This window comes from Winogradskyella ouciana, from assembly GCF_009709615.1.
In the GTDB taxonomy this organism is placed as follows: Bacteria; Bacteroidota; Bacteroidia; order Flavobacteriales; family Flavobacteriaceae; genus Winogradskyella; species Winogradskyella ouciana.
In genome coordinates this window covers 749729-807399 of sequence record NZ_WJYA01000004.1, presented here as the reverse complement: position 1 = coordinate 807399, position 57671 = coordinate 749729, and the positions used below count along the sequence as shown (strand labels likewise).

Genomic DNA, 57671 nt, shown 5'->3' with positions numbered 1-57671 from the left:
ATTATAGCTTTTACATAGTTGCATATCTGCATGCATATCTACGAACCTATGACGTAAAGCCTGATACTTATCTAAAGACTTTCCGAATGTTGTTCTCTCGGACATATACTGCAACGTATATTCTAATGCATATTCTGCTCTGGCATGTGCGTTGATTCCCATAATTAATCGCTCTAGTGCAAAATGCTGCATAATATATGGAAAGCCTTTTCCCTCTTCGCTCATCAACTGACTCGCAGGTACTTTAACATTATCAAAAGCTATCTCTCCAGTATCTGAAGCGCGCCAACCTAATTTGTCTAGTTTTGTAGCGGACACACCTTCGGTATTACTATCTACAACAAAAATGCTAATACCTTTGTTACCCAATTCTGGGCTGGTTTTAGCAGCAACAACCATATAATCACTATAAACACCATTTGTTATAAAAGTCTTAGAGCCATTAATAATATAATAGTCTCCGTCTTTCACAGCAGTAGTTCTCATACCAGCCACATCACTTCCACCAAATGGCTCTGTAACACAAAGGCAACCTATCATATCTCCAGAAATACTGTTTGCCAGATATTTTGATTTTATTGCGTCGTCACCTTCTTTATTAAGATGGGTCATTGCCAGGTATGCATGTGCCCAAATGGCTGCGGCAAAACCACCTGAATTAATTCTTTGTAATTCTTCAAGTAGAATAACGGTGTAAAATAAGTCTAAATCCAGTCCTCCGTATTTTTCAGGATATGCCAGACCAAAGTAACCCATATCACCAAATTTCTTCCAGATGAAACGCTCTATATGACCAGTTTCTTCCCATTTTTCGATATGAGGCACAACCTCTTTTTGCAAAAAACCCCTAAGACTTTCTCTAAATAAATTATGTTCTTCCGTGAAATATATATTAGACATATGGTGCAATTTTTACAGATGCAAATATAACTTAATTATCTCGATCTTTTTGATAGGAAAGTCTTCAACTTTTGTTAATTCTTCTAAAGATTTAAAGCCATCGCGCAACGTTCGTTCTTCAATAATGTTATTAGCAACTTCGTAATCTATATATTGAATTGTAACCAATTCATCTCTAGTTGCAGAATTTATGTTGTGCTTTGTGATTTCTCTCGGTGTTTTTACTGTGAAGTCATTTTTTATACGCTCAATCACCTCTGGCGTTAATCCCCAAACTTCCATAAGCTCTACATCTGCTAAAAAACCACCTTTGTGCTTCTTTCGATATTGAATAATGCGCTCTGAAAGTTTCTCACCCACTCCATATACTTTCTGTAGTTGTGAAGCTGTTGCTTTATTTAAGTCAATTTTTTGAGTATAAGTTTTGGGTGTGTTGTTTGAAAATGAGTTACTATATGCATTTGATTTAGGTTTCGGATTTGTCACCCAATCTGGAAATTTAAAATAAGGAGATATTGTTGCTAAAAATGAATCCGACACTTTTGTCACATTCTGAAACTCCTTAGCTGAATTTACCCAACGATTAGTTTCCCTAAATTGATGGAGCCTATCAATTTCTTCATTAGTCATCCCTAAAGTGTAACCTTTATAATCTGTAATGTAATTCGGATTGAAAGGATAGATTTTAGGTTTGGTGTTTTCAATTTCCACCACGTGAAGCGAATCTAACTCCTTTCTAAAAGTTTCTAATTGCTTATTATTGACCGGAACATTGTCATTGGAAAAATCGACAAATGCGCAAATGCACTGTGCTATTATTATGATGAAAATTAATAAAAAAATCCCATTCCGTTGTTGATTAGAAAACTGGAAATGGGATTTCATCAATAAACTATTTATGTTTAAAGCTTTTCATTTAAATCTTCAGCACCATCATCAATAGCATCTTCTTTAACACTTATTGCCCTGTAATATTTACTAAGTTCTTTCTTAATTATTGGTGATAGCAATACCACTCCTATGATGTTAGGTACAACCATAGCAAAAATCATGGCATCTGAGAAGTCGATTACCGCTCCTAAACTTATTGAAGCTCCGACCACAACAAAAAACAAGAATAATATTTTATACGCCAAGTCAGTTAGCTTTCCTTTTCCGAATAAAAACACCCAGCCTTGCATACCGTAGTAAGACCAAGAGATCATTGTTGAAAATGCAAATAGAATTACCGCAATGGTAAGTATGATTGAGAAATGTGGAATTACGGAATCAAAAGCACTTGCAGTAATTTCTACACCCTCAGTAATTTCTACACCATACTCCATAAATCCTCCATCAAAATTGGTGATTACAATTACCAGAGCTGTCATTGTACAGATAACAACCGTATCTACAAATGGCTCTAATAAGGCGACAATACCTTCGGAAGCAGGATATTTTGTTCTAACTGCTGAGTGGGCAATTGCTGCCGACCCAACACCAGCTTCGTTTGAAAATGCACCTCTTCTAATACCTTGAATCATAACTCCAACAAGTCCACCTGCAATACCTAAGCCTGTAAATGCACCATTGTAAATCAAGCTAAACGCATCATCAATTAAAGAAAAGTTTGCACCAAGGATAATTAAAGCGGCAAGAACATAAATCCCAGCCATAAATGGTACAATTTTCTCCGTTACTTTTGCTATACGCTTTATACCTCCGATAATAACAACAGCCACTAAAACTGCCATTACCAACCCAAAATATAAACCTGCATTATCTGAAGTTTCTAAATCGAATAATTTTACAAATTGAGCAGCTGCTTGATTGGCCTGGAACATGTTACCACCTCCAAAAGAACCACCAATTACAAATATGGCAAACAACACGGCCAAGACCTTACCAAAGCCTCCCATACCTTTTGATTTTAATCCTTTGGTTAAATAATACATAGGACCTCCATACACGGTACCGTCTTCACCAACATCCCTATATTTTACACCCAATGTACACTCGGCAAATTTTGACGCCATACCTAACAAGCCGGCTACAATCATCCAAAACGTTGCACCAGGACCACCAATGGACAAGGCCACTGCTACACCAGCAATATTTCCCAAACCAACAGTAGCGGATAATGCAGCTGTTAAAGCCTGAAAATGTGACACCTCACCGTCTGCACCTTCATCTCTAATAGTTTCTATGAGGTCTTCACCTTCATTTGGCGTACTATCCCCATACAATGTATCTGCCTGAGGTTTATTTTCATCTAAGTTTGCTGTAACGGCAATACCTTCATCTCCGTACAATTGATCTGCTCCATGCTTTTCAATATCCTCGTATTGGCCTCTAACAACTTTTATCGCTGTTCTAAAGCCTGTAATGTTTATGAATTTAAAATATATCGTAAAATACAAAGCACCACCAATCAACACAATTAATACCCAAGGAATTTGGTAGGTTTCTGAAAATGGAATTTCGTAAAATATACCATCAACAAACCAACCTGTATAGTCCTTAAAAATTCTATCGATTTTTTCAGAGGTAGTTTCTTGTGCAAAATTCAATAATGGTAAAGAAAGTGCAAAAAGTGATAGAAGATATTTCTTCATGAGTATAGTTATTAGTTAGTTTTTATATTAAAGCCGACAAGATGCTAAAAAAATTTGAGTTTATAAAGCCTTAGACGTTAAAATGGTTTTAGAGCTTAAACAATATTGTATTCAGAATTTAAACGTTGTATCTGTTCTGGACGCCCAAGAACAATAATTTTGGAGCCAGCTACTAATTTAGTGCTTGCCTCAGGATTAACAACATAATCGCCTTTGGCATCCTTAAAACCAATGACTGTACAACCCGTTTTTTTGCGAAGATCTAAGTCTCTTATAGTTCTTGCCTCTTTAACATTATAAAGTTGTTCTACTTTTATCTCTTCTACATTAATATTTCTTTCTCCAACAATTCCTAAATTATCAATAAACTCTACTAAATCTGGTATTACAACTAAAGATGCCATGTGGTCTCCTCCAATCCTATCTGGTAAAATAACATTATTGGCACCTGCCAATTTGAGCTTATTATATGATGTCTCTTCTGACGCTCTACTGATTATGGTCATTCCATTATTAATTTGTCTAGCAGATAACACTACAAACAAATTGTCGGCATCACTCGGTAAGGCACAAATTAAAGTACTTGCTCGTTCAATGCCAGCATCATACAGCGTTTGATCCTCATTGGCATTTCCATAAACAAATGGAATATCGTCTTCTTGGAATCTTTCTATCACATCCTTATTACGTTCTATAACTAAAAATGGCTTATTATAGGCCAGCAACTTTTTTGCTGCTTGCTTGCCATTGCGACCATAACCACAAATGACAATATGGTCGGTCATTTCATCTATTTTCTTCTGCATCCTACGTTGTTTTATATCTTCAAAATTATTTTTGCTCAAAATATACTCAGTGATTATTGAAATTGCATATCCAACAATGACGACACTAGAGAGTATTAAAAATATGGTGAAAATCTTGGCTTCTGTATCCAAAGGGTTTACTTCACCATAACCAACAGTTGTAATAGTTATAACTGTCATATAAACAGCATCAATCCAACTATATTCTGAAACAAACCTATATCCAAAAACACCTATACAAAGCACAAAAAAAAGCAATAACAGTGCCGTATAAATTTTAGACCTAAAAAGTTTAATGAGAGGGTTATTCATACTATAGATCAAATACTGATGAGCGTTTTGTATAAATTATATCCTTAATCCGTATCCAAAATGCCAAAAACAAATACAGTGCAAAACCAAACCCAACTGTTACAAAGGTTAAGTACATAAATGAGGTTCTAACAATCTTAGCCCTTATACCTAAGCGGTCTGCTATCCGTTGGCAAACATAGTAACCACGTTTTTGAAAATAATGTAATAGGGTGTAAAACAAATTCATACTGCAATATATAGCAAATAGCTCAATTTTTAACGATTAGTTGATTTCCTATAGCACATTGCAAACATTTATTTTTGTCGCAATAGTGTTGTTTTAGTTGTAATAATGCTTGAGAACTCAGCGCATTTTTTTCTAATGATTTTAACTGTAAAAACTTTTTGACAATACTGTTGTTTTCAAGCTTTATTTCTTTAATGAGGTCAAATAATTCACCTTCAATTGATTGTCCTTGATATTTTGCGTAACTAAATTTTAAAGGAATAATAGTGTTAATGATTAGTAAATCTATAAAAGACTTGGTCAATAGTTTCTTAGAAATTTTTGAAGCTTTAGCAAATGTGTAATGCGTCATCCAAAACTCATTGACCCCTTTGTTAAATAGTTTGTAAAACTCATCTTTTTTATTCATTACCATCACTTTAGAAAATAGCTGGTGCTCCGTAGTATATACATTTGCAAATTGCGACAAACGTATTGTAGGGAAATTAGGTGGTCTTAACCTAAAAAACTGCAAAGGCAAAACCCCTTCATTTCTAAGTGTGAATTTTTGCTTTAAATATTGATAGCGTAATTTTAAATCCGAGTGGTAGGCCTCTTGCACATCATCATCCAACAAACCCGCTTGTCCAAATAACAAAGCTTCCATTTCCAATACATCATTTTGAAGTTTCCTCACCACTGAATAATCAATTGATTTTGCTAAGCTTAGAAAAGCTTCACCATTTACTTTAAGTCCGAAATTCTTCAATAACATTATAAACAAAACGGCTTCCCAATCGTTATTGGACTGTTGTAAAAGTGTAGAAATATCATCAGATTTTCGCTCTAAGCGTTCTATGAACAAACGCTCTAACCAATTGTTTAACAGAAAATCATCTATATCCGAAAAATCAGCCTCACAATTAATCCAAGATTTGGACTTCATTAGTTTTTGATAATTCCCAAATAGAGCATCGTCAACATAGTGTTTCAATACAAGTGTTGGAATTTCAGAATTGTCTTTTCTAAAAACCTCTGTATCATGTTCCCATACGACATGAAGGATAACATTATCGTAGGCTTTATCTTTTTCATGATTGTGCAAGTACCAATCAGACGATTTTATATGAATTTCTATATTTCCAGCCCAAAGTTGACCATTAATACTTAATTGCCCATTAAAAAAATCTGGACCAGCATTATGATTATGCTGACCAAGATGTTTTATGGAAATGGTCTCTCCGCTTACTGTTTTAAGGGATTGTGATGAAAATGCCTTGTGTTTCCAAACGTAATGAAGAAAGTCTTCTTGCATGGTTCTAAAATAGACATTTGAATTGAAACAAAAAAGACGAAAAATACGTAATCCTACGTATAAAAACCGACTGTTTTTATGATTAACTTGTAGTCGTAAACCAATACCAACCCACTATGCGTTACTTTGCTTTAAAAAACGATTTTCCTGAATTAGAAGAACGTAAGCGCGTTATTAAACGATTAACCAGCCTCAAAGAAGATCTTGACGAAAAAATTCCTGAAAAAATCTTTAATGAAAATGTGCTTATTGCCACATGGAACATAAGGGATTTTGACTCCAATCAATATGGTTATGGTCCACGTACCAAGGAAGCTTTTTTCTATATGTCCGAGATTATCTCAAGTTTTGATTTGGTCGCTATACAAGAAGTCAATGAAGACCTTTTTGCCTTTAACCGTTTAATGTACGTTATGGGTGACCAGTGGGATTATATAATGACAGATGTCACCGAAGGTCATTCTGGCAATGGTGAACGTATGGCCTATATCTACGACACCAACCGTGTATCTTTTCAGAAAGTGGCAGGTGAAATTGTACTGACTCCCAGTAAGCTTATAGGTGACAAAAAGCAGTTTGCCCGAACACCTTTTTTAGTAGCTTTTCAATCTGGTTGGTTTAAGTTTAAACTTTGTACTGTTCATATTTATTTTGGTTCGGCTTCTGGGGAAAAACTAAAACAACGTATTGAAGAAATAGACACCATAGCAGAAAACTTAAAAAAGCGCGCTAAACGCTATGACGAAAACCTCATTCTTTTAGGTGACTTTAATATTTATAGTCCAGAGCACAAAACCATGAAAGCCTTAAAAAAACATGGCTTTAAAATTCCAAAAGGTATTGAAGACAACCCAAGTAATATGTACCAAACCAAACACTATGATCAAATTGCCTTTATGGAAAAAAAAGGTGAAGTTGTGCACGGAGATCAAGACAATAGTGCCGGCGCCTATAATTATTACAATAGGGTTTTTAGCACACGTCAGTTTACTGACTATCAAGAAGTAGTTTTACAAAATTTAAAGGGCAAACTTGCAAAGCAAAAAGATAAGTTAGCCAACACTACCGATGCTGAAAAGAAAGTAAAAATACAGAAATCGATAGATGAGTTTAAGGCTATTATTGCCGATCCGGATGCACAAAAAGAGTACTACAAAAAAGAGTGGCGTACTTTTCAACTCAGCGATCACCTTCCAATGTGGACTGAGCTAAAAATAAATTTCAGTTTAACGTATTTAGAGAAGATTAAGAATGAATAAGACCAATACTTGTCTAACTCAGTCCGTTTTACTAACTTTAAAATAAAAACAAAAGTTATGAAACGCATATTATTAATCTTGGCAGTGGTTGCTACTGTAATGAGTTGCAGCCGAGATGAAGACCACAATTATTCTGCTATTGAAAATTTAATTGGCCAATGGGAACTACAAAGCAGAATCCTTAATGACACCGATCCACAACCAACGGACGATGCCAAATTTATCTTTAGAGACGATAATGACATTAGAGATTTTAAAGGCTTGTTTACTTTAGAAAGCAATGATACAAGTTCCGGCACATTTAAGATTACTAACAATGGAAATGTGATGGAATTTGAAACATCCAATGGGATCACTTTCTCTTATGAATACATTTTAAATACAGCTACTTTAGTTCTAGGTTATGCCAATGCCGATGGTGACGTTGTTAAAGAAACTTGGATAAAGACAAGCAATTTTATAGATTAATTAAGACGACTTTGTTTTAAAAAAATCAAATGCCCAAAGTATTTCTTTGGGCATTTGATTTTTATTATTGAGTGTTCTGTCTTTAAGTAAAACAGATGCAGAAAAACATGGCTATTCAATATAACCCTTCTCACGCATCCAATCGTCATTAAACATTTTACCTACGTAACGACTTCCATGGTCGTGATAAAGTACTACCACAACATCATCTGGTTTAAAATGTTCTTTCAATTGTAGCACACCTTTTATAGCTGCTCCTGCTGAGTTACCCAAGAACATACCTTCTTCTTTTGCCAACAATTGCGTGTAAACCGCTGCATCCTTATCGGTAACTTTGGTAAACCCATCGATAATGCTAAAGTCCACATTTTCTGGCAATATATCTTCACCAATACCTTCAGTGACATAAGGGTAGATTTCGTTTTCGTCAAACACACCTGATTCATGATATTTTTTAAACACAGAACCATAAGTGTCCACTCCCCAAACTTTAATATCCGGGTTTTGTTCCTTTAGGTACTTCCCTACTCCAGAAATGGTTCCACCTGTACCAACACCAACTACAAAATGAGTAATCTTACCGTCTGTTTGTTTCCAAATTTCTGGTCCAGTGCTTTGGTAGTGTGCTTTAGTATTGCTTGGGTTATCATATTGATTGACATACCAAGAATTCGGTGTTTCTTCACCCAAACGTTTAGACACCGAATAATAACTACGTGGATCGTCTGGCTCAACATCTGTTGGGCAAACCACAACCTCAGCTCCCATAGCCTTTAGCACATCCATTTTCTCTTTAGACTGCTTATCACTAATCACGAAAATGCACTTGTAACCTTTTACAATAGCAGCTAAAGCCAAGCCCATACCTGTATTACCAGAAGTTCCTTCTATAATTGTTCCGCCTGGCTTCAATCTTCCGTCAGCTTCTGCATCTTCGATCATTTGCAATGCCATACGGTCTTTAACCGAGTTTCCTGGGTTAAAAGTTTCGTATTTAGCGAGTACCAAACAAGGCAGCTCTTCAACCAGTTTATTCATTTTTACTAGAGGAGTGTTTCCTATAGTCCCTAATATATTTTCTGCGTAGTCCATAAAATCAATTTGCGGTGCAAATTTAAGTATAAAGTAATAAGTAGAAAGTAAAAAGTTGGTTATGTTTTCAATGCTATTAGCTGATTAAAAAATTCCAAACATCAAAAACTAAATTCCAAATTTTCAAGAAAAAATATTGAATATAGCAACATAAAAAATCGCTTAGAAAAGGTATAAAAATCAATGGCTAAGCAACAAACACCATTTGATCCCTTCTGGGGGAAAATTACAAGCCATTGGATAAGCTATAAGTTATACCAAGGGGCTTTTAATCAAACCGAATGGCCTTCACCGGTGAAATTCTTGAGATGATAATTGATGGAATCATCAACATTAATAAACAAGCAATGAAAGTTCCTATATTCAGCAATAAGATGTAGTCCCAACTGATATAAACTGGTGCTTCACTGACGTAATAAGTATCTGGATTTAAAGGAAATAATTTAAAATACTTCTGAGTGAATAATAGGCCAAGTCCTATAAGATTTCCCCAAATTAAACCCAAACCAATTAAATAAGAGGCATTATATAAAAACACCTTTCTTATGGACCAATTAGAACTTCCCAAGGCTTTTAGAACACCTATCATGTTGGTTCGCTCTAAGATCAGTACCAATAGTGTGGTTATCATGTTAATACCAGCAACGATAATCATAATTGCGATGATGATATTTGTGTTGCTATCAAAAATTTTGATCCATTCAAAAACGGTGTAGTATTTTTTATTGACAGGTCTGGCATTGAGATAAGAACCAGATTCTTTATAAACCTGTGGAACTATTTCATCTAATTCTGAAAAATCATCTACAAAAACTTCAAAACTGCCTATTTCTTCAGCTTTCCATTTATTGAGACGTTGTATATGTCTTATATCTGCAATGCAGAATTTTTCGTCCAATTCCTGGAAACCAGAATTATAAATTCCTACGATTTCATAGTTGATAATACGAGGTGGTCTTTCAAGGTTTTCGCCAAACAGGGTTTGAAATTTATCTCCGACATTAAAGCCTAATCGATTCGCCAAATAACTTGAAATTAAAATCTCTTCATTTCGTTTTCCTGTAAAATCAGGCAGACGACCTTCAACCAAAAACTCCTTGAAATAATCCCATTTATAATCCGCTCCTACGCCTTTTACTACGACACCTTCAAAATCGGTTTCTGTTCTAATAACGGCAAACTTTGTGGCAACGGCTTGTATATGTGTTACTCCTTCAACTGAATTGAATTCAGGGTAAAAATCTTGATCTTTGGAAATAGGTACTTGGGATTCATCGGAAGCATTGGTATCGAAATTGGTAATTTCTATATGACCATTAAAAGCCACAACCTTATCCCTTATCTTTTGCTGTAAGCCCAAACCTGTGGCAATAGCAATGAGCATAACAATAATACCAATAGCAATTGCGGCAATTCCAATTTTAATTATTGGTGCCGAAACACTACTTTTATACGCTTTACTGCCAATAATGCGTTTAGCTATAAACAACTCAAAATTCAAAATCTAAATATGCGTTTTAAGGTTTTCAAAAATACTGTTTTATTCCCGATAATTTTCGGTATTATCTCAATGGTTATATCATGTGCTGGAAAAGCTGGAAGTGAAAAAGTGACAGCTGAAAGTTTGAAGCAGGAAGCTCGAAGCACGAAGCCAAAGGATGACAAAGCAATTGTTGTTGGCGCTGATCAAACGGAACAGTATTTACCATTGCTTAAAGGAAAGCGTGTTGGTGTTGTGGCTAATCAGACGAGTGTAATATTTAAAGAGATTGCCACGTCTCGTAAAAAAAACGAGACTCGCAATGACAGTTCATTTGTACATTTAGTTGATTCATTATTAGTTTTAGATATCAACATCAAAAAAGTCTTTTCACCTGAACATGGTTTTAGAGGTACTGCAGATGCTGGTGAAAAGGTAAAAGATGGTGTGGATACCAAAACAGGTTTGCCTATTTTTTCACTTCATGGAAAACATAAAAAACCAACCAAAAAACAGTTAGAGGGCTTAGATATTGTGGTTTTTGATATACAGGATGTTGGTGTTCGATTTTACACTTATATCTCTACGTTACATTATGTTATGGAAGCTTGTGCAGAAAACAATGTACCTCTTCTTATTTTAGATCGTCCAAACCCAAATGGCAATTATGTAGATGGTCCTGTATTGGAAAAAGAACACAGTAGCTTTTTGGGCATGCATCCTATTCCATTGGTTCACGGTATGACGATTGTTGAATATGCACAAATGATTAATGGTGAAAAATGGTTAAGCAATGGAGTTACTTGTGATATCACTGTTATTGAAATGGAAAATTACAATCACGATAGCCTCTACAGTTTACCTATTAGACCTTCACCTAATTTACCAAATGATCAATCCATTACGTTATATCCGAGTTTAGGTTTGTTTGAAGGCACCAATATTAATGTTGGGCGTGGTACAGAGTTTCAATTTCAACGCTATGGAGCTCCCTTTTTAGATAAAAGTCATTATGAATTCAGCTATACTCCAAAACCAAATTTCGGCTCTAAATATCCTAAGCATAAAGATGACGTTTGTTATGGTGCAGATTTATCTAATATAAAAGCTGAACGGAAATTTACCCTAAAGTACGTTATGGATGCATATAACCATGCTACAGATAAATCCAAAGTATTCAATACGGCTAATTTTACAAAGCATGCAGGAACAGCGAAATTGCAACAGCAAATTGAAGCTGGACTAAGCGAAGCTGAAATTAGAGCAACTTGGAAAGATGATTTGGATGACTATAAAGAGATGCGAGAAAAATACCTAATTTATAACTAAACTGTTTTAGACACTTCGACTGTTCTTACGCTAAAGCTTCAGCGACACGCGTGTGCTCAGTATGACATTGTCCTAATTATTCTCAGTCACCGCTACTTTGACTGGTTCCGTTGCTACAATGTCTTCTGAAATTTCTTGTTCGGGTAAGTCTTTAGGAATATCCTTTAATATTCTTACTACAAACACAATCCGCTTTGGTGATTGTACAGCTACCAAAACATGTTTTCCTTTAGGTAATTTATTTAGCGGTAATTCAAAATAAGTGGTATCAACGTAAACATCGAAATCTCTTCCGTAGTCTTTATTAATGGAATAGAGATAATTGATTTTTGTGTCACTTTTGAGAATTAGCGTGTCTTTTGTAGCGTTTAGTTGGTGTATCAAACCTTTGGCTTGAATGTTTCTATTCTTTTCAAGTTTAGCATAATGCTCTTGCGCTTTAAGTGAGAAGCTCAATAAGAAAATGAGAATAATGAGGAGACAGATACGGATTAAATTTTTCACTATGGCATTACTTAGAATTAAACATGAGTTTGTTTATTCCAACAGTAATTAATTAATCCACCAGCAAACATAAATTGTTTATGAATTTACAGACTAAAAAATCCATTAAATACATAAATATTAGAGCAACGACATCTTTTTGTTGATAAACTGTTAATAACGATTGTTTTTACGTATCTCTAGAAGCCTATCTGGATAATCCGTAATAATGCCATCGACATTCCACCTTAGCATTTTAAACATGTCTTGTTCTTCGTTAACCGTCCATGGAATTATTTTATATCCTTTATCTTGATAATTCATTATCAAATCATGTGATGTTAACAATTCAAAATATGGACTTATAATCTCTGGTTTATAGGATAATTCAGCCAGCTTCGTTGCAATATTTTCATCCTTGTCGATTAAAAGTGCTATTTTCATCTTTGGAGATTGTTTTTTTATTTCTTCGAGAATAGTCAAATCAAAGGATTGCAGATTCACGCGATTGAACATGCCTTTATCTTCAATTTCATTCAATACGATTTTCACATATTCCTCTGGGTGCGGTGTGTAAATACCATAGTATTCGGGCTTGGACTTTAGTTCAATATTGAATTTAACCTCTGACTCTTTCACCTTATCCATTTCAAAAACTTCGGATAGAAGTGGCTTGTATGTTTTTAACTTTTCTTGTTCTGGATAAGACGGATGATACTTGGAGCCACAATCAAATTCTTTAATCTCCTCGTTAGTCATATGGTAGAGATTGTAAGCCATATCCATTTCTTTGGGAATCTCATTACCTTCAGGATTTAGGCAAGTAAATCGGCTTATAAACGGCTCATGAGACACCACGACTTCTTTATCTTTGGTAATGGCAATATCGAGCTCTAGAGTTTGCACGCCAAGATCAACGGCCTTTTCAAAAGCTGGTAAGGAATTTTCAGGCAAAAGCCCTCTACAGCCTCTATGTCCTTGCACATCTAATTTTGGGTTTGAATTGCAGCTCATTAGCAAACAAATTATTAAAAGAAAAGTACTATTCCTCAAAATCAGCTGATAAGGTAGGTTTTTCATATTTCTGAAAAGGCTGCTTTAGCAATTCACCGATATGACCATTCTTTTTCTCATCAGGAAACACATCAACTCCATACACCAATTTTTCGCGATCCATGTACATATACGTCCCAAATAGGCGATCCCAAATGCTAAATATATTGCCATAGTTAGAATCTGTATAAGGCAATCTGTAATGGTGGTGAATTTTATGCATATCTGGCGACACAATAAAATAACTTAAAACTTTATCCAAACCTTTAGGCATCTTAATATTTGCATGTGTAAACTGGGTAAACACCAATGACAAGGACTGGTACAAAAACACTAAAGCTATTGGTGTACCGACAATTAAAACTCCCAAAAGCGTGAATATAAATCTTATAACACTTTCTATAGGATGATGTCTGTTAGCCGTTGTTGTATCTACATTATGGTCTGTATGATGTACCAAATGCACCATCCATAAAGGCTTTACCTTGTGCTCTACATAATGAGCCAAATAAGCACCAAAAAAATCTAACAATAACACTCCTAAAAATGCATACAACCATAACGGCATTTCCGGTAACCAATTAATAACTCCAAAATCATTGGCTTTTACCCAGTCAGCTGCACCAAGCAACAGAAAAGCAAAGGCAAAATTGATGATTACCGTGGTTAAAGTAAAAAATAAATTAGGTAGTGCATGTCTCCATTTGTTGTATTTAAACTTAAATAAAGGCAGTCCACTTTCAATTAACCAAAACAGAGTAAGTCCACCAACCAAAATAAGACTACGGTGTTTGGACGGGATGGTCTCAAAATAATTAATTAAGGTTTCCACCATTTTTAAGTATTAAGATTTATAATCTTCTGGGCTTTGCTCAAATTTACTAAAGAAATTTTAGCTTTCCATGGTTCTGCATCTTCAGGTTTGTCTGTACTCATATATGCCGTGTAATAAAGAAAAGCAACAAAAGACTTATTGCTCTCATAGATGTCTTCATCCTTCAGCTTTCTCAACAACCTTATGACTTTCTTTGGGCGTTTTAATATGAGGTATTCTTGTATTTTAAGTAATTCGCAACGCTGCTCTAAGCTTGGTCTATCTTCTGGTTCTTGTTCTTTTATCAATTCAACAGCTTCCTGAAGATATATATTAGAGAGGTTTACAATACTAGATCGTGTCTTTGTATCGGCATACAGCGCAAAGTCCAAATACTTTGAAGCTAAATAATAAGCCGAATAAAAATCTTTTTCACTTTTATAGTCCTTGAGTTCTTGAGCGATATACTGCGTATTAAGCCCATAAAGCCTTATGATTTCCGTAATATTCTGAAAGTCTTCCGTAAAATAACTGACGTTTAAAATATTACCGTTAACATCCATAATTTTTATAGAGTCGTCATTAAACTTATCGATGTAAATTTGACTTCGCTTTCCTTTAATTTTCTCGTACAAATCCGCATATCTATACTCACTCACTATAACAGGCACAAAGTACTCCCAGATTAATGGGCTCACTTCCTCATCTTCAAATAAATTATCTATATAGATGGTTCTCCCTCTATCATCTTTTACAAAAACCGGATACTGATAGTTAGTGGTTTCTTCCCAAACCATGAGCACCATTTTATTTTGCACCTGTGCCAAGCGTTGGGCAATTTCTAAATTGGTCATCCAAGCCTGTGCAAAGGAAATACTCATTCCAAAAAAGACGAGTGCTAGGGTCGTATAGAGTTTTTTCATTTTATTTTTTTTCAAAATAGAGTATCAAAAATTATTCCGAAGCATAAATTTTATAATTGAATTCGTTTTTTCATTTCTTCAACGATGTTAAAAGCAGCAGGACATATAACCACATTTTTGAGTGTTAAGTTAGAAATTTGCTGAAACTTTTTTCTATCCGTATGCGGAAATTCTCTACAAGCCTTTGGTCTCACTTCATAAATTGAACAATAGTTATCCGCTCCTAAAAACGCACAAGGTACAGATTGCAATACATAATCATTGTCTTCATCTAAACGAAGATATGCTTCTATAAATTGCTGTTCTTTCATTTTAAAGAACTTAGCAATGCGCTTAATATCCTTGTCTGTAAAAAGCGGTCCAGTAGTTTTACAGCAGTTGGCACAATCTAAACAATCTGTGCGTTCAAATTCTTCCTTGTGTAGATCTTGCATTAAATAATCCAATTGCTTGGGTGGCTTTTTTCTCAGTTTTGTAAAGAAAGTTTTGTTTTCCTTATGCCTATCTTTGGCGAGCTTAGGAAGATTATTGATTTGGTCTTGCATAGTGTAAAAATACAAAGTAAATGTCATTACGAGGAACGTAGTGACGTGGTAATCTGTAACAAAAATAGTTAAATTAAAAAAGAGATTGCCGCGCTTCGCTCGCAATGACAAGAAAATAATTATGAAAGATATCTTCGGAAAGGCCTTAAGGGATTATCAGAATAACAATTATTCTAAAGATATCGTCACTTGGACCAATATCTCCGATGAAGACGAACTACCACTTCCCTATTTGTTTAGGGATTATGCTGAAATGCCAAAGCTGGAACAAAAAGCTCTAAATTTAAGTAAAGGACACATTCTTGATGTGGGTTGTGGCGCTGGTAGCCATGCGTTATGGTTGCAAAACAAAGGTTATAAGGTAAAAGCTATTGATACATCTCAAGGTGCTATTGAAGTAGCAAAACAGCGTGGTGTTTTGAATATTGAATTAAAACCACTTTTGGAAGAAAGTGAAACATTTGATACGATTCTATTATTAATGAATGGTACAGGAATTTTTCAAGAGCTATCACAAGTTACTAAATACTTAATACACCTAAAATCATTATTAAATCCCAACGGACAAATCCTAATCGATTCTTCTGACATATCCTATATGTACGAAGGCGAAGATGGTGGTACTTGGATAGATTTAAACAGTCCGTATTATGGCGAACTTGATTATTACCTCAGCTATAAAGGCGAAGAGGAAGTACCCATGAAATGGCTTTACCTTGATTTTGAAACTTTACATACTGCTTGCCAAACCGTTGGTTTACAATGTGAAAAAATAATGGATGGTGCGCATTTTGATTATTTGGCAAAAATTTCTCATTTATGAAAGTGAAATTCTGAAACAACACTTCGACAAGCTCTGTGTGACAGTTCAGAATGACAGACCTTATTAAAAATCAAATTGATACGTAGCACCAGCTAAAGCTTGAAAACCTTGTACTGGGAAGTTGAGGTAACGCTGATAATCTTGATTTAAAATATTATTCACTTTAGCAAAAATTGAAAGTTGGTCATTTATCTTGTAACCCAAATGTGCATTGGCATCAAAGTAACTTTCTAGTGTTATCATCTCCATAATTGAATCGCCTGTTAAAGAGCCTTCCAATTCAAATAAATCTTTTCGCTCACCAACAAAATAAGCACTAGCACCAGCAAACCACTGTTCCGTAATCTGAACATCCATAAAAATAGAACCGGTCACATCTGGCAGGTTCCATGCTTCGGCTTGTGTATCCGTATTATAACCAAAGTACTCACCTTTTAAACCTAGAGTAAAGTTTCTATTGACATCAATATTTAGCTCACCTCCCACAGAGAATGTAGTGACATCATCATAAACAATTCCGAATGAATTACCGTAATAATAATCTTCTGCTCCGCTACCAAACGAAAAATTTCTTACTGTATTTAACCTATATAACGGCTTATTATCTTCAGAATAATAGCTTCCCTTAATATTATAACTTACATTATTAGACAACTTTCCTTTTAACCCAATAAATCCATTATAGCGTTGGTCTGTTGGAGCGATTAACAAGGTTGGTGACACAAATGGGTTTTCACTTGCAAATTGATAGTACGAATTTTGTTGAAGATCTCCTTTAATTCCACCATAGGCGATTAAAATCTCATCAACTAAACGGTAGGATGCTTCAAAATTTGGATAAATAAAGAACTTATTGTCACTAAACTCAGTATCATTAAGATAGACCAAACGAACACCCAAACTAACAGTTAAATCATCTTGTTTCATTTGGTATGATGGAGATAAACCAAAGGTTACGTTTCCGTAATTAATTTCATCACCACCAAAATAACTTTCGTCAAAACTACCTCCTATATAATCCACATAAAATTCAGTGTTTATTTCTTCGCCTTGAACAGGAATAGCAAAATTTGTTTTAGCCACAAATCTATTCTCACCAGAATCTTGATCGTCGCCAAAACGTCTGAATCTCACGCTTCCGTCTTTTATGATGGCGTCATCAAACTTTAATTTACCTCCTATGTAAAAGCTGTTAAAGGAATGCCTAGGGTCTATATCACTAGCTTGATCTTCATATCCCTCTGGTAAACCGTACCAGTTGTAAGTCATTAAATCAACACCTCCATCTACTTTCCACGAAAAATCCCTAAGTTTCTGTGAATAATGTGCATTTAAACCAGTTTTACTGAAATTGTCATCCAAAAACACATTGTCGATACCACCTTGTGAGGAATGATGGCTAAAATAACCGCCAACATTTTCGGTACTGCTCAACTCATGGTTAAGATATACCTCGCCCAAAATTGTAGTGTAAGTTCCCACGCCAAGAGAGGCATAATTATCGTATAACTTCACTGGTTTTGCCTTATCTACATTAGCCGCTTTTCCTTTTGCAGGTGTAAAAGTTGATGCCACAGGGATTGAGAAGATATTGTATTTCACTTCCTTTTTCTTCACTATATTAGAGTCGCTCAATTTTGGTGTATCCTTAATTTTAAACGCATCAGAAATCGTTGGTGTATACGGTTTTACCACATTTACCACTTGATCGTCAATAGTGTCATTTTTGCGCTCTTGGGCATTTATAAATGATAAACCGGTTGCTATGGTGATTATAAAAATTAAAAACTTGATTTTCATGTTTTTTGATTTAAATTTTTTTGGCTTCGACTGCGCTCAGCCTGACAATAAATTAATGATTCAAGACTGTTATATTGAGCACAGTCAAAATGCTTTCATGTTTAATTATCGTCTGTTTCGATTGATGAATTTGTTTTTGCTTCTTCGGCTTTTATTTTATTGAGTTCTATTCTTGCTTCTTGTACAACATCGTCAAAATCCGGGAAGTTTGAAATCACGCTTTCCAAAATATAGGTCGCTTGAAAGGCATCTCCCAAAGCATAGAAATTCTTTGCCATAACCACCAAGCCCTTGGCGCTATAGTATTTGTAGCTGCTATAATCCTTTGCCAATCTTTGGATGATTGTATTAGAAGCTTCATACTTACCCTCTTTGTTCTTAAAGTAGCCGTTATAGAACAGAGCTTCAGCAGCTAGACTACCTGTGGCAATTTTTTCAACATCTGCATAAGCACCTTTTGCCTTGGCCTCATTACCGGTTTTTATGGCTGAACGCGCAATGATGATTTTGGCATCGCTCTTTACTTTGTTATCCAAGTTTGAATTGCCCAATACTCTTTCGGCATAGGTCTCTGCCTGATTGTAATCTTCAGTTTGGTAATAGGCATTCATTAAATTGGATTGCGCATATAATACATTCTGCGGATAGTCTGCTTCGACTTCCAAAGTCTTTAATACTGGAATGGCTTTAGACCAATTGGAATCGTTCAGGTAAATTTCGCATAACCTAACTGTTGCTTGTTCGGTATATTCACTTTTTGCAGCCTCAACAACATATTGGTAATGCGGTTGTGCATTTTCGAACAAATCCTTTTGGTAATACAACTGTGCTAAATAAAAGTGTGATTTTAAAGCATGGATTCCATTCGAGAATTGATTCAGATATTTATTGAACTGACGAATGGCATTATCTGTATCATTATCTAAATACGGTTTTTCTGCTGCCAAATACATGGTATTATCCAATTCAACATCGGTTACCTCAACATAGTCTAGAGATTTTACCCAAGATGCATATTCATCCACACGACCTAAATCGATATAAATTAAACGTGCCGTGGAAACTGCCTGTACAGCCTCTCCAGAACCAGGAAAGTCACTCGCTACTTTCTTAAACTTGGTCAATGCACGTTCATTATCGTTACTGTTGTAATAGACCAAACCTTGGCGCAACAAAGCTTTTGATGTGAACGCACTTCGTCTATATTCAGAATTTAAACGGTCATACATTTGCATAGCCTTATCTGTATCACCAGTCTTTACGTAAGAATTTGCCAATTCGTACATAGCATCGTCTCTTAAAGCTGATTTTGGATAACCTTCTATAAAGGCGTTTAACTCAGAAATTTTTGTAGAACTCTTGCTTAAATACCCATGACTCATCGCTTTTTGAAATGCTGCATAGTCTGTTTCTATTTCATTGATTTGAATCGCTTTATCATAAGCATTTATAGCATTTTGATACTTACTCGATACAAAATATCCATCTGCCAATCTTAGATAGGCATCATTTCTTCTGAGTCTATCGCTCGAATTTTTATCTACGAACTTCTGAAAGTAATTAGAGGCATTGTTATAATCCTTCAACTTAAAATAGGTGTAAGCCAAGTTATAATCAAGATTTTCACTTTCAGGAAGGTCTGAGGCCTCAGCCATTCCCTTAAATTGTTTAAAGCCAATCAACGCATCGTTAAAATTGGAAAGATTGTATTCGGTTTCTGCTTTCCAAAATGTTGCCTTTGCTACAAAGATTGGGTCTCTTGGCTCTTTTAACGAATTGTTGAATAAATCTAGAGCTTCACTATACTTGGTTTCATTGTAAAGTTCAACACCTCTAAAGAATGCCACTTTTTGGTAAGCTACTTTATTTTCAAAGCTGTTCTTCCCTTTTAAAAGCTCAAGTGCTTCCTTGTAATTTTTTGATGTGATGTAAGAATCTATCAATAAGGTTTCGATTTCCTCTCTATAACTTGTTTCTGGGTATTTATCCAAATAACCAGCCAATACCTGCGGAACCGATTGGTACGGGTTACCAATTTCGTAACTGATTTTGGCATAGTTTAACCAAGCATCTTCCTGAATTTTGAGATCGTAATCCATTTCAGAAGCGTTTCTAAAAGCATTCAGTGCTTCTTGCTTCTTATCGAGGTTGATATAACTCTCGCCCAAATGGTAATAGGCATTTTGAGCTACGGAATTGTTACCATCAATAATTTTATTGAATTCAGAAATGGCAGCTTCAAAATCATTTTGCTTGTAGTACGTGTAACCTAATTGGTAGTAATCGGTATTGTTCCATTTGCCACGCTTGCCTTGGTATGCTTTGAGGTATGGCAAGGCTTCTTCATATTTTTCTAGGTTAAAATAGCTTTCTCCAATAATTTTAGACAGCTCGGACTCTTCCTCACCTCTGGCATTTGGTAATTGCGCCTTTGCTAGTTCAATGGCTTTTTCAAACTTTCCTAATTTAAAGTTTAAATCTGCCTGATAGTAGGATAGCTTTTCCTTGTACTTTTCGTTATCACTAACCTGGTCAAAATATTCGTTGGCTGTATCATAATCATCACCTTCATAAGCCATGTAACCGATATAATACTTGGCTTGCGAACCATATTCTTGGGAGTCCACAACACGGTTTAAATATTTTGTAGCTTGAGTTTTACTTTTGGTAGCATATAGACTGTAACCGTAGTTAAAATAGTAGCGTTCACGCTCAGAACGTGCAATGCTCAGTTCATCCACTTTTTGATACCATTTACGTGCGTAAGCGTATTTAGAATTTTCGAAATAATAATCGGCTACGTCTAAATAAGCCGTATTACGTTTGGTGCTTGTTGGATATTCCTCGACAAATTCTGTGATTAAGTCATCAGCATTTCTTTGATTTAATCGTACTGCACAATTGGCGATATAATACGAGCAATCCGATTTCAGCATCTTATCGTCAGTATTGTACTTTATATCATCGAACAAGGATTGTGCTGCTTTGTACTGCTTATTGTTGTATAAGGTCAATGCTTTCTGATAATCTTTTAAATCACTAGTATAAACCGCAGATTTCTGAGCAATACCGAGTAGAGAAAACATGAGAAAAACGATGATGAATTGTCTTTTGAGAAGTAGCATTTGCTTCGTTTTTTGATTATTATTTTTATGATGAATTGTAATTAATGTAAATATAATTCAATACAAAATCTATAACGGTGAAAACTCTGTATAATTATAAACTAACTTATTAAATGTTAAAATAGCCAGCCAAAGAATCGTTTAAAAAATCCTTCCTTTTTCTTTGGCGTTTCAAACTCAACTCTAAAGACTCCAAAATTACTGGAGGTTTTTGTTGCCATAGTGTTATGTGTCGGTTTTTCAAAAGCCTTTAATCCCATTGGGAATGTTACTTTCATATCTTTTGAAATCTCGCCAGATTTAACTACTACGGTTCTATTTTCAATATCGTAGATTTTATACGATGAACCTTCCTCAATATCAAACTCACTAAAATCTACCGTAACATCTTTTCCTTCTTTTTGAAGCAATGCCACATTGAAATGATTTTTTTTCGTTTTGAGCTCTACTACTTTTAAAACTGGGTTGATTTGGAAATCCTTTAGTTGTTTCCACTCGCTATTTTCATCTATACCAAAAGTGGTTTTCCAGTCCGAAAGTTTGTAATCTTTATGTTTTAATACTCTTAATCCTGCCGTTTTTCTAGTATGGAATCTATTGTTGTTAAAACTCAAGCGACCCATTTCTAGTGCAGGAAGACTAGATGTTGCTAAATGCACATAGCCTGTATAAACTGTATTGTTTTTAAACACCAGAGACTTAGCGTGCATAATGTTTAAGGCGTTGTTTCTTCCAATTATAACATTATCCGTAATGGTTATATCTTCTACTAATGCTTTTGGTGTATAACCTAGAGTCAGCGAATTACCATAACCAAAATTCTTAAAATCCGTAAAATCAGTATTGTGATAAAGCACGTTGTCTTTAACTTTTATATTCTTGGCCACATTGATACCATCAGCATCTCCAGAAGCAACAATAAGGTTTGAACAAGGCCTACCAGTAGGTGCACCATTATTGAATATAATATTATCGGTTAGTGATACATTCTTAACAAATTCTCGTTTAGTTCCAGAGGTAGCTGACCACACTTCTATGCCTTTGTAATAATTATTGAAAATGATATTATTTCTAATAATTCTCGTCTTATCACTTTCATTCTGAACATAAATACCCACTCCATGCCCACGAGTACCTTGATAACCATTATTGAAAATCATACAATCCTCAATTATAGATCCTCCTGTAGCTTTCCATGAGCCTATACCAGAACCAGGAACGTTGTGAATTACCAGTTTCTGAAATTTACAATCCTCCCCTTTCATATGATTAAGGCCTGCAACAGCTCTGAAATTTTTGACTGATTTTGATCGTGAAAAGTTTCCTAAAAATGTAATCTCAAAATTCTTATAAATGACATTGCTTCCGTTAACTTCGAGCACATAATTTTTGTTACTATCAACATTTCCATTGAGAACAACTTTGTCGTTCTTATATGCTACTACGCTTATATATTTACCCTTTATTGTAGATTCTAAAGTACTTTTAAATTTACCTGTATAAATTCCCTTATGCAACCAAATAATATCACCACCATTTACACGTTCTGAAGATTGTGATAATGCAGTTTGCAAATCCCATGGATTGTTGAGGCTACCATCGCCATTTGGAGAACCTTGGATTGATTTACCATCTATCGGAAAGACATGAAACTCTTTTTGTCCAAAAGAACATATAGTAAAAAACAGTACCAATAAACTAATTGAATGTCTCATGAAAGTAGCTTTTCAATTACTATGCCAAGGTAGAAATTGCATTTGGGATTTGAAATATTAAACAATACATTTACACATACTTAATTTGAATAAAAAATATGTCCGAAACGGTTTTACAACTTAAAGATGCGACGATTTACCAAGGTGATAGCATGGTACTTGCCAATATAAATTTTGAAATGAAAAAAGGAGATTTTGTTTATCTCATTGGTAAAACCGGAAGCGGTAAAAGTAGTTTTATGAAAACCCTTTATGGCGATCTAGAACTCACCGAAGGTGAAGGCAATGTCGTAGATTTTAACCTTAGAACCATGAAGGAAAAAGATATTCCGTTTTTACGTAGAAAATTGGGTATCGTATTTCAGGATTTTAAGCTTTTACCAGACCGAACTATAAATGGCAATCTTGAATTTGTTCTTAAAGCCACGGGTTGGAAAGATAAGGATAAGATTAAGGAACGTATTGAAAGTGTATTGGATAAGGTCGCCATGAAAACTAAAGGATTTAAGTTCCCTCATGAACTTTCTGGCGGAGAACAACAACGCATCGCCATTGCACGTGCGTTACTTAACGATCCTGAATTGATATTAGCAGATGAGCCAACAGGTAACCTTGACCCACAGACAAGTATTGAGGTTATGAAAGTATTACAAGACATTAATAAAAATGGAAATACTATTTTGATGGCAACGCACGATTATGCTTTGCTTTTAAAATATCCGAGTAAAACCTTAAAGTGTGATGAAAACAAGGTTTTTGAGGTAGTGCAACGTAAGAACTAATCTTTACAAATAATGCTATCTATACTGATACCAGTATATAATTACAATATTCTTCCCTTAGTTGAAGAAGTACATGCACAGGCCATAAAATGTCATATTAAATTTGAAATTATTGTAATTGATGATGCATCAGATATTAGATTTGATAGTACCGAAAAAGTAAAGGCATTTTCTAATATTAAGTTAATCGTCCTGAAAGAAAATATTGGACGCAGTGCCATAAGGAATCTGTTAGCTAATAAAGCACAATACAATACACTTCTTTTTATAGATGCTGGCACATTTCCTAAATCAAAAGAATACATCGCTTCCTATATCGAGCACAAAGAAAAAGATGTGGTAATTGGTGGAATGATTGGAGAAAAGGTCGCAGCCAAAAAACCGTATAAACTCAGATGGATATACACAAAAGAGAGAGAGTCCCACAAGAGTAACAAGGTACTTTCTTCGGCTAATTTTTTAATAAAGAAATCCGTAATTCTCAAGTGCCCATTTAATGAAAGCATAAAAACCTATGGTTATGAAGATCTATTATTTTTTAATACTCTAAAAGCAGAAGGTATAAAACCTAGTTTTATCGACACTCCCGTTATACATGATAGTAAAGAAGATGCGGATACTTTTATAAAAAAGACAGAACAAGGTTTGCAGAATTTGCATCATCTGGTAAAATCTAATGAAAAACTTATACAAGACAGCTCTGTTGTTAAATATTCAAATAAAATTAATTCTCTAAAACTTAGTGGACTAGTTATAATGTTATTTATCCTTACAAAACCTTTATTATTAAAAAACTTAAAATCGTCCTATCCATCCATGCGTTTATTCGATTTTTATAAGTTGGGTTACTTTTGTAAACTAAAACAAAAACATTAGTGTCTTTTTTTTCAATTGTCATAACGGTATACAATAAAGCGGATTTTATAAAAAATACCCTGAGCAGTGTGCTAAACCAATCATTTAAAGATTTAGAGATCATTGTAGTCAATGATGGCTCTACAGATGAAAGCGAGACTATTATTAATTCATTCAAAGACACTCGGGTTAGACTTATAACGACTGAGAACCAAGGTGCATCTGTTGCTAGGAACACCGGAATTAAAGCGGCTAAATACAGCTATATAGCTTTATTGGATGGAGATGATATTTGGGATAAAGAATATCTCAAAACGATACATACAGCTATTTTAAAATTTCCTGAACACAAAATTTTTGCTACAGCCATTTCCCAAAAATATGAACATAAGACTGTTCCTGTAATATATAATTTTAAGCGATCAGGGCTTTACAAAAGTTACAATTATTTTGAAGCCAGTCAAAAATATTCATTACTTACGAGTTCTAGTGTAGTGTTTCACAAATCAATATTAGAAAAAACAGGGTATTTTGATCCTTTAATCATTTCGGGTCAAGATACAGATATGTGGATTCGTTTTGGGTTACATTATGATATACTATTTATAAACAAACAACTAGTAATCTATAACTATAGCCCTTCGAGTCTTTCTAACACTACTTTTGGATTAGATAAAAAACCTAAATATGATAAGTACCTTAAAGAAGAACAGAATAACAAATACATAAAAGCTTACTTAGATCGTAATCGTTATTCTATGGCTATTTTAAGCAAACTACAAAGTGATAATAAAAGCTTCAACTATTTTAAATCTCATATAGATATCAATACACTAAGTACTCGGAAGAATTTGTTATTAAAAAGTCCTAAATGGCTTCTCAAACTATTGATAAAATTAAAATCATTAAAAGGAGAAAAGGTCTATTACCCTAAGGACTGATTTATAAACGTCTCGTACTCTCTAATATACTCATCTTCGTTGTAAGTGGTAGAAGCCAAAACCAAGCAAACCGCACCTGAAGAAAAATTATCAATTTCGCGCCAGATATTTGTAGGTAGATACAAACCCTGTGTTGGTTTGTTAAGCATAATCCGTTTACGCGATTTACCGTCATCTATAATCACTTCAAAGCTTCCGCTAAGCGCAATAATTACAGACTCTTGTTCTTTATGCGCATGACCTCCTCTGTAGCTATCACTAGGAACATCATATAAATAGTATACCCGTTTTATAGCAAACGGAACAACCTGTTTTTCAATAACCGCAAGCGAACCGCGCTCATCGTGTACTTTAGGTATTTCAATAATTTTACTATCTCCTATCGTTTTCATTCAATTACTCCAATAATTTTTTCCATTGTTGACCAATTTCCGCTTTCGAAAACTTCTCAACGCTAGCTCTTGCATTAGACTTACAATGTAAGTATAAATCTTTATCCTCTAGCATTCTGTTCATGGCATTTGCCAAAACTTCGATATTATGATTTTCAACTAAAAGCCCATTTTGCTCGTTGATAATAATTTCATCTGGACCAGATTTACAATCTACAGAAATTACTGGTACACCAAGAGCGAGAGACTCTACCAAAACTCTTGGAAAGCCTTCATACCTACTTGTTAAGACCGTAAAATATGCAGACTCAACCAAATCATAAGGATTTTCCTTAAAGCCTAAAAATTCAACATAAGGCTCCAAATTTAGATCATCGGTTTTCCTTTGCAACATTTCTTTATCTTTTCCATTTCCTAATATTTTTAGCTTTATACCTGTTTGAGGCAGTCTTGATTGAGAATAAGCTTCTAACAATAAAGAAACGTTTTTTACAGCATCATCTAATCGCCCATAAAAAAGGGCATAACTACCTGTTTTTGATTTTTCGGTTTTTCGGCTTTCATAATTTTCTACAACCGGATTATGTATTACTTCTAAATTTTTGAAATTATAACTCTCCTTAAGTTTATCACATATAGCATTAGAAACTGCAACAATCTTAAATGCAGAGCCATACAAAACCTTCCCGATAAAATGGCTTGGATTAATGTATGCCTCTGTTTTGTAACTGCGAATACAATAAATCGTTCTTTTTGCATTGTAAACCCATTTAGATATAACAAACTCTTTGAACAATCCTATTCGAGTTCTATTATCAATAACATAATCAAAGTTATTTTCCTTAAGGTAATTCTTAAAAACCAGTAATCGCTTTAGCCTCCCCAAACTAGAGTGATCTTTGGATTTTAGCTTACCCAAATTGAGCAGTTCCCCTTTGTATGGATAGTCTATTCTGTCTATTACCGAAACAATATGAACATCATAACCTAAATCAAATAATAATTCAGATAATAAAGCAGAAGAGCGTTCTGCACCACCAGCACCTAAAGAAGAAACTACAATACATATTTTTTTAGGGTTGGATTTGATCATTAAAAATTATCTTTGAAGCAAATGTAATCATATAAATGAAAATTTTATTGGTTGGCGAATATAGCAGGCTTCATAATTCGTTAAAGGAAGGTCTATTGCGATTGAACCATGATGTCACCATCGTTGCATCTTTTGACGGGTTTAAAAAGTACAATGTTGATTTACTGATTGAGAAAAGATATCAGACAGGGCTCAAACAAAAGATTAAAAACTTATTATATCTCATTAGTGGTATTGATCTTGAATCCATTAACATAAAAAGCCAAGTTAAAAGGTTGCAACCGCAGCTGAGCAATTATGATTTTGTACAGTTTATTAACGAAGCTCCTTTTGGTTGTACTGCAAAAATCGAAAAGGATATTTTTGATTTAATCTCTTCATGGAATAATAATATTTACCTGTTGTCATGCGGCACAGACTTTATAAGTGTTTCATATGCCAATGCCGATAAACTAAGATATTCAATCTTAACACCTTATAAAAACGGAAAGGATAGAACTTTTATTAGTGCCTATGGTCTTAAATTTTTGAAGCCTGAATTTAAAAAGCTTCATAAACACATTTACGAAAATATCAATGGTGTTATTGCTTCAGATATAGATTATCATTTACCATTGAAAAACCATCCAAAATATTTAGGACTAATACCAAATCCTGTAAATACGGATGTTTTAACGTATAAAAGACCAAAGACCGAAGAGAAGATTATTATTTTTCATGGCATTAACTCAAGCAATTACTACAAAAAAGGGAATGACATTTTTGAAGAAGCCTTAGAAATCTTAAGTGCTAATTATAGTGAACGAATAAAAATCATAACTGTTAGAAGTATGCCGTATAAGGATTACATAAAAGCCTTAGATGGAGCTCATATTGTTTTCGACCAAATTTATGCATACGACCAAGGTTACAATGCTCTTGAAGCTATGGCACAAGGTAAGGTTGTGTTTACAGGTGCAGAAAAAGAATGGTCAAATTATTATAACGTTGAAGAAGACACTGTTGCAATCAACGCATTGCCTAACGCTACGCATATTGCAAAAAAACTGGAATGGTTAATTAATAATCCTAATAAGATTACTGAAATTTCGAAAAATGCCAGACAATTTATAGAAGAGCACCATAATTATATATCTTCCGCCAAAAACTACTTAAAAACATGGCAAGAAAACAAAGAATAAGAAGCTAAGACGGCTTTGATTGTTTATTACTGTAATACAATCTGATAACAAATATCACAATGGCAAAGTATATAACAAAACGTACTAAATGTGCCATTACAACACCTTCTGTACCATAATACTGAATAAATATTTTGGTAAGTACAAAAAATAACACCAATGAAATAATCTCCGTAACAACAAAGCTCTTAACCAATCGTTTTGCTAAAAACTGATGCGCTAACACCAATGCACACAGACGAATAAAATCACCCAATAACTGCCATTTAAATAAGGGTTCCATTCCTGTAAAATCCGGATAGATAATTTCTATTATTAGATTTCTAAATAGGTAAACCAATAACATACCCAACCCAAAGATTGGCAAAATGGTTTTATAGATACTAAAGACTTCATTTTTAAAATCCTTTTTGTTGTGGATATTTGCAAATTTTGGTATTACATACAGTGTAAACAAGCCTGTTGCAAATACCATGTAGTTTTTTGAAATAAATGTAATCGCTGTCCAATAACCCGCTTCATTAATATTAATTTCATTGGCTACAGTTGTTCTGATGTTAATTTCAATATAATTGAGTAAAAATGCAGAAACAAAAGACATTAGAGTAAATGCCAAAAGTTTGTTCTTATAAATAAGGTTGAATTTTAAACTCTTAAAACTCATATATTCCCTTAATGTTTCGCCAAACACAAAACCTAAAACAACAAGTTGAATCATTGGTGCAATTGCAATTGCGATAATTACACCTTCTAATTTTGACGTATACAGACCTATAAGAATAGCAACTGTAGCTAAGAGATAACTTATAAGTTCAATTTTAGCGTATTTCTTATAATCCGAAAGGCCACTAACAATACCATTAATAGTTCTACTAACAGCTATAAAAGGAACAATTACAGCCAATAACTTAAATACATATACGAAGTCATCTGACTTAAAAAGATAATTAGAAAAATAGCTTGACCCAATAAACAAGATTAAAGCAGAAACAACACAACCGATGATAACAAAAATCGTTGCCGTAGAAAAAAGTTTAGCAAGTTCTGGCTTATCTTCTTTATACTCAGCTACATATTTTACCACACCACTAAAGATTCCCATAGTAGATGTGCTGGTAAGCATCACCATAACGTTTCTAACCTGTCCAATACTAGCAATACCAGCTTCACCAACTGTAATTGCTAATAAGCGTTGAATAAATACAGAAACAACAAGCCTAATAGTTATAACTACAGCGTTAAGCGATGTAATCTTAAGAACTGTATTACCACTAAGAAATTTAGGAAGTTTCACGAGTTACTGTTTTAAAAGTCATCTATTCCTTTGTCATTGATTACACCAAACAGAGAACTGCCAAAAATGAGCAATATAATCCCAAAATGCATAAAATAGCTCAGACAATGTCCCATAACTGCACCTTTTAACCCAAAGATATCAATGAGGTAAACACTAGACACATACATTATAATGAATAAAAACACTTCGATAATAATAAAATGGGCAAACATCTTTTTGGCCAAAAATTGATAAGCTATAACCATGGACATTACACGAATAAAATCTCCTAAAATTTGATATCCAAATAAGTCTTCTACAGGTCTAAACTCTTCGGTGAACAAAAGATTTACCAACAGGCTTCTGCTTAAATAAATAACACCTAGCAGAACAGCAAAGATTGGAAGCACAGTCTTATAAAAGCTAAATACTTCTTTTCTAAATTCCTCACGTGTATTAATTTCTGAAAAACGAGGTAAAATATAGAGTGCCATCAACGAATTAATAAACATTAAATAATAATCCGACACACGCGTTACGGCTGTCCAATAACCGGCTTCCTTAATACCAATTTCAGCAATGAGATAGTTTCTGATTATGATATAAACAATTGGCAATGCTATTGAGGACACCAATGCCATGATCATAAAAGGGCTTAAATTTTTGAGTACAGAAAATTTAATGTTAGTAATGTTTATGCTAGACATAAAGCTTTTCCTAAATGCAATACCCACAATGGTAATCAACAGACTCAATGCTGGTGTAATAACAACAGCAATCAATGCACCATCAATGTTTTCTTGTTTAATTAAAAGCAGCGTGACTAACAGTCCCAAAATCTGGCCAATAATATTGATGACCAATAAGATTCTATACTTAGAAAAGCCATTCATTATTGAGAACACAAACATATTTAAGGCATAGAATGGCAAAACAAGAGCCATGGTCTCAATAACGTAAGTATAGTTATTGTTTAGAAATATTAAACCGTTAATATATTCGGCATTATAATAACATAGAAACGCTAAAAGAATTGACGAAAAAAAGCCAAAATAAAAGACTGTAGATAATGTGCTCGTAAGCTCAGTAAAATTGTTCTTGCACTTATCTATTAGTTTAACAACACCATCATAAAGACCTGCTATGGCAATAGATTGTATGGTGCTCAAAAAATTTCTTAGATTTCCAATAAGGGCCATACCCTCCGGACCAATAAAAATGGTGATGAACTTAGTAATAATTATACCTGCAATAATCTTAATACTAATATTGGCAGTATTTAAGTTGGCTGCTTTTATCAGAACTTTATTGTTTATGTAATAGAAAAACTTTTTCAATTAGTAAGTATTAAGAACTTTAATTACAGTTTGCACCTCATTATCAGTTATAATTGGGCTTATAGGCAAACTTATAATTCTTTTATGGATTTGCTCAGTAATAGGCAGATTTAAATGAGAAAATCGATGAAGTGCTTTTTGCTTATGTGGTGGAATAGGATAATGGATTAACCATTCAATATTATTTTGATTTAAGAATTTTATAAACTCTTCTCTATCCTTTACTTCGACCACAAATGCATAAAAGACATGGCTATCTGTCTCATTATAAAACGGTAGTTTAATTTTAGGATTGTTAATTCCATTAAGGTATTGCATTGCAACAGTTCTTCTTTTTTGATTATCTGCATCTAAAGACTTTAGTTTTACACTCAAAAAAGCAGCTTGTAGATCATCCAATCTACTATTAAAGCCAATGATTTCATGGCTATATTTCACACTGCTACCATAATTTCTCAACAAAGCAATGGCATCGTATAAATCCGAATCGTTTGTTGTCACAGCACCACCATCACCCAAAGCTCCTAAATTTTTACTCGGATAAAAACTAAAGGCAGCGGCATGCCCTAATTTACCAGCTTTTATAGTTTTGGAATTTAGTTTTTGATTTTTGGAACTTGCCACTGCACCATGCGCCTGGGCAGCATCTTCAATTAACAGCAAATTGTGTTTCTTAGATAGTAGCTTTAGGCCTTCAACATCAGCTAACTGACCATATAGGTGTACCATAATAATTGCCTTAACATCTTTAGTTATAGCTATTTCTGTTTCCTCAACTGAAAGATTGTAAGTCTCAGGATTAGGTTCTACTAAAACGGGTTCTAAATCCGCATGTAATATGGATAGAATTGTAGCGATAAACGTATTGGCTGGCACAATAACCTTATCACCCTTGTTGAGTTTTCCAATTTCTATATAGCCTTTTAATATTAGTGTCAGTGCATCTAACCCACTTGCCGTACCCACACAGTATTCAGTGCCACAGTATTGGGCAAACTCATTTTCGAACTTTGAAACATTATCTCCTAATATAAAATGAGAAGCATCCAACGAGCTACTGAACGAGGCTTCTAGTTCATCGCGAAATCTATTGTTTATTTTATGAAGATCTAAAAATTTAATCATATAAAAACATCCTCTAAAAGTTTATAGTTTTCTGTTTCAATATTGTAAAACGCTTGGGTTATTGAACGCGCACCAAAACCTTCTTTCCAGAATTGCAGTCCTTTGTTTATTTTTTGTCCGGATTCGATATTAGATGTTCCAAAACTGAAATATTTTTTGTCCATATAAACATTATCCAATAAATGAATATGCAAAAAATCTAAACTACCCAATTCATTCTTATCAGAATTTCCTGAAATATATTGACAATGTGCAACATTTTCGGTTTCAAAAATTGTGGTGCCACCAACGAGCTCATCATTATAGAACACATTGAATTGCCTTATATTTTTTGGGAATCTAGACTTTAAAAGACCTATTTCCTCTAGACTATGCACAGGCTCCACACCGTGTTTTGATTTTAAATTGGGAGTTAAAATAGTACTCCAAAAGTCATCAAAACTATTCGTTTCTTTTACTATTAGGTTGTGCTTCTGTCCTCTTTTTAAACCCTCTTTTCTGCTATTGGAATAAGACTTAAATTGTAAATCTACTACAGAATGCATATCGGTTCTTACCAATTTGGCCTGAGTTTTAAAACATAAGTAAGTTGAAGGGTTGTTAGTAGTGTTATGCAAATAAATGTTCGGGATTTCCTTTAGAATAAACCTGACAATATCATTTTCATTTAGAAATTTTAATATTGCCTTAAAGGTCTCAATAATCTCTTCAGATTTTAAATCTTTTTTGTAAATCAATCCGCCATAACTCAAGCCTTGGTGGGAGTACACCTTATTACCAATCCTATTGGCTGGTAAAAGTGCCACTAACTTATCCTTTTTAAATATCATAAGAGAATAGTCTTGAAACCTATCACTATGGTAATCCATAAAATCCCTATGAAAGAGAAAAGTGTCTTGGTTACTTATAGAGACGAAATTATCCCAGATGCTTTTACAAGTAAATGTATATGTTTTAACCGTGTAAATAGTTTCAAAAAATTTAGAATTCACTTGGTGTGAAAGTACAAATTTTAAAGTATTTACCTAAAAGATATAAGCTTATGAATTGTTATTTTCTTCAACACCAATGTTAGTAGAATCTAAGATATATAAAGGTCGTCCTTTTACATTAGAATTAATTCTGCTGACATATTCACCTATTACTCCAATTGAAAGCAACTGAATTCCACCAATAAACGCTGTACTTATCAGTAATGACGTCCAACCTGTAATGGTCACTTGGAGAATGTAGTGAGAAAAGACCGCATAAATAATCAAAAGGAAAGAGAAAATTGAAATTACAAAACCCAAACGACTAACAAATAAAAGTGGTTTGTCTGAGAAACCCGTAATACCATCAAAAGCTAATCGCAACATTTTACCATACGAGTAACCACTTTTACCATGCTTTCTGGTCTCCCTATTAAAAAAAACATGAGTTTGTTTAAAGCCTAGCCAAGCTATTTGGGCTCTTAAAAACTTATTCTGCTCAGGCATTTTGTTAATAGCCTTGACAACTTTTCTTGAAATCAATCTAAAATCACCTGCATCTAATGGAATGTCAAAAGACACCCATCGTTTTAATAATCTATAGTAAAGTTTTGCCGTGAATTTTTTAAGAAAAGATTCACCCTCTCGTTTATTTCGTTTTGCATATACTACATCAAAACCTTCGGTATACTTTGTATACAATTCTGAAATTAATTCCGGAGGGTCTTGTAAATCTGCATCTATAATAACGGTACATTCTGCATCGCAATGCTCTAAGCCAGCCGAGACCGCTATTTGATGGCCGAAATTCCTACTAAGACTGAGATAAAATACCTTAGGGTTATCTTCAGCTATGGATAAAATTTTAATTAAAGAATCATCTTTACTACCATCGTTCACAAATATAATCTGATAACTATCTGTTATAGATCCAAGCGTTTTTTTTATTCTATCATATAGCTCCGAGAGGTTCTCAGCTTCATTATAAACAGGAATTATTACAGATATAATATTATTTGCCATTGTATCGATTAAGTATATGTGCTAAGATAAAAGAAATCAGTCAACTCAATTATTTGCCCTATCTGATTTGTAGATACTGAAATAATTATCACTCCAAACTTCTTCGTAATAGTTTCTTTTTAAAAAATCATTCATTAACTCTATGGATTTTCTTCCGTGCAAAATGGAATTGTTTTTTTCAGGGACCATATATTCTGGTATTGGTTCAGAAAATTCAATAATTGTTTCAAACTTTTGAACAACCACTATTGGCAATTCATCTATTTCAGTTTCAGCTTTTTCTATTTTCTTTTTAAAAGAATAATGATCATAAATCCCAGGCCAAGGATTATAAGTATATGGTAATGTACTAGTTAAATAATGCACCATAGGTATATGATCATAGGCGAATAGATAATCACCAGGTTCTACATAATGCTCTAAATTTGCTAACAAGTTGTTTACTATTTTTGCTCTGGCTTCAGTAGTATAAATGTACTTTGCTTTTTTGCTATTTATTGCAAAAGTCTTATCCAACCTACTACCACTGTCAAAATATGCACCGTTAGATATATTATAAGCTTTAAAGGTTAAAAAAGAAATTGTTAAAGCGTACACTAATAGTTTTGAAACTGCCAATGACTTCTTTTCAGCGTTAAAGTCTTGTTTGGTCAATTCCGTTGATGACATAATCTTTTTAACTATAATTTGAAGTACAAAATAGAACAATGGAAAACCTAGCCATATCGTCATATAGCCACTATTTTTTATACCACCTCCAGAACCCAAGGTCATTGTAGCAAGCATTATAAATGCCATAAGGGCAATTATTCTAATTTCCGTATTGAATCTTTTTGAAAACAAAGTCCAAATTGAACCTATATAAGCCAGTGTATAAATTGAAAAGATACCATTTCTCTGAAACCAATACACTAACAAGCCACCAAAAAACATGGCTATTAAATACAGTAAATACTTGCGTCTTTTTACAATTATTAATGTAATGGTGGTTATTAAAAATAGTCCTGCAAATTGAAAAAAGGCGATTACTATGTTATAATGATTATAATATTGCGCCTTAATCACCGATTTAAAATTATGTGCACTGCCCTCCGTGTTACCAACATCCATCATCGTAAAAAGTGCATTTTCCATAACGTGAAGCTGTCCGCTAATAGAAAGAAAGAGATAAACGAAGAAAAAACCTAAAAACACACCTAAAACTGAAAACCCAATTGGTTTTAACATCGATTTATATTCTACATTTTCTAAGTAGAAATAAACGGGAATACCCAGGAAAAGACTAATTAAAATAAAGTTAGGAAGTCGAGTCATTCCGTTTAAGACGAAAATAAATCCAACTATGATTAACAACTTATATTTTTGGTTCAATAGTCCTTTACTCAAAAAATATACCATCAATACCGTTAAAAGAGAAGTGATTTGGTTATGGTAAAAGGTTAAAAAACCATAATCGTTAACAAATAGCACCATTAAGAGACTAAAAATCAAGAATGGTCTAGGCATGTATTTTTTTAGAATCTCAAAACTCAAGATAAAGGTTGACGTGTTCGTAACAATACCCAAGACTCTAAACCAAATAATACCTCCGTCTTCATTAAGTTGGTGCCAGAGACCACCCAACACACCTGAAAACCAATATAGAAAATTATATTCCACACTTTCAGGGTTAGAAAATATCTGCTGATAAAAAGTTAACACAAATCCATCGTCACAAATATCAAACCCTTGAAACATAAGAATAACCTGTATGAATACAATAATGACAATTGTAACATATAGATCATTTTTAAGAAAACGTGTCATTTTCATTCCTATAAGTTTATTGCTAATATAAGTTTAAGCATCAAGAATTAAGACTTACAACCATTGCCATATACATTATCTAAATTTTAATGCTAAAAAAATATGCTATAAGAAATCTGTTTATGATATTTACATATTCTACCCAATTCAATGGATAAAGACTACGAAAAAAAATACCACGAGTTAGAAGATTCTCATTTCTGGTTCAAATCTAGAAGAAATTTTATTATTCAATTACTGAAAAACGAAAATAAGAACAGTAAAATTCTTGATGTAGGATGCTCCTCTGGTTTATTATTAATGCAATTGGTGAAAAACGGTTTCGACAAAAAGAATTTATATGGTATTGATATTAGTGAAGAAGCCATAGAAAATTGCCGTAAAAATAACCTCAATAACTGTTTTGTAATGTCAGGTGAAAACATTGCACTAAATCAAGATTTTGATATTATAATAGCATCAGACTGTCTAGAACACATTGAAAATGACAATGATGCTTTAAAAAATTGGAAGCAAAACCTTAAAGAAAATGGTAAACTCTATGTTTTCGTACCAGCATTTATGAATTTGTGGAGTAACCATGATGTCGTTAATATGCATTTTAGAAGGTATACCGAAAATAAACTTACTAAAATGGCCATAAAATGTCATCTAAAGATTAAAAAATCTGGATATTGGAACATAACTTTATTTATTCCGCTGTATATAATCAGAAAAATAAACAAGCTTTTCTTAACCAAGAAGCTAAAACAAACTAAGGGCGACCTTTATCATATTGGAGTGTTAAACAAACCCCTTTTAATGTTATTAAACTTGGAAAATAAAATATTAAAATATTTCAAATTTCCTTTTGGCATTAGCACCTATATTATTGCAGAGAAATAAAAAACTAAGAATTTTAACCCAATACTTTTTCTATTTTTACATTTAAGTTTTAAGCCTTACAATGCTCAGATTCAATTACAAAAACCCAGGCCCAGAAAAATATTTATTACTCGTGGCCTACCTAATTGTAGTTCTATATTGCTTATACAATGAACCCATTTATTCTCCAGACACCTACAGCTATCTAAATGCGATGCCCTTTAGGCAAATGGGTTATGTGATTTTTTTTAAGGTTTTTAATACCGTTTTTGGAACTTATTTTGATGTTGCCGTTGTTGCATTTCATGCTGTATTTAGTCTTTTTGGTGTCCACCTTTTTTTCACAAGGATCTCTAGACTATTTCAACTCAATAATCTTTTAAAGTTTCCCTTACTCATCATATTGCTCTTTCCCTTTTTTCCACCATTGAGCATTGCCAATAACCTATGTTCTGAAGGTTTAGGGTACGGATTATACCTTTTATTCATAGCCTTAGGTATGGAAGTTCTATTTAACAAAAAGGGTCATTATATTAAGTATTATTTAATTGCTTATCTCCTTCTGGTTTCCATTAGAAGTCAATTCATTATTTCCACGCTTATTTTCGCTGGTACTTATTTTTTGATGTACAGAAAAGAAATATTTCAAAAAAAACATCTTTTAAATGTATTAATGTTTTGTGGTATAATGCTCATTGCCAGCCTTTCCGAAAGAACATACCACAAACTTAAAGATGGGTTCTTTAAACCTACACCTCTAGGATATACTAGCGCTTCTACCGCTCCAATTTATCTTTCAGCCAAGGACGATTACAAACTCTTCAAAAACAAAGACTATCAGGAAATTTTAAAAACAAGTTACGATACTTTGGCACATAAGAATCTATTGCCAAAACCAGATTACTCTACGCAAGAATCTTATAAATTTTTTCATGATAATTTGCCTAAAATATGTAATCAAACCCTTAGGGTAATAGGTACGTCGTACTATTTTAATCAGCCAGAAATTAAAAACTGGGATACAAGCAAAAAATCTGCTTATTCCTTTTTTAAAACTGAAGAAGCCTGTAAAGCATTTACCAAGGTTTTAATTTTAAACAACTTTAAGGAGTGGTTGAAATTATTTTACGCAAACCTTACATATGGTTTTAAATCCCAATTATTGCTGTGGTTTGTAGTTATAATGTTTTTTTATAGCCTTATAAAAACATTTCTTAACCATAGAAAGAAATATGCCATCATATTTCTTTTATCGTCTCTAATACTATCTAATGCTATGTTTATTGCTTTTGCAGCACATTCCATACAACGCTATCTGTTTTATAATTATGCTTTAATATTTTTGTTGTTTATTAGCATCTACAACCTTACTAAACGTGATCAAAAATCCTGAGCTTTCAATAGTAATGCCATGCCTAAACGAGGCAGAAACCTTAGCTATTTGCATAAAAAAAGCGCAATCATTTTTCAAGGCCAACGAAATTAATGGGGAAATTGTCATTGCCGATAACGGCAGTACAGATAGTTCAATTGCAATTGCTGAAAATCTAAATGCTAAAGTTGTACACGCCGCACAAAAAGGCTATGGAAGCGCATTAAAAACAGGTATTGAAGCTGCTAGCGGAACTTATATCATTATGGGAGACGCAGACGATAGTTATGATTTCAGCAATCTTATGCCATATCTCAATAAATTGCGCGACGGATTTGATTTGGTAATGGGCAATCGTTTTAAAGGTGGTATTGAAAAGGATGCCATGCCTTTTTTGCACAAATATCTTGGCAATCCTGTATTGTCTTTTATCGGAAAATTGTTCTTTAAAATTAAAATCAATGATTTTCATTGTGGCTTAAGAGGCTTTTCAAAAGCTGCATATCAAAAAATGAATTTAAAAACCTCTGGAATGGAGTTTGCTTCAGAAATGGTGGTAAAATCTAGATTGAACAATTTGTCAATTACCGAAGTACCAACAACACTAAAAAAAGATGGACGAAGCCGAAAACCACATTTAAAAACATGGAGTGATGGCTGGAGGCATTTGCGTTTTTTAATGCTCTACGCGCCCAATTGGCTTTTTCTCTATCCTGGAATCCTATTGGCTTTAATCGGTTTAATCTTATCCATATTACTCATCATAAATCCTATAGAGTTTAGTGGAATTACACTAGACGTACACACATTATCATATACATCTGCATTTCTATTGGTAGGTTTTCAATTCATTATATTTTATGGTCTAACCAAGATTTTTGCTGTAGAAAATGAGTTGTTACCGAAGTCTAAACGTTATAACAAACTTTTTAAAATCATTAACCTTGAGAAAGGTTTAATTATCGGTTTTTGCCTTCTGCTTATTGGTCTGTTTTTGAGCTTTAAAGGCTTGTCCGTTTGGAGTGATACAAATTATGGATCATTGGATACGAGCACAACCTTACGAATTATTATACCTGCAATAACTTTGCTACAACTCGGTATTCAAACCATTCTGTTTAGTTTGTTTTTTAGTGTCTTAGGCTTAAAAAAATAACGCTTAGCCTATTTTCTCAAAAACAAACAAATTATTTAGACCCAGTTGAAACGTGTGATGGTTCAATAGTTTAAATTGATTTTTGTCAAACAGTTTGGGTGTGTCTTTTGCCTTAAATCCATAATGTTCCTCTAGAGACATGCCATCAATTAATCTCAGTTTAGATAAAACCCAAAGGATATGATCTACAAATGGAGAAGGCACGGTAATAATAATACGTCCTTTAGATTCTAAATACTTATAACAATAGTTGCTTAACTTAGATTGTTCTTCTTTTGGAATATGTTCTAACACGGCCAACATTGTAATACAATTAAATTTTTTGCCTTTAGGCAAATCTTCAGGAAATTTACCTTTTAACAATGCATAGTTTTTACCAGTTATTGTCCTTTTTAGCAAGGGGTCTAAACCTAGACTTTCTCCGATGGGCTTCATTGATAATTTTTCAAATAAAGTTGCGTCAAAACACCCAATGTCTAAAACTTTATCACCTTGCTCTACATAAGGTTCAGTTTTTTTAATTCGCCAATCTCTTAAAAATCTATCTAAAAACTTCATTTAAGTTTATTTACCATCAAAATTAGAGAAATAAAAAAAGAGAAATACCGCTAAGCATTTCTCTTTATTTTCTATATGTTACTTTTTTCGAAAGTTAAATCGATTTGTTACGTTTACGATCTACTTCCTTCAATAATATTTTACGTAATCTCAAGTGGTTTGGCGTTACCTCAACATATTCATCCTTTTGGATATATTCTAAAGCTTCTTCTAATGAAAACTTAATTGCAGGTACAATTTTAGCCTTATCATCTGCTCCAGAAGAACGTACATTACTCAACTTTTTGGTTTTTGTAACATTGACTACCATATCGTCACCACGTGAATTTTCACCAATCACCTGACCTTCATAAATATCTTCACCAGGATCTACAAAAAACTTGCCTCGGTCTTGTAATTTATCAATCGAATAAGGAATAGCTTGACCGTTTTCCATTGAAACTAAAGATCCGTTTTGACGTTCTGGAATACCACCTTTTAACGGTTGATATTCTTTAAAACGGTGTGCCATAATAGCTTCACCAGCAGTTGCTGTTAACAATTGATTACGTAAACCAATAATACCTCTAGAAGGTACAATAAACTGGCAAACCATACGATCACCTTTGGCTTCCATACTTATCATCTCCCCTTTTCGCATCGTAACCATTTCAATAGCTTTACCTGAAACAGTTTCTGGCAAATCAATGGTCATTTCTTCAAAAGGTTCGCATTTTACACCATCTATTTCCTTAATGATTACTTGTGGCTGACCTATCTGAAGTTCATAACCTTCACGACGCATCGTTTCGATTAAAACAGATAAATGCAATACACCACGACCAAACACCATAAACTTATCTGCACTGTCGGTTTCTTCAACACGCAATGCCAAGTTCTTTTCTAGCTCTTTAGTTAAGCGCTCTTTAATATGACGAGAGGTTACAAACTTACCATCCTTACCAAAGAAAGGCGAATCGTTAATGGTAAATAGCATGCTCATTGTTGGTTCATCAATGGCTATGGTCTTTAACCCTTCAGGATTTTCTAAATCGGCAACCGTATCACCTATTTCAAAACCTTCAAGTCCAACTATAGCACAGATATCTCCAGTTCGTACTTCATCTACTTTTTTACGCCCTAAGCCTTCAAACGTATGTAGTTCTTTAATCTTACTCTTCACAATCGATCCATCTCTTTTTACCAATGAGATCTGCTGATTAGCTTTTAAATTGCCGCGCGTTAAACGACCTATTGCAATTCTTCCAGTAAATGAAGAGAAATCTAAAGATGTAATCAACATTTGGGTTGTTCCTTCTTCAATTTTAGGCTCAGGAATATGTTCTATAACCATATCCAATAATGGCTCGATGTTGTCAGTTTCATCTTGCCAATCCTCACTCATCCAATTGTTCTTTGCAGAACCGTAAACGGTAGGAAAATCCAGTTGCCATTCTTCTGCACCAAGCTCAAACATTAGATCAAAAACCTTTTCATGTACCTCATCTGGTGTACAGTTTTCCTTATCTACTTTATTGATGACAACGCATGGCTTTAACCCTAAGTCAATAGCTTTCTGCAACACAAAACGCGTTTGTGGCATAGGACCTTCAAAAGCATCCACCAAAAGCAAGACACCATCAGCCATGTTTAAAACACGTTCTACTTCACCTCCAAAATCCGCGTGACCAGGAGTATCTATAATATTAATTTTTGTGTCTTTATAGACCACAGAAACGTTCTTCGAAGTAATTGTAATACCACGCTCACGTTCTAAATCATTATTATCTAGAATTAAGTCTCCTGTATTCTCATTTTCACGGAAAAGTTGACAATGGTACATAATCTTATCTACCAAAGTGGTCTTGCCGTGATCGACGTGTGCAATGATTGCAATATTTTTAATCTTGTTCATAATTGGCGCAAAATTTTAAGCGCGCAAAGGTACACCTTATTATCCTCACTTCGTTAATATTATGTTATTATTTAATCCAAATGCAATTTCTATTCGTAATTTTAGTTATAAGATTGATTAATAGTAAAAAGCCTTCCCACAACTAAACAACCGCTAATTGGGCTATTTACACCAGCTTGTCGGAAGACAATCTGATTTAAATAAAAGACAGATGAATACAATTAGCAAATACACCAAATTTATACCTTATCTATATTTTATATCGGTAATAGCCTATTGGTTTACGTACATAAATAGAAGTGAAGGTATTTCGGCATATCCAATATTACTATTTGGCATTCCTTTTTTATGGCAATTGATAAAGCCAAACAGAAACCTTAATTTTTCGTTAGGTATTGTTTTTGTTTGTCTATCATCATACCTCATATTAGCATACTTGTCTAATTTGCTCAACATTGTCAATTGGTCTGAGTCAGCCAAACGCTTATTATTTTATGGCGGAGCTTTAGTTATTGGAAACTTTGTAATGTCGCTTTGGATTATTAGAAACAGTATAAAAAAGGTATTTTAATACTATCTTTGCGACTTAATATTAAGTCTCTAAGCTTTGATAACTATTCCGAAATTAAAACACACCGAATCCGACAATTTCTTTTTGCTTTGTGGTCCTTGCGCCATTGAAGGTGAAGACATGGCACTTCGTATTGCTGAAAAAGTCGTTTCCATAACTGACAAACTTCAAATTCCTTATGTATTTAAAGGCAGCTTTAAAAAGGCAAACAGAAGTCGAATTGACAGTTTTACAGGCATAGGCAACGAAAAAGCTTTAAAAATTCTCAGAAAAGTTTCCGAAACTTTTGATGTGCCAACAGTTACCGATATTCATGAAGCTTCTGACGCGGCTATGGCTGCAGAATATGTAGACGTATTGCAGATTCCTGCATTCTTGGTTAGGCAAACTGATTTGGTTGTTGCAGCGGCCGAAACCGGAAAAGTCGTCAATCTAAAAAAAGGGCAATTTATGAGTCCTGAAGCCATGAAACATGCAGTGCAAAAAGTAAAAGATGCTGGTAATGATAAAGCTTGGATTACCGATAGAGGGACGATGTTTGGTTACCAAGACATGATTGTGGATTTTCGCGGCATCCCAACAATGCGTCAATACGCTCCTACGGTTTTAGATGTCACTCACTCTTTACAACAACCTAACCAAAGTATTGGTGTTACTGGTGGACGACCAGACATGATCGAAACTATTGCAAGAGCAGGAGTCGTTAATAATGTAGATGGTCTGTTTATTGAAACGCATTTTGATCCGGCTAACGCCAAAAGCGATGGTGCTAATATGCTACATTTAGATAATTTAGAAGGCTTATTGAGTAATTTGGTGGCTATTAGAAAATTGGTTTCTACCCTTTAGAACGCTTTGGTTTTAATATCAACGTAAAAGGGTTTATATTAATTTCCAACTGTTTTTTAAGCACATAAACCACAACTTCATCGTTAATATCTTCAACAGATTTATAACGTAATGATCGGATTGATTTTCGGTTGGCATCTACAAAATAATCTGTAAACTCATCTATTTGGTCAAAATGCCAAAAGGCCAAATCCACATAATTTTTGGATTGATTTAGAAAGCATAACGGAATACCATTGCAGTAATAAAACGGAATTCGCCATTTGTAAAGTAATTCAGCATTTGGTGCTACGGCTTCGACTATTGCTTGAAGTTGAAGTAAAATGGATTTATAGGGCTCCGGTTGATTTAAAATATAGGTTTCGGCTGGATTCAAGGCTAAAACAATTGAATAACTCCAATCACTATCAACCCAATTCCAATAATAGCTTTAAAAGGCATTAACTTAGCAGATAACTTTCTCAAACTTGTTTCTAATGCTGGCACTTTACCAAAAGCATGGGTTAATAACAATATGCCACCTAGTATACTTGCAATATTAAATAATAGCCCATCCCAAAACTCAAGAATAGCAAGAATGATTAAACCAAGACCAATAGCAGTCTGAAACGGTGCTAAAAAGCCTGCGATTTTATTAAAAAAATTGCTTTCTCCATCCCATTTATCCAGTGTAGCGAGTCCGAGTAGTATGCCGCCAGCAAGGTTTGCAATGGCTAAAAGTAATTCTATCATAACGTTCTAAATTTTTATTCTTAAAAACATAAATTTAGTTAATATCTTCTAAAATAGTTTTGTTCAATTGAAATAAAATACTTTACTTTGTATTTCAAAGTACTTTTTATTATGAGCAACGAAGATTATCTAAAGGACATCAGCGAGATTAAGAATTTAATGAATAAATCATCTCGTTTTATTTCATTAAGCGGTTTGTCTGGTGTATTGGCTGGCATCTATGCTTTGATTGGTGCGGCCGTTGCCTATTGGCTGGTTGACACTTACAGTGATGGTAAATTGTATATTTTTCATGGTTGGGTATTTTGGACCTGCATGTCTATTCTTCTTTTGGTTGCTTTATTAAGTGCACTTACAGGAATTATCCTTACTACCAGAAAAGCTAAAAAGAACAATGAAAAAATATGGGATAGTTCGTCTCGCAGATTGCTCTTTAACTTTTTGATACCGCTTCTTGTTGGAGGTGTTTATTGCTTTATTATTTTAAACCAAGGTCGCTATGGACAAACAGGAGGTTTAATGCTTATTTTTTATGGCTTGGCTTTGGTCAGTGCATCAAAATACAGTATTGGTGACATTAAATATTTGGGATATATTCAAATTATTTTGGGACTTATAGCGAGTTATTATCCTGGCTATGGCTTTTGGTTATGGGTCATTGGTTTTGGAATTATGCATATAGTTTATGGCACTTGGATGCATTTTAAATATGATAGGAGATGAATTTCTCGCAAAGCCGCAAAAGACGCAAAGCAAATACTGAATACTGAATACTGAATACTGAATACTGAATACTGAATACTGAATACTGAATACTGAATACTGAATACTGAAATTTGAGCATAATCACCAACATAAACAAACTTTTTGACCATAGAATACGGCTTGGTATCATGTCCGTGCTTATGGTAAACGAATATGCCGATTTTAATACCTTGAAAGAACTATTGGGAGCTACGGACGGTAATTTGGCAAGCCACACCAAAGCCCTAGAAAAAGCAGAATATATCTTGGTTGAAAAGCAATTTATAGGCAGAAAACCAAATACAAGATACAGTGCCACTAAACTCGGTAAAGCCGAATTTAAAAAACACATTGAAGCGCTAGAAAAATTAATTAAAAAAACGGAATGAGCAACCTATCCAAATTTGATAAATTCTATTTAGAAATTAAAGACAATCGCTGGTATTGGTATTTTTCAATATTTTGCAGGTTGATTTTAGCTATAGGTTTTTTCACGGCTGGTATGGTTAAAATTATGGATGAGCGCTTTGCTAGTGGGTTATCTCACTTACATCCAATGGGAGCATATCTAGAAGCGCTCTATCACACTGGCTATTACTATACGTTTATTGGTATAGCACAAGTCATTGCGGCAATACTGCTACTCATACCTAGAACAGTGGTTTTGGGAGCACTTTTATATTTTCCAATCATCATCAATATCTGGATACTTTCTTTTGCGGTTAGATTTGAAGGCTCATTTATTTCTTCTCCACTAATGGTATTGGCCAACTTGTATGTTTTGGTTTTGGCATTACGATAAACTAAAGTATATAATGCCCTTTAAAAAATTTCCGGATTTTGGTATAATTAAACACCCTAAAAAGCTGAGCAACAAATTTCCATGGCTATTTTTTATTGGTGTGGCATCCTCTTTCTGCATTATTATTGTGTATTCTTTATTTGGACATGAGGTAATGCCACGCAACTCACTATCCGATTGCAACAAACAATTTATAGGCACTAATAACGAAATGGCAGGTATTGAATTTTGTGAATGCTTACATGTACAAGGACAATCTTTAGACGACTGCTTAGCAACTTATGAAAAATCTAAAATATAACTATGCAATATTTCGTACATAAAGATTCTATAGTACGCCAAATTTGGGGAACAAGTGATACCATTTTACTGGTCTTTGCTGGTGCATCTGCTGAATTTGCGCTCAACAAAGCTGTGGACTGGCTTTATTTTACGGGTAAGTTGCCGAAGGATCCTTTGGGTCGCTTGTTTTCAACAGTAAACTATGCCAGAGTAATAGTATTTTCAGAAGAAACTTCTGCTATAAAAGCTATTGATACTATGAATGACATTCATGGAGCTGTGGAGAAAAATAGAGGGCAAAAAATTCCAGAATGGGCTTATAAAGATGTATTGTTTATGCTGATTGATTATTCTATTCGTTCACATGAATTGCTACAACAACCGTTGTCAATTGAAGAGAAACAAGAAGTTTTGAATGTATTCAACCGTGTTGGTCAACATATGGGAATTAAGAATCTACCTCTCTCCTATTCCGAGTTTCAAATTACCAGAAAGAAACATTTGGAAGAGAACCTAGACAATGGAAATTTAACCAAAGATCTATATAGACAATACAGAAAACATTTAGGCTTCGTAAGGTATCGTCTATTACTGGAATCCCAGATTTTGTTGTTACCAGAATCCGTAAGAGAAATGCTTAATTTGAGAAAAACATCACTGTTAACACCAATGATTTCAATTTATAAACTATTTAGAAGCATAAAACTAGATTGGATGATAAAAGAAATTTTATTACCATCAGCTTACAAACAGGATATTAAACGCATGAACATTACATAAATCTATTTTTTTAACCATTTACTTTGAAAAACAAAGTACTTTACAAACCTCAAAATATGAAAAAAATATTATTATTTATCGGAGCCCTATTATTCAGCACGCTATTCTATGACAAAAGTATTGGGTTGAATTTATTTTTATTCAGCTTAGTGACTATAGTCGTGCTGTTCGCAAACAACAAAGAAGATTTTAAAAGTAAAAGGACGCTTCTTTATAGCAGTTTATATTTAGCTACTGGATTGGCGGTTTTCTTTCATGATTCTTTATTGTCCATTATTGCAAATTTTGTGGCATTTTTTACCTTAATTGGGTTATTGTCCGAACATAAATCATCTATCTATGTCAATTGGCTCAATGGCTTCTACACCACTATTGCTGGTTGGTTTCATCGCAATTTCTCATTAAATGAAACTACACAAGCAGTAGAACCTAAAAGAGACATTGATTATGCACATTGGGCTAAACTCATTTTTGTTCCTGCAGTTATAGTCATCCTATTTATATTACTTTATCAAAATGGTAACCCAGTATTTAACAATCTGATAGATAAAATTGATTTCAGCTTCATCAATTTGCAATGGTTGCTTTTGGCAGGTTTAGGTTATTACTTGCTTTCAAATATCCATAAACCCATCGAAGTTGAACCTGCAACGGAACTCGATTTACAAACCGGAAACACCTTAGAAAAAACAAACAAATTTTCAATTCCGAAGTTAAAACAGGAAAATCAATTGGGCAATATTCTCATTTCCTTATTGAATATTCTAATTGTCATTTTCTTGATTACTGATATCACTTTTATTCTTACCAATATGGATATTAGAGCGTCGTTGTTCTCATCTCAAGTTCATAGCGGAATCAACGCCTTAATAGCCTCTATTGTCATTGCCATAATCATTCTACTCTACGTATTTAGAGGCGACCTCAATTTTTATAAGGAAAATAGTACACTTAAACGATTGGCTTTTACATGGATTATGCTCAACGTAATGCTTGTGCTAACCATTGCCATAAAAAACGGACAATACATCTACTACTTTGGGCTCACCTATAAACGCATTGGTGTCCTTGTATATCTCACACTTGCCGTTACAGGGCTTATTACCACACTTGTTAAAATTGATAAGATTAAGAACATTTGGTATCTATTGCGTTTAAACACAAAAGCAGCTTTTGTAGTACTTGTTGTAGCAAGTATGGTCAATTGGGATTATCACATTACCAATTACAATTTTAATTACGCGAAGTCTATGGATTTTAACTACCTCATTGAGCTGTCTAACAACAATACATTGCTATTAAAAGAAAAAATCGACAACATACCAATGGGTAGCGACTCCATTCAAAAAATTGAAGAAAAATACAATAGATATGTCTATGAATTGAGCACCAATTCATGGCAAGAACTACAGTATGACAACTTAAAAATAGACACTAAGTAAATGATAGTTTTAGTGATTTTTGGATTCCTTTTTATAGGATTAATGACATTTACGATAGTTAGACTAAGCATTTCTTGTGTTTTTTGGTCGTACCGAAGACCTGTGGATAAGCCATATGTTTTTAAAGTGTGCTTTCCATACTACATTATCATTTTGTCTGCAATATGTATAGCGTTAATACTAAAGTTCGATAATCATCCTGTCGCCATTTATTATTTCTCTTCAGTTTACCTAACAGCTTTATTAATCTGGAAAAGTGAAATAAAATCTAGCTTAAAAAAGAACAAAAAATTTGCCAATGAACCAAATCCTACCCAACTACCATGAACAACCTATTAATTATAATATCATAATGAAAAAACTAAAAATTATAATACTGCTTCTTGTTCTAATTGGCATTGGTGTTTTTGCAACCTACCATTGGATGGGTTTTAGAACAAAGCATTTGGTCTATGATAATGTTGACGCGATACCTAAGAATAAGGTCGGACTACTTCTTGGTACAGGTAAGTACGCAGCAAATGGCAACATCAATCTATTTTACAAATACAGAATTGATGCTACAGTAAAACTTTACAAAGCCGGAAAAATTGAATACATCTTAGTAAGTGGAGACAATAGCAGAAAAGATTATGATGAACCTTCAGATTTTAAGAATGATTTAATTGCAAGAGGAATTCCCGCCAATAGAATCTTCTTAGACTATGCTGGGTTTAGAACCTTGGATTCTGTGGTGAGAGCCAAAGAAATATTTGGACAAACATCCATTACGTTCATTTCTCAAAAATTTCATAACCAACGTGCTATTTACATCGCCAACCACTTTGATATAAAAGCTGTTGGTTTTAATGCCAGAGATGTTTACAAATCACATTTTAGAGAATATTTGGCACGTTCTAAAGCTAGTCTGGATTTAGTATTTAATGTTAAACCAAAATTTTTAGGAGAAAAAATAAAAATACAATGAAGTTACAATTCAACAAAAATTATCTGGTCTTAGCACATTTTTTATTTCTCATAGAATTGGCTATCGCCTTTATCATAAAAACAGGATTTATTCGCTACACCTTTGGCGATTATCTGGTGGTCATTTTACTGTATGCAATTTTTAGAGGATGCACCAATCTGAGTGTGAGGGCCTCAGCTTTGGTCGTCCTCTTAATTGCCTATAGTATTGAGTTGCTTCAGCTCACACCATTCTTAACCTACTTTAATTTACAAGATAGTGTTGCTGCTAAACTCATTTTGGGAAGCACGTTTCAATTTGGGGATTTAGTTGCCTATACACTCGGAATAATCTCAGTATTAATTATAGAACATTATGCAAACTATAAAAACACTCATACAGTCAAAGTTTAAAACGCTATCCTTAGTCACAGTTGCGTTAACTTTTAGCATCATTGTACTTTTTGTACGAATAAAGCTGAATCAATCATTCTTTTATCTCTTTTTAGTCTGGAATGTCTTTTTGGCCATCATACCATATACAATTACCATGTATTTAAACTCAAAACCAGTGATAGGCAAACTAAAACTTGGGTTATGGTTTTTAGTTTGGCTAGCATTTTTACCCAATGCACCATATATAGTTACTGACTTAATTCATATCAGGGTTGCTAATGATACGCTATTATGGCTTGATGTTTTGGTGGTATTTTCGTTTGCCTTAAGCGGTTTGCTCCTCTTCTACCTTTCTATATTGGATATGCAACAATTGATTGCAAAGCGCTTTAGGAAAGTTCCTATAATTACCTCGACATTGTTCATTTTATTTCTGTGCGGCTTTGGAGTGTATTTAGGTCGGTTTTTGCGTTATAATTCATGGGAAATTATAAGCAATCCACAGGTTTTAATTGCTGATGTTTTTAATATACTTGTAGCACCGTTTCAACATGCAGATGCTTGGTTGTTTACACTAGGTTTTGGAACTTTTTTAGCAGTTGGTTATTGGATGTTTAAGAATTTCTATGCTTCACCATCCACATAATCCTGAAGATAAGAAAAACGTTTTGTCAGTTTACCCTCTTCAGTAGTGATCCTAGCGCGTTTTAAAATACCTTCTTGATCATTATTAAAAAATGCAGGAATCACATGTTCTACAAATGTTTCACCAAATCCTTCACTCGCATCCTTTGGTAATTCGCATGGCAAATTATCCACTGCCATAACGGTGATGGCATCCTTAGCATCAAAAGCAACTTCTTGTTCTGTTTGTGGATGATAACCATAAAAAGGATTGGCGATGGTTGAAGGACGAATCGTACTAGCCACAGGGCCATCAATGTCGCAAGAAATATCTGCCACTAAGTTGATTCTAAAATCAGGGTGTTTGGCATCTTCTCTAGTAAACAGATATGGTGCATTATTTCCATAGAAATGGCCTGCTATAAAATAATCGGTTTCTTTAGCATAAGGCATAAAATTACTTTCATAACCTGTTGGGTCTTTATAGAACTCCCACTTGTCGCCTACTTTACCGTCTTTGCGTTTGGCATATTCCATAACGTCCGCCATAACGTAAACGGGCTCTGTGAACTGCGAAGTTAAATAGAGCGCATCACTGATTTCCTTAATACCTAAATGATCTAAAATTTCTTTGGCTCCATGAGCAACTTTCCCAGTTCCAGTCAATAAAATTTTAATATTCGGAATGGTGATTTTATCTAACTCAGCTTTAACTTCATTAAGATCTGCAAGCGTTTCTACCTTTGGTAAATTAAACAAACCATCCCTTAAACCTAAAGCTCTGAAACCATTGTAAGCACCTACCAAACCAGCATAGCGACCAAAACCTATTAGTCTAAAACCTTTTTCGTTAACAATAGTTTCATGATCAAACATTTCAATATTTTTTTCGAGCATAGCCAATAGAAGCTTTCTATTATAAGGCTGCTTTTTTATGGTATGAGAAAAATAGAAGTATTTTTTATTTGGAATTAAATTTTCAATCGGAACTTCCTTAACACCAATCATTACATCGGCATCAGAGACATCATCAGTCACTTCAAAGCCTAGCTTAGCATAAGATTCATCAGGAAACACTCTAATATCTGACGATTCAACCACAAATTCGGCATCTGGGAATCGTTTTCTGGCTTCTGCTAAAGTTTCAGGAGAGAATACCACACGTCTGTCTGGCGGGTTTTTACGTTCTTTTATAATGGCGAATTTCATTGGGCTTAAAATTTTGCCAAAAATAACGTTAATTAAAACCGTTTACAAATCAATCCGCTCGCTCGACTTCACTCTCACTTTTTAAGACCGTATCTCCATCTTCCTGTTCTATATAAAGCACTTTATTACCAGATTTTCCTTTCCTAGTTACTTCGTTTCCTTTTATGGTTTTTGTAACTTCTTCTGTGTAGGTTTCAATGACTGTGCCATGGGCAGTGCCATTTCCCCATTTCCATTTTACTTTGGTTCCTTTTTGTATCATTTTTTATTGGTTTCGACTGAAATTAAAACTTTAATCTGACATTTTTTCTTAACAAACTGATAAATAAAGTTTGGTATGGCTTTTGAGTTAATAATTTTAGTAATTTCGCACTTCTTATGGACATTAGAAGTGCTTTAAGAAACTATCATTTAAGGGGTCGACTGGTTTTGACAGCGAGATTAATTAAATGGTAAGCACGTCGTGTAATGGTTTTGAAACACGTAAAAGGCTGAACCAAATTTTTAAACGGCGAGAATAACTACGCTTTAGCTGCATAATCTGAATTATAGTAAGATTCGTGCTTATTCCTGCGAGGCAGGAAGGCTAAATGTCTCCAGAAAGCCCTAGTCAGTGGCGTTCTTTTTAGAGGCATCGTAAAAATTGACTAAGATTGGGTAGTGCTTTGATGCCCTTTCGAGATTTAGAAGCTAAGTTGTAAGTAGGTTGTCTTTAACCAGCTTGCAATCGAAAAAATAAGAAAAGAATAAACGTGTAGAAAGCCCTTTGGTTACTTGTTTGGACGAGAGTTCGATTCTCTCCGACTCCACGACACTCACAACTGCGTTGTGACTTAAAATAGAAAAACCCATCAAGTTTACTTGTTTGGGTTTTTGTGTTTAAAGGCATCTGTGTTGAAAACACAGGCAGTTGTATTTGCAACTTTGGAATCACTAGAGAACAACGCAGTTAATCTCTCCTCCTTAAAAAATAATCAGGTTTCAGGATCTCTCCTAAATATCTTTACAAGATTGAAAATCAGAACACAAAACGTTACCCACATAATTCCCGCAATATAACCACCCAATACATCTGATGGGTAATGTACACCTAAATAAATTCGACTTATGCCAATGCTTAATATCAAAATCGTCAAAATAGTGATTAGACAGACTTTTAAAACTTTGTTCATTTTAAAATAGGCTATTAGGTAAATTAAAAAACCATAAAATGCCATGGACACCATGGCATGTCCGCTCGGATAACTAAGAGTCTTTACCGTAACCATGTGCTCTCCCAAAGGCCTTGACCTATTGATGATTTCCTTTAATAAAACATTGGAACTAAGCGCCAAAATCAATACCAAACCAAGTTGTGCTATATATTTCCAATGTTTAAATACAGCCAAAAAAACAACTATCAATAGGCCAAATACTATCCCGTAACCTATAACATCGCCAATTTCGGTTACTGCTACCATATAATCTGTAAGAAATGCTGATTTATGAGTCCAGACGTACTCGCTTATGGCTTTGTCGTAACTCTCAAAAAGTTCGGACATCATTCCATGAGTGAATTTCACAAATAAAATGATGGATACAACCACTAAAATAGTTGATAGAAATGCAGTGATAATGTAAGGCCATTTAGGGTTTGAATTGTGAAATTTCTCCTTTAAAAGGTTTTTAAGCCCTCGTAAAAAATCGATTAGTTGTTTTCTCATATCTTATATCATAAACTGTTATGCACTGGTAGTGCCATTAGTTTAAAACCTAAATCCGGCTGTAAATATGATACGGCTATCTTCAACACTTTTGTAATACCCTATATTAGCTGTAAATGCCTGAAATCCGTTTATAAAAACCGAACCACCATAACTGTTGTGCCATTTGTCTGAATCTTCATTATCGTTCCAAACACGACCAAGGTCGAACCCACCCGTAACACCTATTCTCAGAGGAACAAAGCCAGTGCGTTGTTCTAAAAAACACACTCTGAGATCTGTCATTTGGAAAAAGGCTGTTTTCCCCATAAAACGTTCGTTTCTGAAACCTCTTAAACTATTATTGCCGCCAACTGTAGCTGCGTGGTAAAACTCATAGTTATCACCGAACCTAAAATCTGCCTGAACTTTAGTTGCCAAAGTCGCCAAACCACTTTCATGAATCGGGTAAATAAAGGACGCTGTTGGTGTAAGGTATGTAAATTTATTGTTGAAATCTGAATCAATAGTTTGCTTGTACCCAGCTACAAAACCTAATTGCAACCCTCGTGTTGGTAAACTAATCATTCCTGATTTATTATTAAATTCTATACCAACCTCTGCGCCTGCATATATTTGATTATCAAATACATTATTATCTGGGTTTAGGAATGCTTGTACGAAACCATTCTGGCCATCATCAACTTGGTTTGATTCTACTCGTGCCGCTACATGTGCACTTACATTTCCTCCAGTTTTATAGACAAGTGATGGTTGTATATGCCATTGGCTAATTCTTGTTCTGTTAAAGTCTAAGTCATCCGTATCTCCATCATAAGGGGTCTCATTTCCAATACCAAAGAAGTTAATAGCATATTTATCGCTTGTCACTCTTGTATCCAATTCTAAATTCCAGTTGTAGAATACGTGTGCAAACTCACCAACATAAGAAAATTCAAAACCTGAAGTTGCAGCATAATACGCGGCATTCAATGTATGCTTTGTAGTAAAAGGATTTCTTAGCAAACTGTAGGTTGTAAGTGTATTGGTTGCACCGGTTTTAAAACCTGCATCAGGATCAAATCCTATGGTTGGCAACAAAACATTGTTAGCATCTTTTCGCTTTTGTGGATTATAATTATTTACATCATAACTATCAGTTAGCCACTTGCTAACTGAACCGTTAAACGTATTCTTTTTTGATCTGTAATCGTAAATTTTTACAGCTTTACTGTTTTCAATATTATAAATATCATTTTCCTCACCTCCAAAAATCTTGGTATGTATATAACTATTTCCTTTACCTTTTACTGTAATTTCATCGTCACCGTCTAATGCATAGATCCAAAGTTCTTTGGTTTCGTCTTTATTATAGGTGTTCTCTAAAATGATTTTGTCTTTTTGGGTAATAAGAACCTTGGTCTTGCCGTCTGGCATTCTTTCTATGGTAATCTTATTGTCTTTATTGGTTGCTACGACTATTTCGTGTTTTTTAAAATAATCGTAATAATCTTTGGCAATGGATACCATATTTTCTCGTCGCTGTTTAAGAACAGATTTGATATGTTCAGTACTTTCGTCCTTGGTATCTGCAAGTAAATTCGCAAAGGCATTATCAATAACCTCATCGGTAAGGTTATTTTGAATATTTTCCGCCTGGGTTTTCCAGTCCTCCCAACTTGCCTCGTTTATAAAGCTTTTATCCAAATAATAGACGGCATTGTTAAATGTCTTAATATTATCAACTTCTGGCGCATAGGTCTGCATATTTCTCGCCAATGGAGAAGTTAATTTTAAGATTGCAGGAAACACACCGTCGTATTTTGGAAAAGCTTGATCACGGTCTCTCGGAATAGGTTTATAAAGCAGCGTACCATCTTCTTTCTCGTGCAATGCCCAACGCCATTGGTCTGCATGTCTGTCCCAATCACCAATGAGTATATCAAACAATCTTGCTCTTAAATAACTGGCCTCATCGATTTTAACGTCTTTATCATTTTGGAGCTCTAACAACATATCCTTGGTACTGATAATATCATCTGCATTTCCGAAGGTGTCAAATTCTTTATTTTCGTCTCCTACGTGTTCTTCAAACATGTAAAGTTTATCACCATAACTTTCATTAAACCTTCCTAAACGTTTTTGTTTTGGCACATAGACAATTTTAGGGTTAGCATGTGGAATATCAATTGCATCTAAAAGTTCGTTTATGGCAAACTGTGCGTAAGGTTGAGCTGTTGTGTAATAATCCTGAACTATGTCCTCCACAACAGTATCATCTGCATAGTCTATCACATAATGATCCTTTATTTTAGATTGTAGAAACCTTAATGCGCTTTTTCGTAGTTCCCTAATGGTATATTCGTTCTCATTGTCATCAATTAACCTTAAGCTTCGCGATTGGTTTCCTCCACCTTCGGTAATTGCCCTAACGTTATTGGGCAAACTATCTAAAAACAAAACGGGAGCTTCAATCTCGCGACCATAGATTTCACGATAATGGTCTCCCCAAAACCATTTGTAAAAACCAGATTTATTAACTTCTTCTTTTGTGTAAATAGCGTCTTTGTATGTTGAACCGAAATCAGATTTTTGATGATAGTCAAAATCTTCAAGTTCTCCTTTTTTCAATTTGATTTTGGTTGTAAATGCTTTTGTAACATCACTCCCATTAACTGTATAAATTTCGACTTCTGAGCTCCCATCCTTAAAGACATTCAACTTTGCAAATCCTGTCTGGTCTGAACCAAAATGGCCATCGTCTTCATTTGGGTTTGATTTCGAAGTTTTTCCCGACGCGCCACTTATAATTTGCAGAATACCATCATCTTTTAAAAATTGAAGGTTTTTATCGCTACCAGAAACAAATATCACATCTTGAAATTGACTTGCCAAGGTTTCTAAACGGCCAACCAAATATTGCATATCGTTGTGGTAATAGGCTTGCTTAGATAAGCCACCCATACGACCAATCAATCCTTTTCTTGTGGCTGTAAGCACTGGATGATGAAGTGCCACCACAATAGTTTTATTCTGCTCATCTTTAAGTTCATCTTTAAACTGAAGAAAGAATTGCTCTCGCGTTTTAATCTCACAATCGTTGTTAATATAAGGATGGTCGTCCCAATCTTCAAGATACCATTGCGTATCTACCATCACCAACTCTACCTCATCACTTAATGTTTCACGCTCTATTGGGCAACCGTCGTTTGGCCAAAATTTAGCGTCGCTATTATCTTGTAAAAATGATTCGAGATCATCAATATTTTTATGGCCACCTTTATTCCATTCGTACTTACCAGGAATAAAAATAATTTCACCATTAAAACCAGAAAGTGGCTCTAAGACATTAGTCACTAAAAACGCTTCCTCAGCCTTTCTTTCACTTTTGGATTCTGGATATCCTTTTGATCTGGTACTGTTACCCAATCCTACAAAAGCGGCATTAGAGTCGCTTTGAGAAGCATTTACTATAGCCTTTAATATTTGATTGGCCTTTGAATGGGATTCCTGTCCGAGATTGGCTGTAAAATATATACTTTTTGATATCGCTTTATCCTTTTCTTGTGCTAGAAATTGTGATTGAAGACCAAAAACCATAAGTATGATTAATGAAAGCCTGGTATGAAAATGATTTTTTAACAATATAACCATAGGTAATTAAAAACTTGTTTTATCAAAAATCATAAATTAATCGCTATTATAGGTGCTTTTATCAATTTAATATTAAAGCAATACATAATTTTGATACACAATAAATGATGTTTAATAGTGTTTCAGCAAAATTTTAAACGTAATGAACAAAACGAGTACTAATTATTTTTAGAATTTTATAGAGAAAGAAAAGTATATCTTATGGAACGACCTAGAGTAAAAAACGAAGATCAATACGAAGCCTTAAGAGGTAAAGGTTACAGCAAAGAAAAATCGGCGCGTATTACCAACACTCCAAATGCAGGTAAAAAAGGAGGGAAAGCGAGTCCGTATGAGGAATGGACAAAAGCCGAACTTTACGAACAAGCGAAAAATGTAGGTATTGACGGAAGATCCAAAATGAGTAAAAAACAATTGATAAACGCATTGCGCAATAATTAATATTGAAAGTAATCTCACTTTTTGTCGACTAATCTTAAATTGAAATCACATTCGATTATAACAAAAATCATAATATGCTAACTTGGAAAGATGTTATCAACTTTTCCGTTAACGGAAATCCAACGCCAGATAGACGCGTTGAAAAATCAGAAGCTGAATGGAGAGCTCAATTAACTCCAGAACAATACCGAATTACAAGAGAAAAAGGGACTGAGCGACCACACAGTGGAGCACTCTGTACAGCCTACGACGAAGGTCAATACAATTGTATATGCTGCGATACACCATTATTTGATTCTACCATAAAATTTACCTCTGGCACAGGTTGGCCGAGCTTTACACAGCCTATTAAAGAGAATGCCATTAAATATGAAAAGGATTCTTCCTTCGGTATGGTGCGTGTAGAGGTGATGTGCAATACTTGCGATGCTCACTTGGGTCATGTTTTCCCAGACGGTCCAGAACCAAGCGGTTTGCGTTATTGCGTTAATTCCGAATCATTAACCCTACAAAAAGAAAGCGTTGATGATCAATAAAAATCTTCAGACAGCAACTGTTGGTGGAGGTTGTTTTTGGTGTACCGAAGCAGTTTTTGAAGAGGTTGCAGGCGTAGAGAAAGTAGTTTCTGGCTATACTGGTGGAGATGCTCCCGGTAGACCAACCTATAGAGAAGTTTGTTCTGGTTTATCAGGTTTTGCCGAAGTAGTGAAAATCACCTTTGATGCCAATGTGATTTCTTACGAAGATATTCTTGTTATTTTTATGACCACCCACGATCCTACCTCATTAAATAAACAAGGAGCGGACAGAGGCACGCAATATCGTTCTGTTATTTATTATCATAATGA

The 57671-nt window shown here is 34.2% G+C and carries 57 protein-coding genes and 1 other RNA gene (2 of these 58 running past the window's edge); 26 read left to right on the top strand and 32 right to left on the bottom strand.

Features of this window, described 5'->3' with window-relative positions; all coding sequences use genetic code 11:
* From F1003_RS07570 to F1003_RS07545, 6 genes are all read right to left on the bottom strand, one after another.
* Nucleotides 1–900, bottom strand: the 5' portion of a protein-coding gene (locus tag F1003_RS07570) for an acyl-CoA dehydrogenase family protein (protein ID WP_155088593.1). Its footprint begins 270 nt before the window's first position; 900 of the gene's 1170 nt are visible here — the first part of the coding sequence; it begins with the start codon at nt 898–900; its stop codon lies beyond the left edge, outside the window.
* A 12-nt stretch (nt 901–912) separates the two neighbouring features.
* Nucleotides 913–1785 carry a ComEA family DNA-binding protein gene (locus F1003_RS07565; protein WP_155088592.1) on the bottom strand — a complete coding sequence of 291 codons (873 nt, stop codon included), beginning with the start codon at nt 1783–1785 and terminating at the stop codon, nt 913–915.
* A 17-nt stretch (nt 1786–1802) separates the two neighbouring features.
* Complete coding sequence (locus F1003_RS07560; protein WP_155088591.1) at nt 1803–3494, bottom strand: alanine/glycine:cation symporter family protein; 1692 nt, start codon at nt 3492–3494, stop codon at nt 1803–1805.
* 95 nt (nt 3495–3589) lie between these two features.
* On the bottom strand, nt 3590–4612 hold the full coding sequence (locus tag F1003_RS07555; RefSeq protein ID WP_155088590.1) for a potassium channel family protein: 1023 nt from the start codon (nt 4610–4612) through the stop codon (nt 3590–3592).
* 1 nt (nt 4613) lies between these two features.
* Nucleotides 4614–4841 carry a PspC domain-containing protein gene (locus F1003_RS07550; protein ID WP_155088589.1) on the bottom strand — a complete coding sequence of 76 codons (228 nt, stop codon included), beginning with the start codon at nt 4839–4841 and terminating at the stop codon, nt 4614–4616.
* Nucleotides 4842–4863: 22 nt separating this feature from the next.
* Nucleotides 4864–6135, bottom strand: a complete 1272-nt coding sequence (locus F1003_RS07545; RefSeq protein WP_155088588.1) for a DUF2851 family protein — start codon at nt 6133–6135, stop codon at nt 4864–4866.
* 116 nt (nt 6136–6251) lie between these two features.
* Here F1003_RS07545 and F1003_RS07540 point away from each other — a divergent pair, with 116 nt between their 5' ends.
* Both F1003_RS07540 and F1003_RS07535 read left to right on the top strand, forming a co-directional pair.
* A complete protein-coding gene (locus F1003_RS07540) occupies nt 6252–7394 on the top strand; it encodes an endonuclease/exonuclease/phosphatase family protein (protein ID WP_155088587.1) in 1143 nt (380 codons plus the stop codon).
* Nucleotides 7395–7451: 57 nt separating this feature from the next.
* Nucleotides 7452–7862, top strand: coding sequence for a lipocalin family protein (locus F1003_RS07535; RefSeq protein ID WP_155088586.1), 411 nt, complete (start codon nt 7452–7454; stop codon nt 7860–7862).
* 111 nt (nt 7863–7973) lie between these two features.
* Here F1003_RS07535 and F1003_RS07530 read toward each other — a convergent pair whose 3' ends face one another.
* Both F1003_RS07530 and F1003_RS07525 read right to left on the bottom strand, forming a co-directional pair.
* Nucleotides 7974–8954, bottom strand: coding sequence for a PLP-dependent cysteine synthase family protein (locus tag F1003_RS07530; protein ID WP_155088585.1), 981 nt, complete (start codon nt 8952–8954; stop codon nt 7974–7976).
* A gap of 268 nt (nt 8955–9222) precedes the next feature.
* The gene (locus F1003_RS07525; protein WP_155088584.1) at nt 9223–10455 is read right to left on the bottom strand and encodes an ABC transporter permease; all 1233 of its coding nucleotides are present in this window, start codon (nt 10453–10455) and stop codon (nt 9223–9225) included.
* Between the two features lie 9 nt (nt 10456–10464).
* On the opposite strand from F1003_RS07525, the gene F1003_RS07520 reads away from it, so the two are divergent.
* Nucleotides 10465–11763, top strand: coding sequence for an exo-beta-N-acetylmuramidase NamZ family protein (locus F1003_RS07520; protein ID WP_155088583.1), 1299 nt, complete (start codon nt 10465–10467; stop codon nt 11761–11763).
* Nucleotides 11764–11835: 72 nt separating this feature from the next.
* Here F1003_RS07520 and F1003_RS07515 read toward each other — a convergent pair whose 3' ends face one another.
* The 5 genes from F1003_RS07515 to F1003_RS07495 form a co-directional block, all read right to left on the bottom strand.
* Entirely contained in the window at nt 11836–12267 is a 432-nt protein-coding gene (locus tag F1003_RS07515; RefSeq protein ID WP_155088582.1) for a hypothetical protein, read from the bottom strand.
* A 153-nt stretch (nt 12268–12420) separates the two neighbouring features.
* Nucleotides 12421–13260 (bottom strand): glycerophosphodiester phosphodiesterase family protein, encoded by an 840-nt coding sequence (locus F1003_RS07510; protein ID WP_155088581.1) that lies wholly within the window; start codon nt 13258–13260, stop codon nt 12421–12423.
* A gap of 28 nt (nt 13261–13288) precedes the next feature.
* Nucleotides 13289–14131 carry a sterol desaturase family protein gene (locus F1003_RS07505; RefSeq protein WP_162306930.1) on the bottom strand — a complete coding sequence of 281 codons (843 nt, stop codon included), beginning with the start codon at nt 14129–14131 and terminating at the stop codon, nt 13289–13291.
* Between the two features lie 5 nt (nt 14132–14136).
* Nucleotides 14137–15036, bottom strand: a complete 900-nt coding sequence (locus tag F1003_RS07500) for a hypothetical protein (RefSeq protein WP_155088579.1) — start codon at nt 15034–15036, stop codon at nt 14137–14139.
* 50 nt (nt 15037–15086) lie between these two features.
* Entirely contained in the window at nt 15087–15581 is a 495-nt protein-coding gene (locus F1003_RS07495) for a YkgJ family cysteine cluster protein (protein ID WP_155088578.1), read from the bottom strand.
* Between the two features lie 121 nt (nt 15582–15702).
* On the opposite strand from F1003_RS07495, the gene F1003_RS07490 reads away from it, so the two are divergent.
* Nucleotides 15703–16404 (top strand): class I SAM-dependent methyltransferase, encoded by a 702-nt coding sequence (locus tag F1003_RS07490; protein WP_155088577.1) that lies wholly within the window; start codon nt 15703–15705, stop codon nt 16402–16404.
* Nucleotides 16405–16467: 63 nt separating this feature from the next.
* Here the strand turns inward: F1003_RS07490 and F1003_RS07485 are convergent, their stop codons facing one another.
* The 3 genes from F1003_RS07485 to F1003_RS07475 form a co-directional block, all read right to left on the bottom strand.
* Entirely contained in the window at nt 16468–18204 is a 1737-nt protein-coding gene (locus tag F1003_RS07485) for a TonB-dependent receptor (protein ID WP_155088576.1), read from the bottom strand.
* A gap of 101 nt (nt 18205–18305) precedes the next feature.
* Nucleotides 18306–21329 carry a tetratricopeptide repeat protein gene (locus tag F1003_RS07480; protein WP_155088575.1) on the bottom strand — a complete coding sequence of 1008 codons (3024 nt, stop codon included), beginning with the start codon at nt 21327–21329 and terminating at the stop codon, nt 18306–18308.
* Nucleotides 21330–21445: 116 nt separating this feature from the next.
* Nucleotides 21446–23044 carry a right-handed parallel beta-helix repeat-containing protein gene (locus F1003_RS07475; RefSeq protein WP_155088574.1) on the bottom strand — a complete coding sequence of 533 codons (1599 nt, stop codon included), beginning with the start codon at nt 23042–23044 and terminating at the stop codon, nt 21446–21448.
* A gap of 98 nt (nt 23045–23142) precedes the next feature.
* On the opposite strand from F1003_RS07475, the gene F1003_RS07470 reads away from it, so the two are divergent.
* The 3 genes from F1003_RS07470 to F1003_RS07460 are packed head-to-tail and all read left to right on the top strand — an operon-like array spanning nt 23143 to nt 25622.
* Nucleotides 23143–23826: a cell division ATP-binding protein FtsE gene (locus F1003_RS07470; protein ID WP_155088573.1), complete on the top strand. Its 684-nt coding sequence runs from the start codon at nt 23143–23145 to the stop codon at nt 23824–23826.
* A gap of 12 nt (nt 23827–23838) precedes the next feature.
* Nucleotides 23839–24702 (top strand): glycosyltransferase family 2 protein, encoded by an 864-nt coding sequence (locus F1003_RS07465; protein WP_155088572.1) that lies wholly within the window; start codon nt 23839–23841, stop codon nt 24700–24702.
* Nucleotides 24702–25622 (top strand): glycosyltransferase family 2 protein, encoded by a 921-nt coding sequence (locus tag F1003_RS07460; RefSeq protein ID WP_155088571.1) that lies wholly within the window; start codon nt 24702–24704, stop codon nt 25620–25622. Before F1003_RS07465 ends, F1003_RS07460 begins: the two co-directional genes overlap by 1 nt.
* On the opposite strand, the gene F1003_RS07455 is transcribed toward F1003_RS07460, so the two are convergent.
* Nucleotides 25607–26014, bottom strand: a complete 408-nt coding sequence (locus F1003_RS07455; protein WP_155088570.1) for a sugar 3,4-ketoisomerase — start codon at nt 26012–26014, stop codon at nt 25607–25609. The genes F1003_RS07460 and F1003_RS07455 overlap by 16 nt on opposite strands.
* A 4-nt stretch (nt 26015–26018) precedes the next feature.
* Nucleotides 26019–27107: a glycosyltransferase gene (locus tag F1003_RS07450; RefSeq protein WP_155088569.1), complete on the bottom strand. Its 1089-nt coding sequence runs from the start codon at nt 27105–27107 to the stop codon at nt 26019–26021.
* 35 nt (nt 27108–27142) lie between these two features.
* On the opposite strand from F1003_RS07450, the gene F1003_RS07445 reads away from it, so the two are divergent.
* Nucleotides 27143–28288 carry a glycosyltransferase gene (locus F1003_RS07445; protein ID WP_155088568.1) on the top strand — a complete coding sequence of 382 codons (1146 nt, stop codon included), beginning with the start codon at nt 27143–27145 and terminating at the stop codon, nt 28286–28288.
* A gap of 4 nt (nt 28289–28292) precedes the next feature.
* On the opposite strand, the gene F1003_RS07440 is transcribed toward F1003_RS07445, so the two are convergent.
* The 6 genes from F1003_RS07440 to F1003_RS07415 are packed head-to-tail and all read right to left on the bottom strand — an operon-like array spanning nt 28293 to nt 35832.
* The gene (locus tag F1003_RS07440) at nt 28293–29582 is read right to left on the bottom strand and encodes an O-antigen translocase (protein WP_162306916.1); all 1290 of its coding nucleotides are present in this window, start codon (nt 29580–29582) and stop codon (nt 28293–28295) included.
* A gap of 11 nt (nt 29583–29593) precedes the next feature.
* The gene (locus tag F1003_RS07435; RefSeq protein ID WP_155088567.1) at nt 29594–30901 is read right to left on the bottom strand and encodes an O-antigen translocase; all 1308 of its coding nucleotides are present in this window, start codon (nt 30899–30901) and stop codon (nt 29594–29596) included.
* A complete protein-coding gene (locus F1003_RS07430) occupies nt 30902–32026 on the bottom strand; it encodes a DegT/DnrJ/EryC1/StrS family aminotransferase (RefSeq protein ID WP_155088566.1) in 1125 nt (374 codons plus the stop codon).
* On the bottom strand, nt 32023–33018 hold the full coding sequence (locus F1003_RS07425; RefSeq protein ID WP_368732359.1) for a GNAT family N-acetyltransferase: 996 nt from the start codon (nt 33016–33018) through the stop codon (nt 32023–32025). Before F1003_RS07425 ends, F1003_RS07430 begins: the two co-directional genes overlap by 4 nt.
* A 48-nt stretch (nt 33019–33066) precedes the next feature.
* Nucleotides 33067–34020, bottom strand: coding sequence for a glycosyltransferase family 2 protein (locus F1003_RS07420; protein WP_155088565.1), 954 nt, complete (start codon nt 34018–34020; stop codon nt 33067–33069).
* A 45-nt stretch (nt 34021–34065) separates the two neighbouring features.
* Nucleotides 34066–35832 (bottom strand): hypothetical protein, encoded by a 1767-nt coding sequence (locus F1003_RS07415; RefSeq protein ID WP_155088564.1) that lies wholly within the window; start codon nt 35830–35832, stop codon nt 34066–34068.
* A 144-nt stretch (nt 35833–35976) separates the two neighbouring features.
* Between F1003_RS07415 and F1003_RS07410 the strand changes: the two genes are divergently transcribed.
* The 3 genes from F1003_RS07410 to F1003_RS07400 all read left to right on the top strand — a co-directional run bounded on the left by F1003_RS07410 (nt 35977) and on the right by F1003_RS07400 (nt 39218).
* Nucleotides 35977–36711, top strand: a complete 735-nt coding sequence (locus F1003_RS07410; RefSeq protein ID WP_155088563.1) for a class I SAM-dependent methyltransferase — start codon at nt 35977–35979, stop codon at nt 36709–36711.
* 61 nt (nt 36712–36772) lie between these two features.
* A complete protein-coding gene (locus F1003_RS07405) occupies nt 36773–38083 on the top strand; it encodes a hypothetical protein (protein WP_155088562.1) in 1311 nt (436 codons plus the stop codon).
* Nucleotides 38067–39218, top strand: coding sequence for a glycosyltransferase family 2 protein (locus F1003_RS07400; protein ID WP_368732358.1), 1152 nt, complete (start codon nt 38067–38069; stop codon nt 39216–39218). The genes F1003_RS07405 and F1003_RS07400 overlap by 17 nt, the downstream gene beginning before the upstream one ends.
* A 3-nt stretch (nt 39219–39221) precedes the next feature.
* Here the strand turns inward: F1003_RS07400 and F1003_RS07395 are convergent, their stop codons facing one another.
* Both F1003_RS07395 and typA read right to left on the bottom strand, forming a co-directional pair.
* On the bottom strand, nt 39222–39776 hold the full coding sequence (locus F1003_RS07395) for a methyltransferase domain-containing protein (RefSeq protein ID WP_155088561.1): 555 nt from the start codon (nt 39774–39776) through the stop codon (nt 39222–39224).
* Nucleotides 39777–39870: 94 nt separating this feature from the next.
* Nucleotides 39871–41670, bottom strand: a complete 1800-nt coding sequence (gene typA, locus F1003_RS07390) for a translational GTPase TypA (protein ID WP_155088560.1) — start codon at nt 41668–41670, stop codon at nt 39871–39873.
* Between the two features lie 211 nt (nt 41671–41881).
* On the opposite strand from typA, the gene F1003_RS07385 reads away from it, so the two are divergent.
* Nucleotides 41882–42241, top strand: coding sequence for a hypothetical protein (locus F1003_RS07385; RefSeq protein WP_155088559.1), 360 nt, complete (start codon nt 41882–41884; stop codon nt 42239–42241).
* 45 nt (nt 42242–42286) lie between these two features.
* On the top strand, nt 42287–43090 hold the full coding sequence (gene kdsA / locus F1003_RS07380; protein ID WP_162306928.1) for a 3-deoxy-8-phosphooctulonate synthase: 804 nt from the start codon (nt 42287–42289) through the stop codon (nt 43088–43090).
* Here kdsA and F1003_RS07375 read toward each other — a convergent pair.
* Both F1003_RS07375 and F1003_RS07370 read right to left on the bottom strand, forming a co-directional pair.
* Nucleotides 43080–43466 (bottom strand): DUF1801 domain-containing protein, encoded by a 387-nt coding sequence (locus tag F1003_RS07375; protein ID WP_155088557.1) that lies wholly within the window; start codon nt 43464–43466, stop codon nt 43080–43082. The two genes, kdsA and F1003_RS07375, sit on opposite strands and share 11 nt — an antisense overlap.
* A gap of 2 nt (nt 43467–43468) precedes the next feature.
* Nucleotides 43469–43822: a hypothetical protein gene (locus tag F1003_RS07370; RefSeq protein ID WP_155088556.1), complete on the bottom strand. Its 354-nt coding sequence runs from the start codon at nt 43820–43822 to the stop codon at nt 43469–43471.
* A 111-nt stretch (nt 43823–43933) separates the two neighbouring features.
* Here F1003_RS07370 and F1003_RS07365 point away from each other — a divergent pair, with 111 nt between their 5' ends.
* The 9 genes from F1003_RS07365 to F1003_RS07330 all read left to right on the top strand — a co-directional run bounded on the left by F1003_RS07365 (nt 43934) and on the right by F1003_RS07330 (nt 49859).
* Entirely contained in the window at nt 43934–44545 is a 612-nt protein-coding gene (locus F1003_RS07365; protein ID WP_155088555.1) for a hypothetical protein, read from the top strand.
* A gap of 113 nt (nt 44546–44658) precedes the next feature.
* On the top strand, nt 44659–44955 hold the full coding sequence (locus F1003_RS07360) for a winged helix-turn-helix domain-containing protein (RefSeq protein ID WP_155088554.1): 297 nt from the start codon (nt 44659–44661) through the stop codon (nt 44953–44955).
* On the top strand, nt 44952–45368 hold the full coding sequence (locus F1003_RS16920; RefSeq protein WP_235898291.1) for a hypothetical protein: 417 nt from the start codon (nt 44952–44954) through the stop codon (nt 45366–45368). The genes F1003_RS07360 and F1003_RS16920 overlap by 4 nt, the downstream gene beginning before the upstream one ends.
* 13 nt (nt 45369–45381) lie before the next feature.
* The gene (locus F1003_RS16915; RefSeq protein WP_235898290.1) at nt 45382–45669 is read left to right on the top strand and encodes a hypothetical protein; all 288 of its coding nucleotides are present in this window, start codon (nt 45382–45384) and stop codon (nt 45667–45669) included.
* A gap of 2 nt (nt 45670–45671) precedes the next feature.
* Complete coding sequence (locus tag F1003_RS07350; protein WP_155088553.1) at nt 45672–46430, top strand: oxygenase MpaB family protein; 759 nt, start codon at nt 45672–45674, stop codon at nt 46428–46430.
* Between the two features lie 56 nt (nt 46431–46486).
* The gene (locus tag F1003_RS07345; RefSeq protein ID WP_155088552.1) at nt 46487–47872 is read left to right on the top strand and encodes a DUF4153 domain-containing protein; all 1386 of its coding nucleotides are present in this window, start codon (nt 46487–46489) and stop codon (nt 47870–47872) included.
* Between the two features lie 298 nt (nt 47873–48170).
* Complete coding sequence (locus F1003_RS07340; RefSeq protein ID WP_438695859.1) at nt 48171–48839, top strand: SanA/YdcF family protein; 669 nt, start codon at nt 48171–48173, stop codon at nt 48837–48839.
* Entirely contained in the window at nt 48836–49231 is a 396-nt protein-coding gene (locus F1003_RS07335; RefSeq protein WP_155088551.1) for a ribosomal maturation YjgA family protein, read from the top strand. The genes F1003_RS07340 and F1003_RS07335 overlap by 4 nt, the downstream gene beginning before the upstream one ends.
* Nucleotides 49194–49859, top strand: a complete 666-nt coding sequence (locus tag F1003_RS07330; protein WP_155088550.1) for a DUF1361 domain-containing protein — start codon at nt 49194–49196, stop codon at nt 49857–49859. Before F1003_RS07335 ends, F1003_RS07330 begins: the two co-directional genes overlap by 38 nt.
* Here F1003_RS07330 and F1003_RS07325 read toward each other — a convergent pair.
* Together F1003_RS07325 and F1003_RS07320 are read right to left on the bottom strand one after the other, a co-directional pair.
* Nucleotides 49838–51046, bottom strand: a complete 1209-nt coding sequence (locus F1003_RS07325; protein ID WP_155088549.1) for an NAD(P)-dependent oxidoreductase — start codon at nt 51044–51046, stop codon at nt 49838–49840. The genes F1003_RS07330 and F1003_RS07325 overlap by 22 nt on opposite strands.
* Before the next feature lie 49 nt (nt 51047–51095).
* Nucleotides 51096–51308 (bottom strand): hypervirulence associated TUDOR domain-containing protein, encoded by a 213-nt coding sequence (locus F1003_RS07320; RefSeq protein ID WP_155088548.1) that lies wholly within the window; start codon nt 51306–51308, stop codon nt 51096–51098.
* Nucleotides 51309–51461: 153 nt separating this feature from the next.
* Between F1003_RS07320 and ssrA the strand changes: the two genes are divergently transcribed.
* Nucleotides 51462–51858: a transfer-messenger RNA gene (gene ssrA, locus F1003_RS07315) on the top strand.
* Between the two features lie 162 nt (nt 51859–52020).
* Here the strand turns inward: ssrA and F1003_RS07310 are convergent.
* Nucleotides 52021–52749, bottom strand: coding sequence for a phosphatase PAP2 family protein (locus F1003_RS07310; protein ID WP_155088547.1), 729 nt, complete (start codon nt 52747–52749; stop codon nt 52021–52023).
* Nucleotides 52750–52791: 42 nt separating this feature from the next.
* Nucleotides 52792–56328: a bifunctional metallophosphoesterase/BamA family protein gene (locus F1003_RS07305; protein ID WP_155088546.1), complete on the bottom strand. Its 3537-nt coding sequence runs from the start codon at nt 56326–56328 to the stop codon at nt 52792–52794.
* Nucleotides 56329–56583: 255 nt separating this feature from the next.
* Here F1003_RS07305 and F1003_RS07300 point away from each other — a divergent pair, with 255 nt between their 5' ends.
* From F1003_RS07300 to msrA, 3 genes are all read left to right on the top strand, one after another.
* Nucleotides 56584–56823 carry a DUF7218 family protein gene (locus F1003_RS07300; protein ID WP_155088545.1) on the top strand — a complete coding sequence of 80 codons (240 nt, stop codon included), beginning with the start codon at nt 56584–56586 and terminating at the stop codon, nt 56821–56823.
* A gap of 74 nt (nt 56824–56897) precedes the next feature.
* Nucleotides 56898–57359 carry a peptide-methionine (R)-S-oxide reductase MsrB gene (gene msrB, locus F1003_RS07295; protein ID WP_155088544.1) on the top strand — a complete coding sequence of 154 codons (462 nt, stop codon included), beginning with the start codon at nt 56898–56900 and terminating at the stop codon, nt 57357–57359.
* Nucleotides 57349–57671, top strand: the 5' portion of a protein-coding gene (gene msrA, locus F1003_RS07290) for a peptide-methionine (S)-S-oxide reductase MsrA (RefSeq protein WP_155088543.1). 223 nt of this gene lie beyond the right edge of the window; 323 of the gene's 546 nt are visible here — the first part of the coding sequence; its start codon is at nt 57349–57351; the stop codon falls past the right edge of the window. Before msrB ends, msrA begins: the two co-directional genes overlap by 11 nt.

Excerpts from the sequence above, each read along its gene's own strand:
- F1003_RS07565 (WP_155088592.1), bottom strand. The coding sequence starts at position 1,785 with ATGAAATCCCATTTCCAGTTTTCTAATCAACAACGGAATGGGATTTTT.
- F1003_RS07560 (WP_155088591.1), bottom strand. The coding sequence starts at position 3,494 with ATGAAGAAATATCTTCTATCACTTTTTGCACTTTCTTTACCATTATTG.
- F1003_RS07555 (WP_155088590.1), bottom strand. The coding sequence starts at position 4,612 with ATGAATAACCCTCTCATTAAACTTTTTAGGTCTAAAATTTATACGGCA.
- F1003_RS07550 (WP_155088589.1), bottom strand. The coding sequence starts at position 4,841 with ATGAATTTGTTTTACACCCTATTACATTATTTTCAAAAACGTGGTTAC.
- F1003_RS07545 (WP_155088588.1), bottom strand. The coding sequence starts at position 6,135 with ATGCAAGAAGACTTTCTTCATTACGTTTGGAAACACAAGGCATTTTCA.
- F1003_RS07540 (WP_155088587.1), top strand. The coding sequence starts at position 6,252 with ATGCGTTACTTTGCTTTAAAAAACGATTTTCCTGAATTAGAAGAACGT.
- F1003_RS07535 (WP_155088586.1), top strand. The coding sequence starts at position 7,452 with ATGAAACGCATATTATTAATCTTGGCAGTGGTTGCTACTGTAATGAGT.
- F1003_RS07530 (WP_155088585.1), bottom strand. The coding sequence starts at position 8,954 with ATGGACTACGCAGAAAATATATTAGGGACTATAGGAAACACTCCTCTA.
- F1003_RS07520 (WP_155088583.1), top strand. The coding sequence starts at position 10,465 with ATGCGTTTTAAGGTTTTCAAAAATACTGTTTTATTCCCGATAATTTTC.
- F1003_RS07510 (WP_155088581.1), bottom strand. The coding sequence starts at position 13,260 with ATGAGCTGCAATTCAAACCCAAAATTAGATGTGCAAGGACATAGAGGC.
- F1003_RS07500 (WP_155088579.1), bottom strand. The coding sequence starts at position 15,036 with ATGAAAAAACTCTATACGACCCTAGCACTCGTCTTTTTTGGAATGAGT.
- F1003_RS07495 (WP_155088578.1), bottom strand. The coding sequence starts at position 15,581 with ATGCAAGACCAAATCAATAATCTTCCTAAGCTCGCCAAAGATAGGCAT.
- F1003_RS07490 (WP_155088577.1), top strand. The coding sequence starts at position 15,703 with ATGAAAGATATCTTCGGAAAGGCCTTAAGGGATTATCAGAATAACAAT.
- F1003_RS07485 (WP_155088576.1), bottom strand. The coding sequence starts at position 18,204 with ATGAAAATCAAGTTTTTAATTTTTATAATCACCATAGCAACCGGTTTA.
- F1003_RS07480 (WP_155088575.1), bottom strand. The coding sequence starts at position 21,329 with ATGCTACTTCTCAAAAGACAATTCATCATCGTTTTTCTCATGTTTTCT.
- F1003_RS07475 (WP_155088574.1), bottom strand. The coding sequence starts at position 23,044 with ATGAGACATTCAATTAGTTTATTGGTACTGTTTTTTACTATATGTTCT.
- F1003_RS07470 (WP_155088573.1), top strand. The coding sequence starts at position 23,143 with ATGTCCGAAACGGTTTTACAACTTAAAGATGCGACGATTTACCAAGGT.
- F1003_RS07465 (WP_155088572.1), top strand. The coding sequence starts at position 23,839 with ATGCTATCTATACTGATACCAGTATATAATTACAATATTCTTCCCTTA.
- F1003_RS07455 (WP_155088570.1), bottom strand. The coding sequence starts at position 26,014 with ATGAAAACGATAGGAGATAGTAAAATTATTGAAATACCTAAAGTACAC.
- F1003_RS07450 (WP_155088569.1), bottom strand. The coding sequence starts at position 27,107 with ATGATCAAATCCAACCCTAAAAAAATATGTATTGTAGTTTCTTCTTTA.
- F1003_RS07445 (WP_155088568.1), top strand. The coding sequence starts at position 27,143 with ATGAAAATTTTATTGGTTGGCGAATATAGCAGGCTTCATAATTCGTTA.
- F1003_RS07430 (WP_155088566.1), bottom strand. The coding sequence starts at position 32,026 with ATGATTAAATTTTTAGATCTTCATAAAATAAACAATAGATTTCGCGAT.
- F1003_RS07420 (WP_155088565.1), bottom strand. The coding sequence starts at position 34,020 with ATGGCAAATAATATTATATCTGTAATAATTCCTGTTTATAATGAAGCT.
- F1003_RS07415 (WP_155088564.1), bottom strand. The coding sequence starts at position 35,832 with ATGAAAATGACACGTTTTCTTAAAAATGATCTATATGTTACAATTGTC.
- F1003_RS07410 (WP_155088563.1), top strand. The coding sequence starts at position 35,977 with ATGGATAAAGACTACGAAAAAAAATACCACGAGTTAGAAGATTCTCAT.
- F1003_RS07405 (WP_155088562.1), top strand. The coding sequence starts at position 36,773 with ATGCTCAGATTCAATTACAAAAACCCAGGCCCAGAAAAATATTTATTA.
- F1003_RS07395 (WP_155088561.1), bottom strand. The coding sequence starts at position 39,776 with ATGAAGTTTTTAGATAGATTTTTAAGAGATTGGCGAATTAAAAAAACT.
- typA (WP_155088560.1), bottom strand. The coding sequence starts at position 41,670 with ATGAACAAGATTAAAAATATTGCAATCATTGCACACGTCGATCACGGC.
- F1003_RS07385 (WP_155088559.1), top strand. The coding sequence starts at position 41,882 with ATGAATACAATTAGCAAATACACCAAATTTATACCTTATCTATATTTT.
- F1003_RS07370 (WP_155088556.1), bottom strand. The coding sequence starts at position 43,822 with ATGATAGAATTACTTTTAGCCATTGCAAACCTTGCTGGCGGCATACTA.
- F1003_RS07365 (WP_155088555.1), top strand. The coding sequence starts at position 43,934 with ATGAGCAACGAAGATTATCTAAAGGACATCAGCGAGATTAAGAATTTA.
- F1003_RS16920 (WP_235898291.1), top strand. The coding sequence starts at position 44,952 with ATGAGCAACCTATCCAAATTTGATAAATTCTATTTAGAAATTAAAGAC.
- F1003_RS16915 (WP_235898290.1), top strand. The coding sequence starts at position 45,382 with ATGCCCTTTAAAAAATTTCCGGATTTTGGTATAATTAAACACCCTAAA.
- F1003_RS07350 (WP_155088553.1), top strand. The coding sequence starts at position 45,672 with ATGCAATATTTCGTACATAAAGATTCTATAGTACGCCAAATTTGGGGA.
- F1003_RS07345 (WP_155088552.1), top strand. The coding sequence starts at position 46,487 with ATGAAAAAAATATTATTATTTATCGGAGCCCTATTATTCAGCACGCTA.
- F1003_RS07340 (WP_438695859.1), top strand. The coding sequence starts at position 48,171 with ATGAACCAAATCCTACCCAACTACCATGAACAACCTATTAATTATAAT.
- F1003_RS07335 (WP_155088551.1), top strand. The coding sequence starts at position 48,836 with ATGAAGTTACAATTCAACAAAAATTATCTGGTCTTAGCACATTTTTTA.
- F1003_RS07330 (WP_155088550.1), top strand. The coding sequence starts at position 49,194 with ATGCAAACTATAAAAACACTCATACAGTCAAAGTTTAAAACGCTATCC.
- F1003_RS07325 (WP_155088549.1), bottom strand. The coding sequence starts at position 51,046 with ATGAAATTCGCCATTATAAAAGAACGTAAAAACCCGCCAGACAGACGT.
- F1003_RS07320 (WP_155088548.1), bottom strand. The coding sequence starts at position 51,308 with ATGATACAAAAAGGAACCAAAGTAAAATGGAAATGGGGAAATGGCACT.
- F1003_RS07310 (WP_155088547.1), bottom strand. The coding sequence starts at position 52,749 with ATGAGAAAACAACTAATCGATTTTTTACGAGGGCTTAAAAACCTTTTA.
- F1003_RS07305 (WP_155088546.1), bottom strand. The coding sequence starts at position 56,328 with ATGGTTTTTGGTCTTCAATCACAATTTCTAGCACAAGAAAAGGATAAA.
- F1003_RS07300 (WP_155088545.1), top strand. The coding sequence starts at position 56,584 with ATGGAACGACCTAGAGTAAAAAACGAAGATCAATACGAAGCCTTAAGA.
- msrB (WP_155088544.1), top strand. The coding sequence starts at position 56,898 with ATGCTAACTTGGAAAGATGTTATCAACTTTTCCGTTAACGGAAATCCA.